Annotated in this window: 49 protein-coding genes; 23 read left to right on the top strand and 26 right to left on the bottom strand. The window is 46.8% G+C overall.

Annotated features, from left to right (window positions below; all coding sequences use genetic code 11):
* Positions 1-153: 153 nt before the first annotated feature.
* Both treZ and PMG71_RS09395 read right to left on the bottom strand, forming a co-directional pair.
* Positions 154-1,977, bottom strand: a complete 1,824-nt coding sequence (gene treZ / locus PMG71_RS09400; RefSeq protein ID WP_283753411.1) for a malto-oligosyltrehalose trehalohydrolase — start codon at positions 1,975-1,977, stop codon at positions 154-156.
* Between the two features lie 97 nt (positions 1,978-2,074).
* Positions 2,075-2,848, bottom strand: coding sequence for a TIGR01548 family HAD-type hydrolase (locus tag PMG71_RS09395; RefSeq protein ID WP_283753410.1), 774 nt, complete (start codon positions 2,846-2,848; stop codon positions 2,075-2,077).
* Between the two features lie 115 nt (positions 2,849-2,963).
* Between PMG71_RS09395 and PMG71_RS09390 the strand changes: the two genes are divergently transcribed.
* Positions 2,964-3,263 carry a 30S ribosomal protein PSRP-3 gene (locus tag PMG71_RS09390; RefSeq protein ID WP_283753409.1) on the top strand — a complete coding sequence of 100 codons (300 nt, stop codon included), beginning with the start codon at positions 2,964-2,966 and terminating at the stop codon, positions 3,261-3,263.
* A 150-nt stretch (positions 3,264-3,413) separates the two neighbouring features.
* On the opposite strand, the gene atpC is transcribed toward PMG71_RS09390, so the two are convergent.
* Together atpC and atpD are read right to left on the bottom strand one after the other, a co-directional pair.
* A complete protein-coding gene (gene atpC, locus PMG71_RS09385; protein ID WP_283753408.1) occupies positions 3,414-3,833 on the bottom strand; it encodes an ATP synthase F1 subunit epsilon in 420 nt (139 codons plus the stop codon).
* A 466-nt stretch (positions 3,834-4,299) separates the two neighbouring features.
* Positions 4,300-5,754 (bottom strand): F0F1 ATP synthase subunit beta, encoded by a 1,455-nt coding sequence (atpD, locus tag PMG71_RS09380; protein WP_283753407.1) that lies wholly within the window; start codon positions 5,752-5,754, stop codon positions 4,300-4,302.
* A 334-nt stretch (positions 5,755-6,088) separates the two neighbouring features.
* Between atpD and groES the strand changes: the two genes are divergently transcribed.
* The 9 genes from groES (at position 6,089) to PMG71_RS09335 (ending at position 14,141) form a co-directional block, all read left to right on the top strand.
* Complete coding sequence (groES, locus tag PMG71_RS09375) at positions 6,089-6,400, top strand: co-chaperone GroES (RefSeq protein ID WP_283753406.1); 312 nt, start codon at positions 6,089-6,091, stop codon at positions 6,398-6,400.
* 73 nt (positions 6,401-6,473) lie between these two features.
* Positions 6,474-8,105, top strand: a complete 1,632-nt coding sequence (groL, locus tag PMG71_RS09370; RefSeq protein ID WP_283753405.1) for a chaperonin GroEL — start codon at positions 6,474-6,476, stop codon at positions 8,103-8,105.
* A 253-nt stretch (positions 8,106-8,358) separates the two neighbouring features.
* On the top strand, positions 8,359-10,095 hold the full coding sequence (gene nadB, locus PMG71_RS09365) for an L-aspartate oxidase (RefSeq protein WP_430541003.1): 1,737 nt from the start codon (positions 8,359-8,361) through the stop codon (positions 10,093-10,095).
* 34 nt (positions 10,096-10,129) lie between these two features.
* The gene (locus tag PMG71_RS09360; protein WP_283753403.1) at positions 10,130-10,954 is read left to right on the top strand and encodes a Uma2 family endonuclease; all 825 of its coding nucleotides are present in this window, start codon (positions 10,130-10,132) and stop codon (positions 10,952-10,954) included.
* A gap of 75 nt (positions 10,955-11,029) precedes the next feature.
* Complete coding sequence (locus tag PMG71_RS09355) at positions 11,030-11,323, top strand: nucleotidyltransferase family protein (protein ID WP_283753402.1); 294 nt, start codon at positions 11,030-11,032, stop codon at positions 11,321-11,323.
* Positions 11,320-11,664, top strand: a complete 345-nt coding sequence (locus PMG71_RS09350; RefSeq protein WP_283753401.1) for a HepT-like ribonuclease domain-containing protein — start codon at positions 11,320-11,322, stop codon at positions 11,662-11,664. The genes PMG71_RS09355 and PMG71_RS09350 overlap by 4 nt, the downstream gene beginning before the upstream one ends.
* Before the next feature lie 32 nt (positions 11,665-11,696).
* The gene (locus tag PMG71_RS09345; RefSeq protein ID WP_283753400.1) at positions 11,697-13,322 is read left to right on the top strand and encodes an ABC transporter permease; all 1,626 of its coding nucleotides are present in this window, start codon (positions 11,697-11,699) and stop codon (positions 13,320-13,322) included.
* An 86-nt stretch (positions 13,323-13,408) separates the two neighbouring features.
* Positions 13,409-13,645, top strand: coding sequence for a type II toxin-antitoxin system Phd/YefM family antitoxin (locus PMG71_RS09340; protein WP_283753399.1), 237 nt, complete (start codon positions 13,409-13,411; stop codon positions 13,643-13,645).
* Positions 13,646-13,814: 169 nt separating this feature from the next.
* Entirely contained in the window at positions 13,815-14,141 is a 327-nt protein-coding gene (locus PMG71_RS09335; protein WP_283753412.1) for a type II toxin-antitoxin system VapC family toxin, read from the top strand.
* Positions 14,142-14,169: 28 nt separating this feature from the next.
* Here PMG71_RS09335 and cobA read toward each other — a convergent pair whose 3' ends face one another.
* Together cobA and PMG71_RS09325 are read right to left on the bottom strand one after the other, a co-directional pair.
* Entirely contained in the window at positions 14,170-14,925 is a 756-nt protein-coding gene (gene cobA / locus PMG71_RS09330) for a uroporphyrinogen-III C-methyltransferase (RefSeq protein ID WP_283753398.1), read from the bottom strand.
* Positions 14,926-14,951: 26 nt separating this feature from the next.
* Complete coding sequence (locus PMG71_RS09325; RefSeq protein WP_283753397.1) at positions 14,952-15,701, bottom strand: sirohydrochlorin chelatase; 750 nt, start codon at positions 15,699-15,701, stop codon at positions 14,952-14,954.
* 103 nt (positions 15,702-15,804) lie between these two features.
* Here PMG71_RS09325 and PMG71_RS09320 point away from each other — a divergent pair, with 103 nt between their 5' ends.
* Complete coding sequence (locus tag PMG71_RS09320; RefSeq protein ID WP_283753396.1) at positions 15,805-16,479, top strand: phosphoribosyltransferase; 675 nt, start codon at positions 15,805-15,807, stop codon at positions 16,477-16,479.
* Between the two features lie 34 nt (positions 16,480-16,513).
* Here PMG71_RS09320 and PMG71_RS09315 read toward each other — a convergent pair whose 3' ends face one another.
* The gene (locus tag PMG71_RS09315) at positions 16,514-18,691 is read right to left on the bottom strand and encodes a putative baseplate assembly protein (RefSeq protein WP_283753395.1); all 2,178 of its coding nucleotides are present in this window, start codon (positions 18,689-18,691) and stop codon (positions 16,514-16,516) included.
* Entirely contained in the window at positions 18,649-18,873 is a 225-nt protein-coding gene (locus PMG71_RS09310) for a hypothetical protein (RefSeq protein WP_283753394.1), read from the bottom strand. The genes PMG71_RS09315 and PMG71_RS09310 overlap by 43 nt, the downstream gene beginning before the upstream one ends.
* Before the next feature lie 11 nt (positions 18,874-18,884).
* On the opposite strand from PMG71_RS09310, the gene PMG71_RS09305 reads away from it, so the two are divergent.
* On the top strand, positions 18,885-19,823 hold the full coding sequence (locus tag PMG71_RS09305; RefSeq protein WP_283753393.1) for a hypothetical protein: 939 nt from the start codon (positions 18,885-18,887) through the stop codon (positions 19,821-19,823).
* A 94-nt stretch (positions 19,824-19,917) separates the two neighbouring features.
* Positions 19,918-20,175, top strand: a complete 258-nt coding sequence (locus tag PMG71_RS09300) for a hypothetical protein (RefSeq protein WP_283753392.1) — start codon at positions 19,918-19,920, stop codon at positions 20,173-20,175.
* Between the two features lie 101 nt (positions 20,176-20,276).
* On the opposite strand, the gene PMG71_RS09295 is transcribed toward PMG71_RS09300, so the two are convergent.
* Together PMG71_RS09295 and PMG71_RS09290 are read right to left on the bottom strand one after the other, a co-directional pair.
* Positions 20,277-20,840, bottom strand: coding sequence for a hypothetical protein (locus PMG71_RS09295; protein WP_283753391.1), 564 nt, complete (start codon positions 20,838-20,840; stop codon positions 20,277-20,279).
* A gap of 37 nt (positions 20,841-20,877) precedes the next feature.
* A complete protein-coding gene (locus tag PMG71_RS09290; RefSeq protein WP_283753390.1) occupies positions 20,878-25,911 on the bottom strand; it encodes a S8 family serine peptidase in 5,034 nt (1,677 codons plus the stop codon).
* Positions 25,912-26,250: 339 nt separating this feature from the next.
* On the opposite strand from PMG71_RS09290, the gene PMG71_RS09285 reads away from it, so the two are divergent.
* Positions 26,251-26,868, top strand: coding sequence for a GUN4 domain-containing protein (locus tag PMG71_RS09285; RefSeq protein WP_283753389.1), 618 nt, complete (start codon positions 26,251-26,253; stop codon positions 26,866-26,868).
* Between the two features lie 75 nt (positions 26,869-26,943).
* Here the strand turns inward: PMG71_RS09285 and PMG71_RS09280 are convergent, their stop codons facing one another.
* Both PMG71_RS09280 and PMG71_RS09275 read right to left on the bottom strand, forming a co-directional pair.
* Positions 26,944-27,762 carry a hypothetical protein gene (locus tag PMG71_RS09280; RefSeq protein WP_488199578.1) on the bottom strand — a complete coding sequence of 273 codons (819 nt, stop codon included), beginning with the start codon at positions 27,760-27,762 and terminating at the stop codon, positions 26,944-26,946.
* Positions 27,763-28,602 carry a DUF488 domain-containing protein gene (locus PMG71_RS09275; protein ID WP_283753387.1) on the bottom strand — a complete coding sequence of 280 codons (840 nt, stop codon included), beginning with the start codon at positions 28,600-28,602 and terminating at the stop codon, positions 27,763-27,765. It abuts the gene before it with no gap.
* Between the two features lie 217 nt (positions 28,603-28,819).
* Here PMG71_RS09275 and PMG71_RS09270 point away from each other — a divergent pair, with 217 nt between their 5' ends.
* Positions 28,820-30,445, top strand: a complete 1,626-nt coding sequence (locus tag PMG71_RS09270) for an ABC transporter ATP-binding protein (RefSeq protein WP_347179237.1) — start codon at positions 28,820-28,822, stop codon at positions 30,443-30,445.
* A gap of 1 nt (position 30,446) precedes the next feature.
* On the opposite strand, the gene PMG71_RS09265 is transcribed toward PMG71_RS09270, so the two are convergent.
* From PMG71_RS09265 to PMG71_RS09240, 6 genes are all read right to left on the bottom strand, one after another.
* Positions 30,447-33,314, bottom strand: coding sequence for a glycerol-3-phosphate acyltransferase (locus PMG71_RS09265; protein ID WP_283753385.1), 2,868 nt, complete (start codon positions 33,312-33,314; stop codon positions 30,447-30,449).
* A 476-nt stretch (positions 33,315-33,790) separates the two neighbouring features.
* Positions 33,791-34,960 carry a DNA polymerase III subunit beta gene (dnaN, locus tag PMG71_RS09260; RefSeq protein WP_283753384.1) on the bottom strand — a complete coding sequence of 390 codons (1,170 nt, stop codon included), beginning with the start codon at positions 34,958-34,960 and terminating at the stop codon, positions 33,791-33,793.
* Between the two features lie 110 nt (positions 34,961-35,070).
* Positions 35,071-35,364, bottom strand: a complete 294-nt coding sequence (locus tag PMG71_RS09255; protein WP_283753383.1) for a type II toxin-antitoxin system RelE/ParE family toxin — start codon at positions 35,362-35,364, stop codon at positions 35,071-35,073.
* Complete coding sequence (locus PMG71_RS09250; protein WP_283753382.1) at positions 35,361-35,606, bottom strand: addiction module protein; 246 nt, start codon at positions 35,604-35,606, stop codon at positions 35,361-35,363. Before PMG71_RS09250 ends, PMG71_RS09255 begins: the two co-directional genes overlap by 4 nt.
* 52 nt (positions 35,607-35,658) lie before the next feature.
* On the bottom strand, positions 35,659-36,771 hold the full coding sequence (locus PMG71_RS09245; protein ID WP_283753381.1) for a hybrid sensor histidine kinase/response regulator: 1,113 nt from the start codon (positions 36,769-36,771) through the stop codon (positions 35,659-35,661).
* Between the two features lie 2 nt (positions 36,772-36,773).
* Positions 36,774-39,284 carry a PAS domain S-box protein gene (locus PMG71_RS09240; RefSeq protein WP_283753380.1) on the bottom strand — a complete coding sequence of 837 codons (2,511 nt, stop codon included), beginning with the start codon at positions 39,282-39,284 and terminating at the stop codon, positions 36,774-36,776.
* Between the two features lie 194 nt (positions 39,285-39,478).
* Here PMG71_RS09240 and PMG71_RS09235 point away from each other — a divergent pair, with 194 nt between their 5' ends.
* Complete coding sequence (locus PMG71_RS09235) at positions 39,479-40,537, top strand: GGDEF domain-containing response regulator (RefSeq protein WP_283753379.1); 1,059 nt, start codon at positions 39,479-39,481, stop codon at positions 40,535-40,537.
* On the opposite strand, the gene PMG71_RS09230 is transcribed toward PMG71_RS09235, so the two are convergent.
* The gene (locus tag PMG71_RS09230) at positions 40,534-41,802 is read right to left on the bottom strand and encodes an FIST signal transduction protein (RefSeq protein WP_283753378.1); all 1,269 of its coding nucleotides are present in this window, start codon (positions 41,800-41,802) and stop codon (positions 40,534-40,536) included. The genes PMG71_RS09235 and PMG71_RS09230 overlap by 4 nt on opposite strands.
* Before the next feature lie 270 nt (positions 41,803-42,072).
* On the opposite strand from PMG71_RS09230, the gene PMG71_RS09225 reads away from it, so the two are divergent.
* From PMG71_RS09225 to PMG71_RS09215, 3 genes are all read left to right on the top strand, one after another.
* Complete coding sequence (locus tag PMG71_RS09225) at positions 42,073-42,297, top strand: Calvin cycle protein CP12 (RefSeq protein ID WP_283753377.1); 225 nt, start codon at positions 42,073-42,075, stop codon at positions 42,295-42,297.
* Between the two features lie 98 nt (positions 42,298-42,395).
* The gene (locus tag PMG71_RS09220) at positions 42,396-43,118 is read left to right on the top strand and encodes a hypothetical protein (RefSeq protein WP_283753376.1); all 723 of its coding nucleotides are present in this window, start codon (positions 42,396-42,398) and stop codon (positions 43,116-43,118) included.
* Between the two features lie 220 nt (positions 43,119-43,338).
* Positions 43,339-45,828 carry an HD family phosphohydrolase gene (locus tag PMG71_RS09215; RefSeq protein WP_283753375.1) on the top strand — a complete coding sequence of 830 codons (2,490 nt, stop codon included), beginning with the start codon at positions 43,339-43,341 and terminating at the stop codon, positions 45,826-45,828.
* Between the two features lie 68 nt (positions 45,829-45,896).
* Here PMG71_RS09215 and PMG71_RS09210 read toward each other — a convergent pair whose 3' ends face one another.
* From PMG71_RS09210 to PMG71_RS09190, 5 genes are all read right to left on the bottom strand, one after another.
* Positions 45,897-47,333, bottom strand: coding sequence for an alanine/glycine:cation symporter family protein (locus tag PMG71_RS09210; protein WP_283753374.1), 1,437 nt, complete (start codon positions 47,331-47,333; stop codon positions 45,897-45,899).
* 175 nt (positions 47,334-47,508) lie between these two features.
* Positions 47,509-48,543, bottom strand: coding sequence for a dihydroorotase (gene pyrC, locus PMG71_RS09205; RefSeq protein ID WP_283753373.1), 1,035 nt, complete (start codon positions 48,541-48,543; stop codon positions 47,509-47,511).
* 21 nt (positions 48,544-48,564) lie between these two features.
* Positions 48,565-49,188, bottom strand: coding sequence for a class I SAM-dependent methyltransferase (locus PMG71_RS09200; RefSeq protein ID WP_283753372.1), 624 nt, complete (start codon positions 49,186-49,188; stop codon positions 48,565-48,567).
* A gap of 163 nt (positions 49,189-49,351) precedes the next feature.
* Positions 49,352-49,984 (bottom strand): NAD(P)-dependent oxidoreductase, encoded by a 633-nt coding sequence (locus PMG71_RS09195; protein WP_283753371.1) that lies wholly within the window; start codon positions 49,982-49,984, stop codon positions 49,352-49,354.
* A gap of 132 nt (positions 49,985-50,116) precedes the next feature.
* Positions 50,117-51,442, bottom strand: a complete 1,326-nt coding sequence (locus PMG71_RS09190) for an MFS transporter (protein ID WP_283753370.1) — start codon at positions 51,440-51,442, stop codon at positions 50,117-50,119.
* A 138-nt stretch (positions 51,443-51,580) separates the two neighbouring features.
* Between PMG71_RS09190 and PMG71_RS09185 the strand changes: the two genes are divergently transcribed.
* On the top strand, positions 51,581-52,435 hold the full coding sequence (locus tag PMG71_RS09185; RefSeq protein ID WP_283753369.1) for an AraC family transcriptional regulator: 855 nt from the start codon (positions 51,581-51,583) through the stop codon (positions 52,433-52,435).
* Between the two features lie 321 nt (positions 52,436-52,756).
* On the opposite strand, the gene PMG71_RS09180 is transcribed toward PMG71_RS09185, so the two are convergent.
* Entirely contained in the window at positions 52,757-53,200 is a 444-nt protein-coding gene (locus PMG71_RS09180; protein ID WP_283753368.1) for a GNAT family N-acetyltransferase, read from the bottom strand.
* 9 nt (positions 53,201-53,209) lie between these two features.
* Positions 53,210-53,725 carry a hypothetical protein gene (locus tag PMG71_RS09175; protein ID WP_283753367.1) on the bottom strand — a complete coding sequence of 172 codons (516 nt, stop codon included), beginning with the start codon at positions 53,723-53,725 and terminating at the stop codon, positions 53,210-53,212.
* A gap of 139 nt (positions 53,726-53,864) precedes the next feature.
* Between PMG71_RS09175 and PMG71_RS09170 the strand changes: the two genes are divergently transcribed.
* From PMG71_RS09170 to PMG71_RS09160, 3 genes are all read left to right on the top strand, one after another.
* Positions 53,865-54,290 carry a XisH family protein gene (locus tag PMG71_RS09170; RefSeq protein ID WP_283753366.1) on the top strand — a complete coding sequence of 142 codons (426 nt, stop codon included), beginning with the start codon at positions 53,865-53,867 and terminating at the stop codon, positions 54,288-54,290.
* Positions 54,272-54,592, top strand: coding sequence for an element excision factor XisI family protein (locus PMG71_RS09165; protein ID WP_283753365.1), 321 nt, complete (start codon positions 54,272-54,274; stop codon positions 54,590-54,592). The genes PMG71_RS09170 and PMG71_RS09165 overlap by 19 nt, the downstream gene beginning before the upstream one ends.
* A gap of 63 nt (positions 54,593-54,655) precedes the next feature.
* Complete coding sequence (locus PMG71_RS09160; protein ID WP_283753364.1) at positions 54,656-55,891, top strand: LL-diaminopimelate aminotransferase; 1,236 nt, start codon at positions 54,656-54,658, stop codon at positions 55,889-55,891.
* The last annotated feature ends 2 nt before the right edge of the window (positions 55,892-55,893 follow it).

Raw genomic sequence — 55,893 nt, 5'->3', positions numbered from 1 at the left:
GAAGCGGAAATACCCTAATTAAAAATCCAGGGAGCAAGATGCTCCCACTCCAGTCATATCAAAGAATTCGAGGAGTGCGGGCATCTTGCCCGCTTCTTAACAAATTTTCATGTCCGCTTGCGGAAACCGGACTTGATATGATGCAGTTTAAGCCTAGGATTGACTATACAAGACGAATCCCCAACTAGAGAGGGTGATGGGTTTACCTGTGCTGAGTTGTTGGGGGTTGGTTTGTCCGGAACCGCTCCATTTTGGATCGGCAGAATCCAGGATGTTCGTCCAAATTCCAGGAGGAAGGGAGGGGGTAAAAGTAACGGGATCGCTGTTGAAGTTTAGACAAGCATAGAGAGAGGAAGCGTTGACCTGACGATGGAGAATAATGATGGGGGTATCGGTGGGATTAAGGACTTCGGTATGCTCTTTTTTTAGGGAAGCTAAAGCGGGGTGAGTTTTGCGAAGTTGAATGAGGGTTTTGTAGAGCGATCGCAGAATTTGATGATTTCCTTGCTTGCCTAATTCCCAGTTTAAGGTAGATTGCTCAAATACGGCCACACTTTGGGGATCGGGCACTTCTTTTTGCCAGCCAAAGGACTTAAATTCTTCAGCTCTCCCCTTCCGCACTCCTTCGACTAAGTTGGGGTCACCATGGCTGACAAAATACTGAAAAGGCGCGGTTTCTCCGTATTCTTCACCCATAAAGAGCATGGGAACAAAGGGAGAGAGCAAAACGGCCGCTGAGGCTAATTTTAGCTGGTCGAATCCGACTAAGGTAGAGAGGCGATCGCCCGCTAATCGATTTCCCACCTGGTCATGATTTTGGATACAGACCACAAAACACTCCCCAGAGAACCCTTTAGACGAATTCCCATGGGAGCGCTGACGATGAACCGAATACTCACCCGAATACACATAACCCTCCCGATAAGCCTTCGCCAAGTGGCTCACCTGACCAAAATCCTGATAATATCCCGAAGTTTCCCCCGTTAACAGGGTATGCAGAGCATGGTGAAAATCATCACACCATTGACTATGATGACCCCATCCTCCCGTCTCCCTAGACTGAAGAACTCGCACATCATTTAAATCACTTTCAGCAATCAAATAATGGGTATATCCCAACCGTCCATCCAGCTCTTCCACGGCTGCACCCAACTGTTGCAGAAAAGGTTGGGCACTAAAATCATAAATGGCATGAACCGCATCTAAACGCAGAGCATCAATATGATACTCCTCTAGCCAATAGAGCGTATTTTGAATAAAGAAATTGCGAACTTGGTCGCTGTGAGCATCATCATAATTGACCGCATCCCCCCAAGGCGTGCGATATTTACCCGTAAAATAGGGGCCATAATCCCAAAGATAGTTCCCCTCCGGGCCAAAATGGTTATACACCACATCAAGAATGACCGCAATTCCCGCTTGGTGACAAGCATTGACTAAAGCTTTCAGACCATCCGGCCCCCCATAGGAGGCTTGCACCCCATAGAGATAAACCCCATCATAGCCCCAGTTGCGAGTACCCGGAAATGCGGCAACGGGCATAATTTCAATGGCGTTAATGCCTAAATCGAGTAAATCGGGGAGTCGGTCAATAAGGGCAGTAAAAGTTCCTTCAGTTGTAAACGTGCCCACATGCAGCTCGTAAATCACATATTGCTCTAAGGGCAGGCCTTTCCAATCTCGATCTTGCCAGACAAAAGCTTGATGATCCACCACTTGCGACGCATCATGAACCCCGTTCGGTTGTAGGGAAGAAGCGGGGTCAGGACGGTCTAAGGTGGTGTCAAGTTGATAAAAGTAGAGGCTTCCGGGTTGTACATCACTGACAGTGGCTGACCAATATCCCTGTTGATCTCGTGAGAGGGGTATGAGTCGGTCTTGGGGAGAGACCAGGTGTAGAGCAACTTCTTGGCGTTGAGGGGCCCAAACTCCAAATGCACACTGGTTGTTTCCCAAGTATTGAGATCCGATTTTCATTGGTTTAAGACCCTTGACTGCATCATCTAATGATATTAATACAGGATTGGCCTTTAACCCCAGATGGGGGGAAGAGGGTACAACCGAATCCCTCTCCCTAAATCATCCCTCTGATCTCAGCCACCGTTAAATCTTCCACATGCCTAAATACCTTCTGCGCTCCTGCACCTTGCAACCGTTTGGCATAGCTCTGGCTCCCTTCTGGAGTCTCTTGCACATGGGGCGGTAAAATCCCAATCGCCACCCATAACCGCTCCGGTTGTATTGCTCTAGCTCGCTCCACCGTCTTCATATCTGCCACCGTATCCCCCACATAAAACACCGGTAGCGTCGGATTGGGATCTAACTGCTCAATCACCTGAAATAACCCCGTCGGATCGGGTTTCCCCGGCGCATCTTCCATTGCGACCAGCGCCAAATCAGCCAACCCCAACCGATACTCTAGAGCATACTTCGCTTCTGCTCGCGTTGCTCCACTAAAAAACCCCCATCCCATACCCTGTTCAGTCAACCCTTGCAAATACTCAACCGTCACCAACAGGGGTTCAGTCGTAATATAGCCATTAAAATGCTCTGGATCGGTTCCTTGATAGCGCGACTGGAAAAACGCCACCAGTTCTTCATAATCGAGTCCCACACTGTCGCGCTCTCGCCCTTGGCTCAACCAATAGCGATAGACTAGCTCTTGGGAAGCCTCCCAATCATTATTCCAAATCCCCTCACTCTTTAGCTCATCCATATCTGCTAAAGTGGGACGATATTGGTTATCTGTAAATTTCTCCACTGTATCGGCGATCGCCCGACGGTAGGACTGACCCACATCTCGCAACACCCCATCAATATCAAACACCACCAACGCTTGCCGATCCATCACTCCATCCTCCTAAAAATAAACCTTCTCTTCCCCTCACTTCAACAGAACGGCTCAAAGTGCGGTAAAATGAATGATCGCATCTGTTGAACGGATCTATATGTTGGAGGTTTGATTGTCGAAATTTCAATTAAAAGTCCTCTGGTTAGAGGATAACGTTGCCATTGCAGTCGATCAAGTAGTCGGTAAAGGGAATAGCCCTCTTACCCGCTACTTTTTCTGGCCCCGTAACGACGCTTGGGAAGAACTTAAAGCCGAACTCGAAGCCAAACACTGGATTGATGACCCAGACCGAGTTGGACTCCTTAACCAAGCCACTGAAGTGATTAACTACTGGCAAGAAGAAGGGAAAAAACGACCCATGTCAGAAGCCCAAGGCAAATTTCCTGAAGTGGTCTTCACCGGTAGCAGTTGAAATGCACTGATAATGAGGTAATCGGTAATAGCTAATAGACTATCTCCCTATCTCCGTGTGGCCCCAATTTTGCCACCCAACAAAGCCCTCCTCAGAACTAGAGGAGGGTTTAGCCTATCCGGGCCATCAGATATGGCGTGATGGCCGTTTTTAACGTTGAACCATACCACCAGCCGCTTGGAACTTTGCCCTAGCTCGCTTTAAAGCTTGAGTCGCCTTGAATTGTTCCTCACGGTCATCGGCACTGACTTTTCCTAAGCGATCTTCCGCTTGTTTATAAGCCTTTTCAGCCTCTTCTTTGTTAATATTTGTACCCACTTCTCCCCCATTCACGAGGATAGTGACTTCATCAGCATCCACCTCAGCAAAACCCCCCATCAAAGCAATGGGTAGCCAGTCTTTCTGGGATTGGGGACGCACTTGCATTACGCCAATATCGAGGGCAGATAACAGGGGAGCGTGACCACTGAGAATTCCCAGTTGTCCCGTTGTACTCGGTAAAATTACCTCATCCGCCACGCTATCCCAGACGGTTTTATTAGAAGCAATAACACGAACTTTTAAAGTCATGAGTTGATTGAAATTCTAGTATTGAGAACTTAATTTGTGAACATTTCCAGCCTTATAGCCGTTTTCTGTGCCCTGTGGTGCATTTTGATCCCCCTAAATCCCCCTTAGAAAGGGGGACTTTTTGGGTTCCCCCCCCTTAGAAAGAGGGGGACTTTTTGGGTTCCCCCCCCTTAGAAAGAGGGGGACTTTTTGGGTTCCCCCCCCTTAGAAAGGGGGACTTTTTGGGTTCCCCCCCCTTAGAAAGGGGGACTTTTTGGGTTCCCCCCCCTTAGAAAGGGGGACTTTCTGGGTTCCCCCCCCTTAGAAAGGGGGACTTTTTGGGTTCCCCCCTCTTAGAAAGGGGGACTTTCTGGGTTCCCCTCTCCTAACAAGGGGGACTTTCTTTAATTCCCCCCTTTTTAAGGGGGGCAAGGGGGGATCTTGGATGTACCTCATCAGAGCGCCAAAGGCTGTAATTTAGGTTGGATTAACCCTTAGCCGCTAATTTTTCACCTTTAGCAATCACCTGGCTAATATCGCCCACCATATAGAAGGCCTGCTCAGGCAGATGATCTAACTCTCCAGACAGAATCATCTTGAAGCCTTTGATGGTGTCATCAAGCTTCACATACTGACCCGGAGAACCCGTGAATACCTCAGCCACAAAGAAGGGTTGAGACAAGAACCGCTCAATCTTACGAGCGCGAGCCACCGTCAGACGGTCATCTTCAGACAACTCATCTAGACCCAGAATGGCAATAATATCTTGCAGCTCTTTATACCGTTGCAGCGTAGATTGCACTGCACGAGCCGTCTGATAGTGGTCTCCACCTACAACGCTCGGTTGCAACATCGTCGAAGTAGATCCCAGAGGATCGACCGCCGGATAAATGCCCTTAGAAGCCAAACCACGAGACAATACCGTAGTTGCGTCCAAGTGAGCAAACGTCGTCGCCGGAGCGGGGTCAGTCAAGTCATCCGCAGGCACATAAACCGCTTGAATCGAAGTAATCGAACCTTCACGGGTGGAAGTAATCCGCTCTTGCAGTTCACCCATTTCCGTACCCAAGGTGGGCTGATATCCTACCGCAGAAGGCATCCGACCCAGCAGCGCTGATACTTCAGAACCCGCTTGTACAAACCGGAAAATATTATCGATGAACAGCAGTACGTCTTGTTTACTCACATCCCGGAAATATTCCGCCATCGTTAGAGCAGACAGACCAACCCGCATTCTGGCTCCGGGGGGTTCATTCATCTGACCATAAACCAGAGCCACTTTAGACTCGCCCAGGTTTTCAGCATTAATTACCCCAGATTCAACCATTTCATTGTAGAGGTCATTTCCTTCACGGGTGCGCTCACCCACGCCACCGAATACGGATACACCCCCATGGGCTTTAGCAATATTGTTAATCAGCTCCATGATAATAACGGTTTTGCCTACACCGGCTCCACCAAACAGACCGATTTTACCGCCCCGACGATAGGGAGCGAGCAGGTCTACTACCTTAATACCCGTTTCAAAGATAGAAGGTTTGGTTTCCAGTTCAGTTAGTTTAGGCGCTTCCCGGTGAATGGGAGAGCTTTCTTCGCTGGCAACGGGGCCTTTTTCATCCACTGGCTCACCCAGGACATTGAAGATGCGTCCTAGAGTGACATTTCCTACGGGGACGCTAATGGGCGCACCCAAGTCAACAATATCCATGCCTCGTGTGAGTCCATCTGTAGCGCTCATGGCAACAGCGCGGACTTGGTTCCCACCGAGGAGTTGTTGCACTTCGCAGGTGACAGAATATTCTTGTCCATCTGCGTTTTTTTTGACTACTCGGATTGCATTATAGACCTGGGGCAGTTTACCACTAGGAAATTCTGCATCAATAACCGGGCCAATGATTTGAACAATTTTACCGACGTTGGTTTTCTCTGATGTGGCTACCATATCTTCGCCTAATTGTGATTGCTGCTTAAGAATATGACTGGGGACAGTCGCTGGTAATTCTTAAAGGTTCTAAGTTTAAGAATGTCATCTTTCAGATTATCACGGGATGTTCACCCCACAATAGACTTGTTGAGTAATGGGTAATGAGTTTCCCCCATCTCCCCATCCCCCCACCCCCCAGGGTACGGTAACCCGTACTGTTGTCCCTGTTGCAATGGTTGCTGGAGTCGGATTACATTAGCACTCAGGAGTTGAGAGTGCTAATGACTGACACAGCACATCAATTCCTTCAACCCTATTAACTTTTTACAGTCAAATCGGAGAAAATTTTCCTATGGCAGCAGTATCCCTGAGTGTTTCTACAGTTAAACCCCTTGGCGATCGCGTCTTTGTTAAAATCAGCGAAGCTGAAGAAAAAACTGCTGGTGGCATCATTCTGCCTGATAACGCCAAAGAGAAACCCCAAGTAGGAAAAATTGTCCAAGTTGGCCCAGGCAAACGCAACGAAGACGGTTCCCGTCAAGAGCCAGAAGTTAAAGTTGGCGATAAGGTTCTCTACTCCAAATATGCTGGAACCGACATCAAGCTCGGTAGTGAGGACTATGTTCTGTTGTCTGAAAAAGACATCCTTGCTGTAGTAAGCTAACCCACTTAGCTCTAATTACTCTCTACATAACCTATCCATCTCTGAAATACACGATACAAGGACTCAGAAGACTATGGCAAAACGCATCATTTATAACGAAAACGCTCGTCGCGCTCTGGAAAAAGGAATGGATACCCTGGCTGAAGCCGTTGCGGTTACCCTGGGGCCCAAAGGTCGGAATGTGGTTCTAGAGAAGAAGTTTGGCGCTCCCCAAATCGTGAATGATGGGGTGACGATTGCTAAAGAAATCGAACTCGAAGACCATGTGGAAAATACGGGAGTTTCCCTGATTCGTCAAGCGGCTTCTAAGACGAATGATGCTGCTGGTGATGGAACCACCACGGCGACTGTATTGGCCCATGCTATGGTCAAAGCGGGTCTGCGTAATGTGGCGGCTGGTGCTAACCCCATTGCTCTGAAGCGCGGTATTGATAAGGCTACCGGTTTCTTAGTCGATAAAATTGCGGGTCAGGCCCGTCAAATCGAAGACTCGAAGGCGATCGCCCAAGTTGGCTCGATCTCTGCCGGTAATGACGAAGAAGTGGGCAGCATGATTGCTGAAGCCATGGATAAGGTGGGTAAAGAAGGGGTCATTTCCTTGGAAGAAGGGAAATCTATGACCACCGAACTGGAAATCACCGAAGGGATGCGCTTCGATAAGGGCTATATTTCTCCCTACTTTGCTACCGATACGGAGCGCATGGAAGCCATTCTTGATGAGCCTTACATCCTGCTCACCGATAAGAAAATCACCCTAGTTCAAGACCTCGTACCGGTTCTAGAGCAAGTGGCTCGTGCGGGCAAACCCCTCTTAATTATTGCTGAAGATATCGAGAAAGAAGCCCTAGCAACTCTCGTGGTTAACCGTCTGCGCGGTGTGCTGAATGTGGCTGCGGTTAAAGCGCCTGGTTTTGGCGATCGCCGTAAAGCCATGCTCGAAGATATTGCTGTACTCACCGGCGGTCAAGTGATCACGGAAGATGCGGGTCTGAAAATCGACAGCGCCAAAATCGACCAACTCGGTAAAGCCCGTCGCATCACCCTCACCAAAGACAACACCACCATTGTCGCTGAAGGCAACGAAAAAGAAGTGAAAGCCCGTTGCGAACAAATCCGCCGTCAAATGGATGAGAGCGACTCTTCCTATGACAAGGAAAAACTGCAAGAGCGGCTGGCTAAACTGGCTGGTGGTGTAGCTGTCATCAAAGTAGGTGCGGCAACCGAAACCGAAATGAAAGACCGCAAACTGCGCCTCGAAGATGCCATCAACGCCACTAAAGCAGCCGTTGAAGAAGGCATCGTTCCCGGTGGTGGTACAACCCTGGCTCACCTCGCCCCTGGCTTAGAAGAATGGGCTAACGCTAACCTGAGCAATGAAGAACTCACGGGTGCGTTAATCGTCGGTAAAGCTCTGGTTGCTCCTCTGATGCGGATTGCTGAAAATGCCGGTCAAAATGGTGCAGTGATTGCTGAACGGGTGAAAGAGAAAGACTTCAACGTGGGCTACAATGCTTCCGATAACACCTTTGTGGATCTGTTTGAAGCTGGTATTGTTGACCCTGCTAAGGTGACTCGCTCGGCTCTGCAAAACGCCGCTTCAATCGCCGGTATGGTGTTAACCACCGAGTGTATTGTGGTTGATAAGCCTGAACCCAAGGATAATGCTCCTGCGGGCGCAGGTATGGGTGGTGATTTCGATTACTAAAGTTCCCTTGTCTCCTGTATTGAATAGCTTCTAGTTTCAATCCCGGTTGCTCTGGCAACCGGGTTTTTGATTTCAGGGTTGAGTTGTTCTCACTTCATATCAAGTCCGATTGTTCATGTCCGCGAAGCGGAAATACCATGATTAAAAAATTAGGGAGCGAGACGCTCCCACTCCAGTAATATCAAGGGATTAAAGGAGTGCGGGCATCTTGCCCGCTTCTTCACCCTTTATCCGGACTTGATATCACCGGGCAATGGGGTGGCAAGGGGATAGAATAGGAAACCAAACCTGTTTACTCTGGGAGAAACGATTGAACAGCCCCCATTCAAAACCGCCTATCCCCTCTAGAACCTTTGATGTGATTGTGGTGGGTTCCGGAGCTGCGGGACTCTATGCCACTCTCTGTTTACCCGCACACTATCGGATTTTGCTGGTGACGAAAGATAAACTTCGCACGGGTTCGAGTAAATGGGCCCAAGGGGGAATTGCGGCGGCAATCGCTGAGGATGATTCACCAGACTTGCATCGGGAAGATACTTTAAATGCAGGGGCGGGTTTGTGCGATCGCCAAGCGGTAGAATTTTTAGTGAACCATGCTCCCCAGGCGATTAACTCTTTACTGGAACTCGGTGTTGCTTTTGACCGCAAGAATAATAAACTGGCCACTACCCTAGAAGCGGCCCATTCTCGCTCCAGGGTTCTCCATTCCCAAGATACGACCGGCCGCGCTATTATTGATATTCTCACCGCTAGAGTCTCGGAACGACCGAATATTCAGGTTCTCTCCCAAGCCTTTGCCCTCAGTTTATGGCAAGATGCACCGGGCGCTACGATTCAAGGAATTAGTTTATTGTGGAACAATCAGATTATCTGGCTCAGAGCTAATGCGGTAATTTTAGCTACCGGAGGCGGCGGACAAATCTTTGCCCAAACTACGAACCCCCTAGTCAGTACGGGGGATGGAGTGGCTCTAGCATGGCGTGCAGGTGCAGCGATCAGGGATTTAGAGTTTGTGCAATTCCATCCTACAGCTCTGAGCAAACAAGGAGCGCCCCATTTTCTGATTAGTGAAGCGGTGCGGGGAGAAGGGGCTTATTTGGTGGATAAAGAGGGACGCAGGTTTGCTTTTGATTATGACCCCAGAGGGGAGTTAGCGCCCCGTGATGTGGTCAGTCGGGCGATTTTTAATCATTTGGAGAAAACAGCCCCCGATCCCGTCAGAGCGAATGTTTATCTGGATTTGCGGGCGATCGCCCCAGAAAAAGTACGCTATCGTTTTCCCAATATCATCCAGAAGTGTCAGCAATGGGGCATTGATGTCTTTCAAGAACCGATCCCAGTTGCCCCAGCCGCCCATTATTGGATGGGAGGGGTAGCGGTCGATTTGATGGCGAAAACTTCTATACCGGGATTATATGCGATCGGGGAAACGGCGAGTACCGGAGTCCATGGAGCCAATCGTTTAGCGAGTAACTCCCTATTAGAATGTATCGTATTTGCCGCCGAGTTAGAAAAATTAGCGCTCAAACCGCTTGCTGAGGCTCCCCTTCTTGCTGGGAGAAAAGAAACGGTAGATTGGGATGAGGATCAACTGTTTATTTCCTCCATTCGCCAACAATTACCCGCCCTCATGTGGCACAGTGCGGGCATTTCTCGCCAACAGTCCATACTAGAGGAAGGGATAGGGACAGTGAGTGCTTGGCGCTCTGAGGTGGCTGAAAGTGCGATCGGTCAATATTTGCAGAATTTATCCCCCAATGACAACCTAAAATTGACCTCTGAACAAGCAGCAACTCAATTAAAATTAGCAGCAGAAACCCTAAATTTACTCGATATCGGCTATTGGATTCTCAAAAGTGCCGCCTTTCGTACCGAAAGTCGAGGCGGTCATTATCGCAGTGATTACTCCCAACCTTCAACCGATTGGCAAGTCCATACTTTGATTCAAGGCGATCGACTTTATAATGAACAATTAACAATTAACAATTAACAATTATTGCAGTTCTTAATCAGGTGATACGAATATGGTTAACCTTTCTCAAAAGCAGCAAACTACCCTACCAACAATGTATGATTTACCCAGTGAAGAAGTAGGAGAGTCCGGTTTGCCCGATCTATTCCATCCCCTACAATCTGAATTTTTGCGCTTAACCTTTCAACCGGCCACGTATCCCTCTGAACAGGTACTTGCGGCAATGGATCTCAATATCTATTATGACCCGAATAATACGCGGCGATACAAGCGTCCCGACTGGTTTGGAGTCGTGGGAGTCCCCTACTTTGAGGAAGAACAGGGTTTGCGGCTTAGTTATGTGATCTGGCAAGAAGGCGTTAATCCTTTTATTGTCGTAGAACTACTCTCTGCAAGTACCCAAAAAGAGGACTTGGGAGAAACTGAGCCTGAACCAGATAAACCTCCAACCAAATGGCAAGTGTATGAAGAAATTCTGCAAGTGCCCTATTATGTGGTTTACGATCTCGATAATACTGCTTTCCGAGCCTTTCATCACCAAGGGGGGCGCTATCAAGAGTTACAAGTACCGGATAATCGCTTATGGTTACCACACCTGGGAATCGGTTTAGGATTATGGCAAGGCTCGTATCAAAAGATCGATCGCCTCTGGTTACGATTTTATGATGCTTCGGGCAACTGGATTCCTACGCCAGAAGAACGGGAACGACAACGGGCTGAACAGGAGCGACAACGGGCTGAACAGGAACGACAACGGGCTGAACAGGAGCGACAACGGGCTGAAGAGCAACAACAGCGAGCTGAAGAGCAACAACAACAGGCTGAACGTTTTCGACGTTTGCTTCTGGAAAATGGTATTAACCCCGATGAGGTTTGAATACGAACATGGTTAACCTTCCTGAAAATGGGCAGACCACTTGTGGTTAGAAGAGTGAAGTTATTATTTAAAATTATGAAAACTCTAGAGGAGATTAAATGTATTTTGCAGGAACATCAGGAATTAGTACGCCAACAGTTTCGAGTGACAGAAATGCGAGTTTTTGGTTCTTATGCACGTGGCGAGCAAACGGAGGACAGTGATGTTGATATTTTAATTGGCTATGAGAGAGCGCCCACTCTTTGGATGTTGGTAGAATTGCGATATTATTTGAGTGAGGTACTGGAGATGCCAGTTGATGTGGTAACCGATGGAGGGTTGAAACCGAGGATTCAGGAAAGGGTTTGGGCAGAGGCGATTGAGATATGACTCAACGGGATTTAACTGATTTTTTACAAGATATTTTAGAAGCCATTGATGAAATTGAAGGTTTTGTGCAGGGATTAAGTTTGGAGCAATTTGCTCAAAACCGCGAAAAAGTTTTGGCAGTGGTGAAGTTACTAGAAATCATTGGCGAAGCAACAAAAAAGATTCCGGAACCCTTGCGAGATCAATATGCAGAAATTCCTTGGCGTTCTGTATCTGGTATGCGCGATATTTTAGTACATGAGTATTGGAAGGTTGATGTTCAAGTGGTTTGGGAAACGATTTCTGATGCATTGCCTTTGCTCAAGTCGGTCATTACCCAAATGATTCGTGATAGAAGGTAATACAAATATGGTTAACCTTATTAACATTGATTATGATCTGGTTTTCTAAAGGATGGACGATCGCCGTCATACTGATTGCCCTGTTAATTGCAACTCCCATTCTCTGTGTGGTTGCCAGTAGTTTCACGAACACCAAAGAGATCTGGTTTCACCTGATGGAAACGGTGTTACCTCGCTATCTTTTGAACTCCTTGGCTTTAATGGTGGGTGTGGGCACAGGGGTATTATTGATCGGTGTGGGATGCGCTTGGTTGGTGACGATGTGCGAGTTTTGGGGAAAGCGCTGGTTTGAGTGGGCGTTGTTGCTCCCCTTAGCTGTGCCTGCCTATGTTTTAGCTTACACCTATACGGAGTTTCTGGAATATTATGGCCCGGTGCAAACGACGCTGCGGAGTCTGTTTGGCTGGGAAACGGTGCAAGATTATTGGTTTCCTCCCGTGCGATCGCTCCTTGGGGCTATCATTCTCCTGAGTTTGGTTCTCTATCCCTATGTTTATTTATTAACTAGGGTTGCCTTCCTAGAACAAGCCACCTGTACCCTAGAAGCCAGCCGCTCCCTGGGTTGCACTCCCTGGAAAAGTTTCGGCAAAGTGGAGCTCCCCCTGGCTCGACCGGCAATTATGGCGGGGTTGTCGTTGGCTCTGATGGAGACGTTGAGCGATTTTGGTACGGTGCAATATTTCGGTGTAGATACGTTTACCACGGGTATCTATCGCGTCTGGTTTGGCATGGGGGAACATGCAGCCGCCTCCCAGCTCTCCTCAGTCTTATTGCTGTTTGTTTTCGCGCTGATTGTCCTAGAGCGTTGGTCTCGTCAGCAAGCCAAATATTACCAAAGTGGCGATCGCTTCCGAGCCATTCAACCCTACCGGTTAACCGGAACACGGGGAAGTTTGGCGGCGATCGCCTGTATGGTTCCCATTGGCTGTGGTTTTTTACTCCCGGCTGGACTGCTGCTGCAAATGGCGATCGCTAACCCGGACACCCTGCAAGGTCGATTTTGGGAATATGCCCAGAATAGCCTGATTCTGGCTGGCATGACTGCGCTCTTGGGAGTCATTTTAGCAGTAGCGATCGCCTATGGAGTGCGCTTAAACCCCACCGTTGCCATGAACAGCGCCGCTCGACTCTCCTCCATGGGATACGCCATCCCCGGCTCCGTGATTGCCGTCGGTATTCTCATCCCCCTAGGAATCTTTGATAATACCGTCGATGCCTGGATGCAAGCCACCTTCGGCATCTCTACCGGTCTGCTCCTCAGTGGTACAGTTTTTGCCCTCATTTTCGCCTACTTGGTGCGCTTCTTAGCGGTCGCTTTTGGAACTGTAGAGTCCAGTCTGGGCAAAATTACCCCCAATTTAGACCATGCCTCCCGCAGCCTCGGCTACGGAGTCACTCAGACCCTCTGGCGCATCCACGTCCCCCTGATGCGCGGTAGCCTATTAACGGCGGCGCTCCTGGTATTTGTGGATGTGATGAAGGAATTACCCGCAACCTTAATTATCCGTCCCTTTAACTTCGACACCCTCGCCATCCGCACCTATCAACTCGCTTCCGATGAACGCCTCGCGGAAGCTGCCGGCCCCGCTTTGGCTCTGGTGCTGGTGGGGATTTTACCCGTGATTTTACTGAGTCTGAGAATTCGCCGGTTTAGCTGATGATATCAATGACGATGCAAACAGCGTTAACGCAACTCGACTTCTCATATAATTAAAGGAGATTAAAATCCTACAAGGCTAATCTGATGAAATATATCAATCTCCAAGAAAGCGATATAAAACTTGCTGCAATTATTGAAGAAATGAACATCACCCAATCGGAAGTTATCCTCACCAATCGCGGTTTACCCGTTGCTCGGATTGTTCCTTATCAATCATCAGCTACATCAGCGAAGAACTATCCCCTACGAGGAATGCCGATTACCATTTCGGATACATTTGATGAACCCATGTCTGAACTTTGGGATGCTTTAGGAGAATGATTGTACTCGATACCCATATTTGGTTATGGTTACTCCACGATCCGAGCCAATTACAGCAATTTTCGCTGCTATGCGGTACATTTCGATCCCCCCAACCCCCCTTAAAAAGGGGGGCAGTAAAAGTCCCCCTTTTTAAGGGGGATTTTCCGCAAGCGGACATGAAAGGGGGATCTTTTCCGATGATACCGAAGAACCCCAAAATGGCCTGCTAGTATCAGCAATTTCCGTTTGGGAAATAGCCGTTAAATCGAGTATGGGTAAATTAGTTTTACCCTTGCCTATCGATCAATGGTATACCTTAGCCTCTCGTCAGAGTGGCGTGGTGATTGAACCGCTCTCTCCTCTAGATGCGATCGCCAGTACCTCTTTACCCGACAACTTCCATAAAGATCCCGCAGACAGAATCTTAGTGGCGATCGCCCGCAGATATAATATCCCTTTGGTTACTTGCGATCGCAAAATTCTCAGCTATCCCCATGTACAAACCATTGGGTAGAAATCAGATACAGCGAGAAGAGCGATCGCTAACCCAATCTTCGATCGGCTAAATTAACCACATTGCCAATAACCGCGATCGCCGGTGCAGTAAATCCCGTTGCTTCCACTTGCTCGATCGCCGTTTCTAAAGTCGCCACTAGAGTTTCTTGTTGCGGACAAGTCCCCCAACGAATCAGGGAGATGGGGGTTTGGGGCGATAACTGGGCTTCCAGCAGTTGGGGAATAATCTGGGATAAATTGTGAATACCCATGTAAATGACGATCGTTTCTGAACCTGCGGCGATCGCCTGCCAATTCACTTGCGGTCGATATTTGCCCACGGACTCATGACCCGTCACAAAAGTCACTGAAGAACTATAACCCCGATGAGTTAAGGGAATATCTGCATAGGCTGGAGCAGCAATACCAGAAGTAATCCCCGGCACAACTTCTACCGGAATTCCCGCAGCCATCAGATCCCCCATTTCTTCCCCACCGCGCCCAAAGATAAAAGGATCGCCCCCCTTCAGACGCACCACAATCGCCTGAGTTTGAGCTTCCTCAATTAAAGTTTGGGTAATCTCATTCTGCTCCAGAGAATGTCTTCCCCGTCGTTTTCCCCCATGAATTTTTTTCGCCTTTGGGTTAATCATCTCCAAAATGGGAGGACTCACCAAGGCATCATAGACCACCACATCAGCCATCTGAAGCAGATCTTTCCCTTTGAGGGTCATTAAGCCAGGATCGCCAGGCCCAGCACCGACAAGATAGACTTTACCGATGGGAGAGGAGGAAAGGGTCATAGGGATTGAGAGCAGTGATGTAGACTTTAGATTAAAGTGGAAGCTTTTGAAAATACTGTTAAATCCAGTACCATTTGCGCTAAATGGGGATTGTGATTCAGGGTAGGGAGCAGGGTATAGTCCAATTGAGGATAAGCTGCTTGTTTGGCTGCTAGAGTTTTGGAGATCGCATCAGTAATATAGCCAGGAAACAGGAAATAGGGCAACACCCCAATCCGACGATATCCTAAATCCATTAATTGGTCGATTCTCCAATCCAAAGATGGCATCACTAACCAATAGGCATCGAGCATCCCCAGTTGATGGGCGAGGGTTTCTACCGGTTTATTGCCACCGGGCCGGCGACTCCCATGGGCTATGATAATCCAAACTTCTCGATCGCCGATCTCGATCTCCTCTATTAAGCCGTTTTGCAGTTGGGGATAGCTACCCAAATAGGGGCAGATTTCTATATGCAGCTCTTCACCGATGATGCTTTGTGCTTCCTGGACTTGAGCAGGAATATCTTCCATCACATGCATTCCCGGTAGTAGAAACAGGGGAATGATTTGCAGATGAGTGATATTTTGACGCAAGAGGCGATCGCCAAACTGTTGAATTTGTTCAGATAAAGTATATTCTCCCAATTCCAGAGTGGCTGTTTCTACTGAATTGCCATAGCTCTGTTGTAACCCTAAACCCATACGCACCTGTTGAGCTAAGTCTAGCAGTCCCTGATGGGTGCGAGGGTCTCGGCTACCATGAATGACTAATAATTTACCACTACAATGAATCAAGGTGAGAGAGTTTGTTTTGAGATTTATGGATAATAGAGTAATCGATCATTGAAGATTATGCCAATCGTCCATACTACCCAAACCAGTTGGGCAATTTGTGCAAATGAGCAACATCATCCTACCGTTTCGCGATCGCCAAGATGCAGGCGAACAATTGGCGATCGCCCTTAAACCCGAAATTGAACAGTGGCAAGCCAACCTCACTCACTCTGGGCGGGTAATTGTTTATGCTCTTCCTAGGGGAGGACTACCGGTAGCCCAACCGATTGCCGAGGCGCTTCGCTGTCCTTTAGATGTGATTGTCGCTAAAAAAATTACCAGCGCCCAAAACCAAGAATTAGCGGTAGGTGCAGTAACTGCCTGTGGCCAGGTGGTTTGGTCTGCCCTCTCCCAGGCAGAAGGTTCCGGGAAAACCTGGCAAAGCCGTCAAGCGGTTGCCCAGCAACGGGCCCAAGAACAGTTAGCCATCTTAGCTCCCTACTGTCCTAGAGTTGAGCCACAAGGGGCGATCGCACTTTTAGTCGATGATGGCATTGCTACTGGCATGACCATGGCAGTAGCTATTTTAGCGGCTCGTGCCCGTTGTCCTGCCCAAGTTTGGGTGGCCACCCCTGTTGCCCCCGTTGGCTTAGAGCAACAGTTAGGGACTTTGTGCGATCGCATGATTATTTTAGCCACCCCCGACCCCTTTTTAAGTGTGAGTCGGTTTTATACCCAATTTGAACAAGTAGAAATGTCCGAAGCAGTGGACTGTTTGAGCCATCAATCCCAAGGGTGATAGGTAAGGTATTACTGAATAGGACTAGACCCATTTAATTGATGATGTTAATCATGTGATTCGATCGCAGATTGGGATCGGCCCAGGAACAAATGAGACCCGTGGGGCCGGGGTCAACGAGGGGGACGGGTTGGCTTCTAATCCATTGGCCGGCAGTGGATAGACGCAGTTCAAACAGTTGCACGGCTCCTAAACGGCGAATACCAGGCACTTGTTGCAACAGGGCGATCGCATCGGAAATATAAGCCGGTTGACCCAGGGGCCAGCCGTTCCCCCCTGGGCCACCTGTGAGGGGGTTAAAGAAGCGATACAGGGTGACATTCAGGGCATGGAGTACCTCGGTTTGCGCTTCTGGGGTACGATAGGTGGGGTCTAGGGCGACTTCGGTTTGTACGGAGATTCCCACATAGTTGGGTTCTAAAAGTTCGACCTGTACACCGAGTAAGCGCCTCTCATCTAGGTAGGCCATCAGTTTGCGGTAGAGGGGAGGATGGAGGCGGAACTGTTCGGGAGCAATGCCGACCCCCTGTTCGATCGCCTGTCGGTTGCTGTCGGGAACCACCAAGAGCTGTACTGTTCCGGGTTTTGTGGGGTTGGTGGGTAAACAGGTGGCACGGGCGATCGCCCCATCTGAGCCTAAAATGGTCAAAGATTCAAAGTCTTCTGGAGTCACGGCGCGATCGCGAGTTCGCAACATTTGCGGCACGCGCATGGCTGCTTGTTCAATGGTTTCCGCTTCCGTTCCATGGCGAGCGGGGATCAGGTTGACCACATTCGCTACATAGGGAACCGCAGATTTCAGGGTATTCAGGCTGCGCGGTTCCACATTCCCCCGCAGACCTCCCCCCGTCCGATAGCGGCTCATTTCCACCGTTGCCCCCCTGGGGGGAATGGCTCCATATTGGTGTTCCATGCTCGGAGGTTGGATCGGGGGGCGATCCTGTCCCCGTTGCAGAATGGCGCGGATATCTTTGGCTTGTTTGAGTTGGGCGGGTTCCCGGATCAGGGGGCCAAACTGGAGCGTACCGGTGAGGGAGTCAATGAGATAATGGCGATCGCTAGGACTCGACTGAGAAAAATCGGTCACTTCTTGCCACCGTTGAGCTGTTTCCCCTGGAGGCGTAACGATTAGATATTCGTCTTCTTGGCGATCGAGAATGGGCGATCGCCGCAATTGGAAGATCTGTCCCGGTTCCCCATTGCTATTACCAAGCAGGTCATTTTCGATCGTTTCGCATTGGGTTGCTTCCGTGGTTCCACCGATCGCTTTGACTCCAATACCAATAACTTGCGGCGATCGCGTGTAAGCGGGTTGAGTCAGGCGCGGCGTTGCATAGACACAGCGCAACCATCGCCCTTGATAGGCGGTAAATTGGGCTACCGGGAATGTTAAGGGTAGATGTAGTGTAATATCCACACCCTGCAAGGGATTCCCCCCCCGTTGGGCAATATCGGCAAAGCTAAATCCTTGGGTTTCGTCGTCGGACTCTTCGAGCAGTACCGGCTGCCAGTATTGACCATTCCAGGCTTCCCAGCGTCGCGGGGGGTCGGTGGGGTCGATACCGGTGGGAGTGGCTTCCTGTCCCTTAAATGTGAGGATAATTACATTTCCGTCTAAGGGTTCTTGGGGATCGAAGACCAGATAGAAACAATTCCCCGGTTGCGGTTGGGCGTTAAAAACGGGCACTTCCGGGCCTGACCATTCCCCGGTGGGGGTGAGGTTCCAGAGGTTGGTGAAGCGATCGCGTAAAATTTGCGGCGTTTCCTCAATTTGCTCGGCTCCCAGAAAATGGTTAATTTGGGGATTACCGATGGTTAGGGGGCGATCGGTACTAAATACAATGGGTTCGAGTCGGGGGTTACGTTCCGTCGCCACTTCAATTCCTGCCGGTATCGTATAAGACTCTGGCAAATCCGACACCAAATAAAACGTTACTTCCGTGGTTGCCGGATTCGGCGGCTCTAAGCGAATACCGAGCAACTCTAAGAATAAAATATAATTGCGCCGAGGCAGTTGATTAAACCGCAGCAGCATTTGATGGGTTAACCAGGCAAACAGTTCAATCATCGTAATGCCTGGATCGCTAGGATTATGATTCGTCCACTCCGGACAATAGCGAGGAATTCTCAGCAAACACTCTTCGATCAAGTCTTGATATTCTCGGTCATCTAAATTCGCTTTCGGTAATTTCGGTAAGAAGTCAAAAACCATAATCGAGTCCTGTCCGCAACCATCGATCGCGCTTTTCCTTGGTAACGGGTAATCTCCCCATCGCTTCTACTTTGTCCTGAAATGGGCTTCAATCTCCCTTCTTTTAAGATTTCTTTACCTTCGTGTCCAGAGCGGTTGAGGGCGATCGCCCCAATTGTCGTAAAATAGAACATCATTGCCATCCAACTGTTCTGTGACGCGCCAACCCCACGATCAATTTGCCAAGCAATACCTGAAAGAACTACTCGAACCCCTAGGAACTGTGGAAATTAGCCGGGAAATTCCAGGGGAAACCTTGCAAATCGATCTCATTTTCGATCCCTCTCCAGAACCCCCAAGCAACGCGCCTACCTTGGGTTTGCTGGCTCAATTGGCAGCTACCCCTTGCTTGTTAGAACCTTATCGCAATTGTCCGAGTAACGCAGAGATTCGCAATTGTATTCTCAAGCTTTTCCATGTCCATGCAGAGCTGCAACGTCAAGCCAAACGGGAAGATCGCCTACTTGAGGAGCAGCCATTACCTCGATTATGGATTTTAACGCCAACAGCATCTAAGAGACTGTTAAAAGAATTGGGTGCTGAAGCCGATGGAGAGTACAACTATACAGGAGTGTATCGACTCGCACAGATTAACCAAACGGGAATCATTGCGATCAACCAATTGCCAGAAATCCCAGAAACCCTATGGTTAAGGATGTTGGGAAAAGGGGGAACTCAGAAAAGGGCAATTCAGGAAGTGCTGGAATTACCCAGAGAAGATCCTCAACGGCGAAATATTTTAGAGCTAGTGGGGATATGGCGAATTAATGTAGCCACTAAAATAGAACTAGACCAAGAAGATAGGGAGTTAATTATGGAGTTATCACCAGCGTATATAAAATGGCGAGAAGATACCATTCAAGAAGGGATTAGACAGGGACTTCAACAGGGGGTTCAACAGGGGGTTCAACAGGAACGACGGTTAATGATTGAAGCCTTGCTTAGGACTCGGTTTGGTGAGTTGGATGAGGCGCTTTTGGGTATTATTGACGCTTTGTTGGTGTTATCTCCCAATGAGTTTATGCCTTTGTGTTTGCAGTGTTCCCGTGAGGAGTTGTTGGAGCGATTTGACGATCGCCCCAACGATGTGTAGCCTTATCGCTAAGGCGATCGCCTGCTGACTTTGGGAGGCGATCGCCTGTCGCTTCTCATACAAGTATCTAACATAACATCATCACAGGGTAACTATGTCAACGGTTTATCGATTAAAAGCCAGTGAAATTAATCCTGAGTTCCTAGACAAGATTAAGACTGAGTTTGGGGAGAAAGAGATTGAGATTGTGGTCTCGGAAATACCGGCTGATGACACTGAGTATCTTTTGCAGTCGGAAGCCAACAAACAGAGGCTGTTGAGGGCGATCGCAAATATTAAAGCTAATCAAAACTTGATTACCGTCAGTTTAGAGGATATTGAGTCGCCAATGGTTGTCCTCTCATCTCCCTAACCCCTTCTCCCGTAGGCGCTGCCCTGCTTGCCCTGAGCGAAGCTGAAGAGAACGAAGCCGAAGAGAGAAGGGGGACATGAAAGGGAGAGGGCAAAATCTTCTCAATTCGGGAAAAATGTCCGTTTAATGGCTACACCCACCACCGTCAAGCCAATGGCTAAAACACCCATAACCGAGGACGCTTCGGGAACCGGTTGCGGGTAGCAGTTGGTCACATCGCAAACGTCTAACTGATTTTCCCATGAGAGGGTGGTTAGCTCGAAGTCTTGTGCGGGTTCCGTCAAGATAGACTTGAATACTTCCTCAATTTTATTGGGATAAAATGAATTTTCAGACGTGATTTCATCGCTGATATTCTCAAAAATGCCTGGCTCGGTTTCTGGCAAAACCAGATAATAGAAATTGCCATTAGAGTTAGTGGTTGGCTCAAATCGGAACAGTTGCAAGTCATCCAACCACAGCGATGAGTTTGGGTATTGATCCCAGAAATTAAACCAAGGATTGTAGTAAAATGACCAGCTAGAAAAATACCAGAGGAACGGTAGAGAAACCGATTCTTGAGTGCTGGGACTTTGGACTTCGACATAGCCACTAGAGAGAGTGAAAAAGTCAAAGCCGAGCGTTTCGTTGTAAGTGTTTTCTTGAATTGACCAAGTTGAAGGCATAGTAAATCTCCTTAAGGTTGATTGTGAAAAACTTTAATTAGCCGCTAGTGCGAAAACGTTGAGCATAAATTCTATGAGTATTATTATCTGGACTAGATGTAGACCAGCTCACAACAAAGTCTTTATCATTTAATGCTGCTCCTACCACATCACCTCTAACATCAAATTGGCTTGGATTGTAAGGAATATTTAATCTTTCGCCAACACTATTATTGTAACGATCCCAAAGTGCAACAATAATTTCATTTGAATTATTATAATTATTATAATCCAATGTAAAAATTTTTTTGTCATCCTTTAATCCCATTATAAATGGTACTGGGCCCTGTTGATTATAAACATCTGCTTGAAACTCTCGGTCAATAAATACGCCATTTCGGTCATACCGTTGGCTATAAATTCCATCACCATTTTCATCTTGGCTAAATCGGCTCAAGTGATTCCAATTGATAGCAAATTCACTATTGCTTAATGCTTCTACTGATAAATGTAAAACCCGGCTACTAGGAGGCGTATCGATTTCAAACCAAAACTCTTCTCCAATTCTGTAAATAGGGGGTTGACCGTAAAGATTTAACTTCCAACTGTCCCATTCATTCAGATCGGAATCATTTCCTGCATTTTTATCTCTAACCTTTAATCTCCATTCTCCTGTAGAAGGCTCACCCCAATGTCGAGCTGATGTAAATCGCCACTTATAAGAATTATCATCTCCTAGATATTGTCCATTAAAATGCTGTTCTGACAATACAGATTGGGTCACTTTTTGTTCTCCAAAATCATCAACATCAATATAAGTATGTTCAAGAATGATTTCTAAGTCTCCCTTGTACTCATGGTCAGCATCAAACTCAACTTCCACCCATTCTAAATTAATTGAATTACTCGCATCAAAGGTTAGAGTAGAAGTCAATTCAGAATTGGGATTATCTTCAATCCGTTTATCGACGGTTTTACCTTTGAAAATATGTACCTCATCAGCAACCGTTGTCCAATCTTTCGCCATTTCCACTGCGGCTAATGCATCCACCGCACCAAACCCATATTTATGATTCACCCAACGTCCCGCACCATTGAGCACCCAATCTTCATCATCGGGGTCATTTTTCTGCGCTGTTTCCACTAAAATATGCTGCACGTCTCGTGCCGTTAAATTTGGATTGGCTTCCAACATTAATGCCACGACACCGGAGACTAAAGGAGTAGCAGAAGAAGTTCCTCCAAACGTTCCTCGCAGATAATCATTCGTATCATCTCCATCATCTGCATAGGGGCCTGTGGTGGTAATTCCCACATAATTGTCTTTCGTCCCATTGTCCGAATAAGCAGACACCAATAATGCCGCACCTGATTCGCTATAAACCGATTGTTTTCCTTCATGGTCAATCGCTGCTACGGCAATGGTATGGCGAGAATTAGCAAAGGCATTATAATTAACGTTTCCTCCAGCTTTACTGGCATTACCACCGGCAAAAACATAAATATTTCCGAAACCATCCCGTCCGTCTTGAGCGCCGACTTCTAAAGCTACTGGTGCAAAAGCAAATGGATTATTGAAAAAGCCCAAGCCCCAGCTATTATTGTAGATATCAATCTGATTCCAATCAGAGGATAAAGCGCGAGTCATTTCAATATCGTGGGTTCCATTTCCACCGACTCGCAATCCTGCCCAACTCGAACTTCCAGCCACACCATTCACACCCAAATCATTATTGCCATCTGCACTAGAAACGCCAACGACTGCGGTTCCATGAGCATTTACCGTGTCTAAATCCAATGACCAATGGTTCAATGTTCCTGTTTTTCCTTGCACATAATTGGTGTCTTTAATCTCTAAGCGCCATCCCTTTGATGCCGGTTGACCTCGCAAATGAGAGGTTAAATCAACTGGAGTTACAGCTTCACCGGCATTTTTAACTTGTACTTTCTTCGTGACGGGGAATGGAGAAGTTTCACTCTCCTCATTCCAATAGAGATAAATCTCTAAATCTTCCACGGATTCATAATCAATATCTAGATTTAGGGTTGCATTTTGAATCAAGCCGCTATGGGGATTACGAAATATAAAATTACTATTCCCCCCGAAATAACCCAAGGTATGGTTTTGTCCTTGATAAACCGCTTCAGAGCTAACCACTCGCGAAGGAATATCATCTCCTTCATCAAAGTCATAACTCAAATCGGCGCGATAATTGGCTGCCAAATCAGAATGAGTGGCTAAATTACGTCCCTGGTCTGTATCGGCAACTTCAAAACCATTATCAATCACGCCAATCACCACGTCTCGACCTTGTAAATCATATTGCTCATAAACTTCGGTGATATTGGCATCTGCATCGGGATTTTCGCCACTGCGTAAGTGCCACTGATAACTGTTGAGTAACTGGATTTCTTCGTTATTGAAATTATCATCAGCATACTCTACAGGGTCAGACCCTTCTGGCCGTTCATAAAATGAGAAGAGTTCTAGAAAGGTTGAGGTGAGATTAACAGAAGGATTACTTCCTGGGCTATAAAACTCTAACGCGACTTGAGGTTGAGGAAAGACTTGCTCCAGTTGTTGCTGTAAGGCTTGCGCGGGTTGCTCTCCATACTCACCGGATAGGGTACGCACAAAGAATTTAGCAATGGATTCTTGTACAGCGTTTTCATTACGACTGAGTAATTGCCGGATATCATATACCGCCTCTCTCCAATGAATTTGCCTCTCACTGACTGGAGTTGGTTCCATTGTCTCGCGCAAACTTTGCCAAATTACCTCTTGATGGGAGGGATAAAACTCTAGGGGAACTTCCACCAGGGGATACGCATATTCGACTCCCTCCACTTCGGCTAACTGTGCAGCCACGTCTTGGGGACTGGTTCCCAGGGGAAATTCCCAAATATAACTGTTGGTGGTGCTTCCGGTTTCCCCTACATGGGTGACTCCCAACTGCTGCGCTAAGGCTTCACTATCGATGTCTGGGGGCAGACTGACGACCCATTGGCGGGTATTATTCAGGTATTCTGGGTCGTAATTGTCTAAGTTTACCGCTTCGGCGATCGCCCATCTCCCCCTATCCGTTAACTCGCTCTCTTCCGATAACACCGTAAACGACTGTATCTCCGTATTGCTCACTGCACCCTGATGGTCGAATGCTTCCACTTTGAGCTGATAACGACCAGGAGATAATCCGGCTAAATTATGATTAAAATGACCCGTATTCGGCGCGTCTGCATCCACATCAAACGCGCTGATTTCATCCCAAACTCGCCACTCTTCCTCCTCCTGTTTCACGGAAAACACGACTTTGGCTAAATCTGGCGCAGTATCCCCATCCGTGACTTGACCAAAAACATGGATACTTTCCTCCGCGTTATAAAACCTATCCCCAGCAATCACTAGATTTTCCGGTGCTTGATTTTCTGGCAGTCTCAAAAACGCAACGTTCTGGGGTACAGTAGACCGAGCTAAATGAATCGCTGCTTCAGGATTAATCAACTCTCCCGACTCTTGCAAATCCGTCGCCGTTACCTTCACCGTTTCAATCACTTGCTGATAGCTTAAACTGGGATTCGCTTGCCAAACTTCGGCAACCACTTGCGCTGCATTCTGATTGGCAACTGTCCCATTTTCTCCCACAACCACCACATCTAAATACTCGGCAAAGTTAGAATTAGCTCCCGAAACTACGCCTTTAGATAACGGGACATCTAAATTCTGTCGTTCTCCCTGTCCCACAACCAAAACATTATCAAAACTTTCTCTGATTTCGGTAATCACTGGTGTAACAGTATCGGTCTCGTCTCCTGTGGAAATAATGGTAATTGCTCCCTGGTCTTTGACTTGCGCTAAAACCTCTTTTTGCTTGTCCGTTAATCCCTCGCTTTCCGACTCCTGCAACTGAACCCGAATCACCGGATTATCGTCCTGCAAGTCTTCTAAAACCTGGTCTTCCCAAGGTTTATCCTCAATTGGCTTAGGCTCAAGAGTAATGGGTTCTAACTCAATCTCTCCCGACTCTTCCACCACCAAATAAGGCTTCGTATACTCAATTAATGTTTGCCCTAAATCTGAGTTGCGCCAATCTTGTTCACTATCAATTACCTCATCCAGAAGCCGCGCTTTTCCCGTGGCATTCCTGACTTGAAAAATCAGGTCATTATAATCCCCATCGGACTTGCCATCGACGCGCAAATCTTCAAAGACAAATGTATTGCCTTCTCCGGTGACATCTACAATTTGTCCCCAATGAAACCCATCTTCTGGATTAGCAGTAGCGAGGGAAAATAGAGGACGCGCAGCACCGCCAATTCCGGGATTATTCACCACTTGTTCTACTCTTCCCTTGGGAACCAGCATCATCCCGAACCTATCCCCAGAGTTCATATTGAAGGTTTTTACGCCTAGATATTCCCCAGAATTTTGGTTGGTTTCTCCCAGTTCTCCGCTAAACCGTGCCCCTTCGCTGCGATCGCTGATGATAATATGACCTAATTCTGAGTTAGAGTGCGATCGCCGCGCCGCCTCTGCGATAAACTCTTCTGTATCGGGGTCATACTCTTCCATTCCCCCTAAACTAAAAATGCCCAGTTCTCCCTTATACCCTCCCCCATCAAACAGATAATCAACCCCCACTTCTCCCGTTTCTCCTACCACGAAGTAACCGGAATCAAATTGGGGTGAAGAACTCAACGCTTCTGCTATCCCATCCATCTCTACATCGTCACTGCTCAAAGTCGCCTCTTCTTGAGTATGACTCTCCTGTAGATCAGCAACTTTTAAGACATCATCTACATTTTCTGCGTAAATAAACGGAATTTCCTCGAAATCTTCATCGGATATTTCCGGTAAATCACTGACTTCATCTAGTGCATGTTCAGATACGTCATCAATTAATGCTTCAGGTAGCTCGGATTCCATCGTATCTGCAACTGTACTATCCGCATCTAGATCTAGATCCGATGTATCTTCTAAACCATCAACAATACCAGAAGGGGTAAGAATGGGTTCCAAAATAAAGGTTTTATGTTGCTCTGAGGGAGAACACGCAGAAAACCAGGGATGAAATAAATTCTTCAACCAGCTCATAATACACTGAGAACGAGAGGAAAGTGAATACACTTAAACCTATCATTCTTTTTTATGTGCGAACATCAAGATTTGATGAAGTTATGCGTGATTTTAATGAAGTTTTTGTAAAGTAAATATCTTGAAAATTCCGACCTAGATCTCAGAAAAATCAGGTGATTTTTATGCAAAACCCCCAAAATTGTAATAAATCTTTATAAAGTGCTGGGAATAGACAATTGATAATTAGAAAGCTTCCCCATCTCCCCATCCCCCCATCCCCCCACTCCCCCATCTCCCCCATCTCCCCAGAATTTGTCACAATAAACAGAAGGAAAACCCGGTCTCGGTCTAAACCCCATGTCTAACGAACCCTCGAATCAACCCCAAACCCCTGAATTAGAAACCCGTGTGGCTCAATTAGAGGCTCAAATGACTCAGTTGAGCGCGTTAACCTCCCTCCCTGAGAAAGTAAGTCAATTAGAGGAACAAGTTGAAAATTTACTCAATGTTGTCACCGATGTAGAACGCTATGGTAAGTTGCGGGATTGTCTAAGCGCGGGTCAATGGAAGGATGCAGACCAAGAAACCACGGCCCTGATGCTAGAAGCGATGGGGCACACCCGTCATGATAAACTTACCCCCGATGATGTGCTGATGTGTCCCTGTAGCATCATTCGGGTGATCGATCGCCTCTGGCTCAAGTATAGTGACGGTAAATTCGGCTTTAGCCTGCAAAAAAAACTGTATGTCGAAGAGGGCGGTAATGATGATATTTCTAAGGTGGATATGAAGATTTTAGAGAAAACAGCAGCTAAGATCGGTTGGTTTAAGGAGGGTAATTTTTTACCGTTAGACCAACTCGATTTTAGTCTAGATGCACCTGCGGGGTCTCATCCTTCCGGATGGTGGCGATCGCCCTATGGTGGAAAAATGGCCACCTATTTCTTTGCTCGCATGATCCGATGCGGCATGTAATAGAGGATTTTTAAAATTAAAATTAAGTTATCAATGGCTGCTCTCTTCCCCATAGGGAGAGAGAACATCTTACTCCTAAAACAAACTCCCTTGAATAAATTCAGGTTGTTTCTTAATTGCTTTGGGAGGCCAAAAGACACCCAAGACAATCCAAGTATTATAAGGAAACACTGTTCCCATAAAAAACAGTGTATCTTTCTGGTAGCTACAAATTTCATTCAAAAACTTCTTCCGCACACTTAAAGCAGCTTGTTCCTCATCCCCTAATCGCTCCACTTCCTTGAGCCAAAGAACACCTAACTCCCAATCGGTAATACTTGCCTTATGGGGTTTATCGCTATCTTCACATTTAAATACATAGCTAAATTTATAGGGTATTTTACGCAAAGGCTTTTGAGCTGGGCCAAATAGTTTCAGTTGATTAAATAGTTGTTGCCATTCAGGTTTCCATTCAGATTCATCCGGTTCAATCTTTAAATCAAGAACTTGGCTTGGACGGACAATTCCTAAAGAAGTCCGATCGGATTCATGTAATTCTTTCAGTTGTTTTATGGTGTAGATTGGCATTTGATCGATTATGTCCCGTCGCTCTTGCCAACCCTTCTGGGTTGACAGAGGCTCTCCCAGTATCCGTAGAGTCTCTAAAATAGGCTTTCGGCTTTCTTTACGGCGATCGTTTCTATCACCATGAGCTAAAAGATCGACTTCTATCCACTGGTATTTGCGAAATTGTTGATTTCTACCTCTATACCGATAATCAATAGGATAGAGCCTCACCCATTCATAATTCTCTGTAATGCCAGCAGTACAAATTAATTCTTGATAGCTGCGTGATGGATGAGGATAGGTCATGACTGTAATCAAAACTTTGGTTTTTATGGGGCGATCGCTCATTTAGGAATACCGAAGATGCTCAATGGGTAAGTTAATTATACCTGCTAGATACTGAGCTAGAACGTTGCGATGGCAACATTCTGGATTGGCTTCCATACAAACTAAAACACTAGGTTCAGAGGTTAAGAGAGATATGACTGTCTCAATGTCATCTGTACAATTACATAGACTGGCATGATAGTCTTGAAAGAGGGATTGATAATGATTTGTTGAACTTAAGTTTTTGCGAGCCGCTCCAGGAATTCCTAATCCGGGAAGATGTTGATAGTCAATATCAACAGAATGGCACAACTTTTTCAATGTACTTTTATGAAAACCATAACGGCGTGCAATCGGATTATAGCGAACATCAATCAGCCTCCGAATTCCCGATTGCATCAGGAGATTGAGAAAATCATCAACGGTTTTCTTTTCATATCCTGCCGTATAAATTGCCAGGGGTGCAATCGGTCGTTTGGGTTTGGACTCGATCTCTAGAGAACTGTTGACTGTAAACCAAGGATAACGATTGTAAACTGTATCTATTAGCTCAGATATGGATAACTTTTCATATTCCTTGATGACGGTAGAAATATCTTCATGAATTTGCTTAGGCAAGTGGACTTTTTGCTGTTTTCCTACGGAGGTCAGTTGCCAGCGATCGGAATCTTGTTGATTTAAAAAACCATTGCGGACTAAGACATCAACTTCACGATTGAGGGTAAATGAATAAGGGCCGTATCGATAAGGGATAAAGCCATAAAATGTTGAACCACCACCAGATGGAGTTTCTTGATGCAGCAAAAATGACCATTTCATCAGTTGTAATGAAGAAATATTGCCCCCTGTTTTTTGTATCATGGTTAGGAGGATTCTTTGACGATAAAGCATAAAATTTATGTCATATCTTTTCTTTGTAATTATAACATTTAATTCTGGTATTACAGGGATTGTTGCTGCAATTTCTGCCAACCGCGCAAGGGCTAGAAACGACGAGATCGATCTTTGGGTCGCCCTGCTGTAAAATCACAAATGGTATAAAGTCAAGGATATTCAATTTCCCTATATGTCCTTTCCCATGACTCCACCTCTGTTGCAGCTTGACCAGTTATCGATCGCCTACACTCCCAATTCAGAATGGGCCGCTAGAGAGGTCTCCTTGACCCTCAGAGCAGGCGATCGCCTCGGTTTAGTAGGGGAGTCTGGCTGTGGGAAATCGACCCTGGGACGGGCCATTATGCGTCTGTTGCCCTCCCAGTCCCAGATACAGGGAGATATTCGGGTACAGGGAAAATCCGTCCTAGAGTTAACCCCAGAAGAACTACAACGGTTTCGGGGTGAAGAAGTAGCCCTCATTTTCCAAGATCCGATGACTCGTCTCGATCCTCTGATGACGATTGGCGATCATTGTGTGGAAACCCTACAGTCTCACCAGTCCATATCCTATCGCGAAGCAAAAGAGCAGGCGATCGCCGTTTTAGAGTCCGTCAGCATTCCCCCCTCCCGATGGTCTCAGTATCCCCACGAGTTTAGCGGAGGAATGCGTCAACGGGTAGCGATCGCCCTAGCGCTATTATTAAATCCAAAGCTCATTATCGCCGATGAACCCACCACCAGCTTAGATGTCACCGTCTCCGCCCAAATTTTACAGGAATTAACCCGCTTATGTGCCGAGCGGGAAATGGGCTTATTGCTCATCTCCCATGACTTAGCCTTAGTGGGTGAATATTGCTCAGAAATTGCCGTCATGTATCAAGGGCAACTCATCGAGCGCAATCAAAGCCAGCAAGTTCTCTTCCATCCCCAACAGGAATATACCCAATCCTTGCTCGAAGCAGCTCTACATATTCACGCGATCGAAACCAAAGCAACACCTACACTCCCCGAAAAACAGCCCTTACTTCAAGTCACCGATCTCAACAAACATTACAGCCTAGAAAGTAATTTAATCCAACAACTCTTTAGCCGAACCTCAACCGCAATTAAAGCCGTGGATGGGGTAACCTTTGAACTCTATCCCGGAGAAATTTTAGGACTCGTCGGAGAATCCGGCTGTGGCAAAAGTACCCTATCGCGCACCATTTTACAACTCATTCAACCCACTTCTGGCAAAGTCGAATTCCTCGGTAATGGCATTACCTCCATCAACCGTAGAGCATTGCGCCAACTGCGCCAACAAATGCAGATGGTCTTCCAAGACCCCCATGCCTGCCTAAATCCCCTCATGACCGTCGGGGAGAGCATCGCCGATCCCCTCCTCATTCATGGTCTAGAAACCCCCAAGACAGCCAAATTAAGGGTCTTAGAGATGCTAGAACGAGTAGGCTTAACCCCTACGGAAACCTACTATTCTCGATATCCGGGGGAACTCTCTGGGGGACAACAGCAACGGGTGGCGATCGCCCGCGCTCTCATTACCCATCCCAAACTCATCATTTGCGATGAACCCGTCAGTATGCTTGATGCCAGCGTACAAGCCCAAGTATTACAACTGATGCTAGACCTAAAACAGGAGTTTGAGTTAACCTATCTCTTCATCACCCATGACCTCTGGGTAGCGCGATTTTTATGCGATCGCATCGCCGTCATGAATCAAGGCAAAATCGTCGAACTCAACACCACCCACCAAATCTTTACCCATCCCCAACATCCCTACACCCAAACCCTCCTCGCTGCTGCTCCCCTATTAGCCCAATCCTCATAAATCAATCATCCATCACTTCCACCATTCCCGTTGCCCCATCAATCCGCACCCATTGCCCATCATGCAAGCGTTCCATAATATTCGGAATATCCATCACTGCTGGAATTCCGTACTCTCGCGCCACAATCGCCCCATGGGATAGCTTTCCCCCCACCTCCGAAATCAATCCCCCAGCCTTCGATAACACCAAAGACCAACCCGAATCTGTATAAGGAACCACTAAAATAGTATCCGCATTTACATCCATTCCATTTTGCAACTGACGCATAATTTTTACCCGACCTTCCGTTTGTCCCGGACTTGCGCCGATCCCCGATAACTTTTGCCCTTGTTGCAGTCTAGACCCCTGATTAGAAAGTCTTTTCGGGGGTTGATTGCCATAGACCACATAGGGAATAGACTTCACCTCTTTATCTTCCGCAAACTCCACTTTACGAGCGGTCAGAATATCTCCGATACTCTGGGCAGATATAGAGTCTGATAACAGCCCTTCCACCTCTGAAAAAGTAAGAAAAAAGATATCCCCTCGATTCTGTAAAACCCCCGATTCGAGCCAAAACTTTTCTAGGGCTAAGAAACTCCAACGCAACTGGGCCAACAATTGGCTATAGACTTGAGTCACCCGACCTTTGAGATTTAAACGCACTTGCACAATTTGAACTTTTAGGCGTTTCGGTAGCGTTTTGGGGCGATCGCCCTCAACCTGATGCAACTGCTGTAAAAACATATCCCTCACCATCCTCGGATTATCTCGCCATCGAGGAACCGAAATATCCGTCGCCACCTGACTCAGATAACCATAATCCTCCATAAATTGGTAGAGTTGGTCAATAATCATCTGACCATCCGGAAATTCAGACAACCGACCAAACAAAGTTTCCGGGGTTTCTGTATCCAAATGGGGCAGTAAATGGTGGGCACAAGTAGCCAACTCTTGCAGTGCTTGCAGAGCAGCAACTTCCGGCATTTGCTGATAATCTAAATCCTCTTCTGAAACCCGAAACACCGCTTGCCTCAACGCAAAACTCAACGGAGCCAAAATACTGTAATAAGTCGCTCGATTCAGAGTTTCTAAAATTAAATTTACCCGGTCTAAACACTCCAGAGGCGTTTGCGGACTTTGGCTTTTTAACTGCTCTAAAGTAGGACTAAACCACTGACGATAATCGCGCTCAAAATCCTCTTCTAAACCCCATTCCCGTTGGAGCAGTCGCCATAATCCAGGAATCTGCTTGAACGTCGAGGATAAAGGCGGTCGAGTAAACTTAGCCCCCCTAGTCAGAAACTCCAAACTTTCTGGAGGCAGTCCCATTTTCCGAAAAATTTCCCCCAACAAAGAAGCATTAAAATAGGCGACAGAATGATGAAGCGTAGCCAATTGATTCAAGTCTAAATTAGCAATTTTCGTGCCTAAAACAATGGCAAAAATATCCCGCCATACCCCACAAGTAAGGGGTTGATTAATCGACCAAGTAAGGGGATGAATAAATCCCGGAATCACTTCCGCCGCAATTTTTCGAGTCCAAATGGGAATTAGGGTAGTAATTGGGCGAGTTTGTAAAATCCACAAGTGTTGCCCGTCATAAGTCCATTCAATATCTTGAGGAATCCCATGATAGTCGGTTTCAATTTGACGAGCAATTTGCGCCACATGATGAATTAAGGAGGGGGGAAGATCGCCTTCACCGCTTAAGATTTGGGTAGTGGGTTCTCCCTCCGTTTCTACCACTAAGACCTGATAGGATTCTGGAGTCACTTGGCCCGATACAACGCGGGTGGCATCTCCAGGAAGGGCTTCAATAATCGCATTATCCCCACTGCGGGCAATAGGATCGCGGCTAAAGGCGACACCCGAAAAAACTCCAGCAATTTGTTTTTGAATTAAAACGGCGACTTGGGTATCGGCAAGTTGTCTTTTGGCCCGATAGGCGATCGCCTGGGGATTATCAGCCGATCGCATACAACTGAGAATCGCTTGCTGTAGGCTTTGGGCAGTAGTGACATGGAGAATACTGGTATATTGACCCGCACCAGAGGACTGTAGGGTATCTTCTCCAAAGGCGGAGGAGCGCACAATCAGGGGATTTTCAGCCGAAGGGTTCAAGAGACTAATCAGGGCTTGGGGGTCATCTCCAGGGAGTAAAATCCAACCGGGAGGCACAGCATAACCCAATTTTTTCAGGTAGGCCAGATTAGCCGCTTTTGCCCCAACCTCTTGAGATTTGAGGGGTTGATCTAGGGAGAGAATGCCAGGATTTTTGGAAAACAATGGGGGCATATTGGGGTCTGGGGTCGAGGGTTCCGACAGTTCAAGGTCGTCAGGGATCTGTTGGTAGATGAGGGCGAGGGTGGCATTCAGGCAAAATGTGGCGATCGCCAATCCTTTGGCACTAGGGTACATGAGTATCTGAAGCAAAGGAAACAGGATTAAGATGCCATATTGACGGGATTTCCGCTCCCGGACAACGGTGAGACCCACCAGGGCGATTAGACCCACCAGGGCGGAAATTTGCCAATTATGCACCACTAATCCCCAGGTAGCATTGGTGGTTCCTGCGCCTTGACTGATAAAGTAGCGTCCCAAAACCAGGGCAATCAAGGCAATAATTTCCCAAACCGGAGTCTGGGGAAAGAGCGATCGCGCCAAGAGAACTGCACCCATTCCTTTTCCCGCTTCCGATACTACGGCACTGATACCGGCCACTTTACCCCCATGATAGAAGGCCGCGGAAACGGAAATATTACCCGTTCCCAATTGGGCTAAGTTTTTGCCCGTTAAGGCCAGGGTAAACCATTGAATCAGGGGCGTGCCACCAAGCAATGGACAGAGAGTTAAAATCGCCAAACCTTTGAGCAGTTCGATAGACATTACGATCTTTTTCAATCATTTAACTTTAGATTGTAATGATAAGAATTGCTGCTATCAAGGTTAGAAAGACACAACCTGTACCGAGTTTTCCGAGCATTCTGTGGATGGTGTCACCCCCGGTAGGGTGTGTTGCGGCATCGATAAATCATCGGTTTTCACGAAAAATATTGACTTCGCCGCAACGCACCACCCCCACCAAAAAAAACCATCAATAAATATGTGAATTTAATCAATAATTCAGACGGTGCGTTATGCGGAAATATAATTGATTTGTAACCAGTCGCATTTTCTGGCCGCATAACACACCCTACCTATGATGGTATCGCCCTCGGTAGGGTGTGTTGCGGCATCGATAAATCATCGGTTTTCACGACAAATATTAACCTAGCCGCAACGCACCGTCCCCACAAACAAACCCCATCAATAAATAAGTGCGATCGCAGCAGGAGGGTGTGCTAATCACGCACCCTAACCTCCTAACTCCGAATTTGAACCGGCATCAATAAACAAGTCATTTGCACGCCACCAAGAGGCGATAAAATCACCGGTTTATCCGCACTATTAACCTGAATTTTCAGCTCTTGAGACGGAATAGCCTTGAGCGCATCGACCAAATACTTCACATTAAAAGCAATTCGCAGATCTTCCCCAGAAATAGTCGCAGGAATAGACTCCGTTGCCGAACCCACATCCGTTGCTTCCACAGAAAGAATCACCTCTTGAGTCTCACCACTCAGGCTAAACATCACCACATTATTCTTCTGATCGGCCAGAATCGCAATTCGTTCAACTGAGCTTAACAGTTGACGGCGATCGAGATCAATTTGCCGTTCAAAAACCTGGGGAATCAGTTGTTCATAGGCAGGATATTGGCCCTCTAGAGTGCGACAGTTGAGGCGACAGGAGGGCAGTTGAAAGACCACTTGGCCCTCGTCTACCGTCAAATCTATGCTGATACCTTCTTTGTGTGAACCAATCATTCGTTCAATTTCCCGCAAAGCGCGGCCGGGAACCGTCACTTCAAAGGGATAATCGGCTTGCATGGAGGGAGTAGAGTCTTCTTCCTCTTTTTCCGTGCTGGTGGTGACAACGGCTAAACGATGGCCATCGGTAGCTGCAAATTCTACGCTATCTTCTTTAACCGTTAAGTGAACTCCCGTTAAGACTTGTTTTGTTTCATCTAAGCTAGTGGCGAATAAACAGCCGCGCAATCCTTCTAGAATGGCTGCGGAGGGAAGGGTGAGGCTTTCACCCGTATCGATGATGGGTAAGGCTGGGTAGTCGTCTGGGTCAAGTCCCCGGATTTGATAGCGTCCACAGGAGCTGGTAATGGTTACATTGGGGTCAAGGGTTTCTCCATCCTCGGAGTCCGCTTCTAGGGTGAGGTCTCCTGGAGGGAGTCGAGCAATCATGTCATTGAGCAGTTTGGCAGGAAGAGCGAGGTCTCCGTCTTCTTCGACAGTGGCGGCAAAACGCGCTTGAATACCCAGACTCAGGTCAAAGGCAATGAGGCTCACTTCTTGATTTTGGCGATCGGCAATAAACCGGACATTACTGAGAATCGGTTGGGAGGGACGGGACGGAATGGCCCGACTCACAAGAGAGAGATTGGTGTTAAGGTCACTTTGGGTACAGACCAGTTTCATGGCAGCAGATCAATAATCAGATAGCTCGATCTAGTGTACAGGGACTGGGGGAAGACAGGGGAGAGTTTAGCGATCGCCTTTCGAGTAAAGCGTTTTGGAGCGATCGCGATTTATTCCATACGTTTTTGCCAATATCCTGGTTCTCGATGACCATGCACAACCGCTACAATCCAAATATAATCTTCCTCGATCGCGTACAAAATTGCGTAGGGAAATTTTCGAGTTCGGTACCGACGAATATCTCCCTCAATTACAGGCCAGCGTGTGGGAAATTCAATCACTTGAAAAATTGCACTCTCAACAGAATTAATAAATTCCTGTGCGAGTTCTCTGTTGCGTTCAGCATAAAACTCAACAGCTTGTGCATATTCAGTTAGGGCCTCTGGATGAAAAACGTATTTCATCGCTCTAAAAGTTGCCGGACTTGAGCCAGTGCTTCCTCTCCTGGAATCGGTTTGACTGAACTGCTTCGGATTTCATCCCTGCGTTTTTTGGCTTCCTCAATCCAGAGGTCTTGAATGGTTTCATCAATGTTCATGTTATCTTCATCACCCTCTAGACTTTCCCGCAACTTCTTGAGCAACAGCGAGCGATCGGCATTCGATAAAGTCAGCGCTTCATTAAAAATTTCATCTACAGTCCGCATAGTTTGATCCCTACAAACTTTGTCTAAAATTATCTTAACAGTTGGCGGCTATCTAGTGTACAGGGACTGGGGGAAGACAGGGGAGAGTTACGATCGCCTTTGTCCCTATTCCTTCTTCCGATGACAGACTAATGGTTCCCCCATGGCACTCTACAGCATATTTCACAATCGAAAGTCCTAACCCTGTACCTTTAATTGAGCCAACATTACCAGCTCGTTCAAATTGGGTAAAGAGTTTCGGTTGATACTCTGCTGGAAATCCAATCCCTTCATCTTCAATCACCAAAATCACATCCGTAGCGCTAAGGGAGATACTGAGGGTAATTGCTCCTCCATCTGGTGAGTATTTAATCGCATTAGAGAGCAAATTTCCCAGGATATGATAGAGCAATTTAACATCGCAGTCCACTATGATTTCTGGTTCAGAAGTTTGCAAAATTATCTGATGTTTTTCTGTGGCAATTAACTCAAAATCATGAACAATTGATCCACTCAACTCCACTAAATTCACTGATTGTGGTTCAAAGTTCAATTTTCCTGCATCAGCTTGATTTAAAGTCAGAATATCTTCCAACAAAGTATTGATATTTTTCACAGAAGATTTAATCCAATCTAAATGCTTTTGTTTCTTTTCTTCTGAGAGTTTATCCCCATAATCCTTGAGCATCTCTGCTGAAACCTGAATCGTGGTCAAGGGATTTCTCAAGTCATGAGATGTCAGGGATAAATAGCGAGATTTTTCTTCATTTTTAGCATTGGCAATGGCTAAAGATTGACGGAGAATTTGATCGTCTTCCCATTTCTTTAATGCCATTTTCATAGTGGCATACAATTCTCGCTCTTTATAGGGTTTGAGCAAATAACCATAATAATTACTATCTTCTGCTCTCACTAGGGTAGCATCGTCGGCATAGGCAGTTAAATAGATAATCGGAATCGACTGAGATTGATTGATTTTTTGAGCCGCTTCTATGCCATCTATCTCTCCTTCTAGAACAATATCCATTAAAATCAGATCGGGCTTATGAGTTTTGCTATATTGGATTGCCTCTTCGCCAGAAGCAACAATATCCATCACCTGATAACCCAATTTTTTTAACTTCCTTGCTAGTCCTTTAGCAATCAGTAATTCATCTTCTACAATTAAAATCCGAATCTCACCCATAGTTACCACCTCCGAGGATATTTAAGTTCTGAAAATTTCAATCGAATATGAGTCCCTATTCCAGGAATAATTTCTGGCTTAGTTTTCAATTGCTCTGCTAAAGTACAGACGAGTTCTAATCCCATGGTATCTACTTGGTAAATATCAAAATTAGAGGGCAATCCAATACCGTTATCTTGAACTTCAATCGTGATGACTCGATCCGGATCTTTATCTAGCCGTAAACAAATCAATCCTCGATAATTTTCTGGTTTATTAGGAAAGGCATGTTTTAAGGCATTAGAGACTAATTCATTAACAATTAATCCACAAGGATTAGCTGTTTCGATATTAAGATCGATCGATTTCAAGTCTAAAACCACATCAATCTGTTGATCTCTTCCTTGATAAGAATCGAGCAAGCCTTCTACTAAAGATTCCAGGTATTCATCAAATTTAATTCGATCGAGGTTAGTATTTTTATACAGCTTTTCGTGGAGCAATAGCATTGAATAAATGCGATTCTGGCTATCTGATAAAATTTTAATCAGGCTAGGATTTTCTAGATATTCAGATTGCAATTCCAATAAATTAGAGACCACCATTAAGTTATTTTTGACCCGATGATGAATTTCCTTGAGTAAGACTTCTTTCTCTTTCAGAGAAGCTTTGAGTTTTTCTTCGGCTTTTTTGCGATCGCTAATTTCTTCAAATACCCAAATATAATAATGATTTTCGCCAGAAGTTTTGCGGACTAAAGAGATGGTTACGTGACCCCAAACCATGGTATTATCTTTGCAAATATATTGGCTTTCTAAGGTTTCACTTGCATGACCCTGAGTCAAAATATTATCGATGGCTTCCATTAATTTAGGTGAATCTTCTGGTGCAGTAATCGTTTCAAAGGTTCTCGATAGCATTTCCGGGCGATTATATCCAAGAATATCACAAAACTTCTGATTAACTCGGAAAAAATGTCCATTTAAGGTTACGATCGCCATTCCTACCGCCACTTGCTCAAAAATTGCTCTAAATCGCTCTTCACTTTCTCGCAGTGCTTCCTCTGCTTTTTTTCGTTCAGAAATATCGCGAAAAATACCACAATTATATTCTTTACCATTAAATTCCAAATAATTCATCCGCACTTCTACTGGAATAGCTGTACCATCCTTTTTCCAAAGAACGGATTCAAAGGTGAGAGATTTTAGCTGACGCAATTCATGCCAGTGGGCGCTCCAAGTCTGGTCGCAATAGAAGGTATCAATCTGATAAAAGTTCAGATTTAATAACTCCGATCGCTCATATCCCAAAGTGCGACAGGCAGCCTCATTAACATAAAATAACTGTGCTTCAGCCGAAATGAGCAAGACAATATCGCCTAAACGATTGAGAGTAAACTGAGTTAACCGTAATTGCTCTTCAATCTGCTTGCGTTCGGTGACATTTTCATAGGTTCTTAAAATCCCCACGACTTGATCTTGGGCATCATGAAGGGGAATGGTATTGGTATCAATCCATAAACGGCTGCCATCGGGTTGAAACTTGGTCTCCACTCGATGATATTCGGGTTTATTGCGACTCATGACGCGGCGATCGCCCTGTCGATACCAATGGGCTTCTTGAGTCGTCCAAAATAAATCATAATCGGTTTTACCGACAATCTCTTTGGGAGTCGATAGCCCCGCTAACTGGGCAAAATTGCGATTACAACCCAAATAAACAGAATTTAAGTCTTTCCAGACAATAAACTGGGGAATATTATCCATCACCAATTGCAATAACTGCTTAGAGCGTCTCAATTCCTCCTGGGTTTGATGGCGATCGCCAATTTCCTGACGCAACTGCTCATTAGCCTCCTGCAACTGGGCGGTTCGCTCCTCCACCCTCTGCTCTAATTCCCCATTCAACCGTTGCAGGGCTGCGGTGCGCTGCTCCACAATCATCTCCAACTGTTCCCGAATATTCTGAAGCCGCAGTTCTGCCTCCTTGCGATCGGTAATTTCCCGTGCGACCCAAACCACTGAAGTCTTGGAAATGGGGGAAATATGACTGGTAAACCATAAGTCCCGATTGCCTTGCCGCAAACTATACTCAAAGGTGACGGGATGTTGTCGATCCAGCGATCTCCCAATCTCAGTGCGAAAAATCTCCGCCTGCTCCCCATCCCAAAACAACTCCAAAGTCTGACTGACAACATCCCATTGAGGATGGGCAAAAATCATTGGATGGGTGGGAATAACTTCAATCTCCTGAAGATTGCTATCTAAAACTAAAACGATATCCTGCATCGCCTGAAAAATTGAGCGCATCTGCGTCTCAGCTTGGCCTAACTGCTCCTCAAGCAAACGGCGCTCGCGAATTTGTTCCTCTAACTGCGCCGTGCGTTCCCGAACCCGATACTCCACCTCCTCTTCTAACCCAGAGTTCTCCCCAACTCCTCCATAGCGTTTGCGTAAAGCTTCATTTTCTGCCTCTAATTGGCAGATCTGCTGCTTCAAACGCTCCACCTCTTCAACTAGCAGCACCTCATTCACCCCTGGCTCCTCCCTAACATAAACTCTCCCTCCTTCTATCTTGGCATTCTTGGCAAGTGATCCAACTCACTCGCTAGGGTTTGCTTCAGTCACTCAAAAGACTGAGGAACTATCACCCCCTTGCCACAGCTCTATCACTGAGAAATTTCTCCCCATCTCCGATAGTAGAACTATAGAGTTCCAACAATTCTCAAATGCTATTTTCTATCTATCCCCATCCTTCATCTGCGATCAAATTCCCTGCACCCGGTGGCCCCTTTGAATTAATTTCTGGGGGACGGGGAAACCCCCATTCCCCCAGTCCTCCTAGGGTATTGACGATCGCCAGCAATCCGGAATTGGGCGATCGCATGAGTACCCTGATGAGCGATCAAGGCTATGTTGTCACTCAAGCGGATGGCGCAACAACCGGGTTAAGCCAGGCAGAAGAAACGGAGCCAGATATCATTTTGTTAGAGGGTTCTCTCGCCGATGGTGATAGCCTCACCTGTTGTCAACAGTTGCAGAGTCTGTGGTATGCCCAAAGGGAACCGGGGACTGTGGGAATTTTTATGATCCATTCCTTAGAGGATTATGATTGGGTCAACCAGGCTTTTAACCTGGGTATTGTTGATATTATTCCCACACCCATTCATGGAACCCTTTTGGTTCAACGGGTAAAACGTTGGTGGGAACAAACCCAAAAATTTCAACAACTCACGGATGCTAATCAACAATTGCAACGGTTAGCCGGGATCGATCGCCTCACCCAGTTAGCCAACCGCCACTACTTTGATGAGGTGTTAGAGAGGGAAGTCCGACAAATGAAACGGGCCGAAACTCCCTTATCCTTGATTCTGGCAGATGTGGATTATTTTAAGTTCTATAACGATCGCTACGGTCATCTTCAGGGCGATCGCTGTTTACAAGAGATTGCCCAAGGCATTCAAAGGGCTGTCCGTCGTCCTCAAGATTTAGTCGCTCGCTATGGGGGAGAAGAATTTGCTGTGGTTCTACCGCAAACGGATGCGGCAGGGGCAATCGCCGTTGCCCGCAATATTCGCACCCAAATCCAGCAACTGAACATTCCCCATGACCAATCCCAAGTCAGCGATCGGATTACCCTCAGTTTAGGCATTGCTTGCGCTTTTCCAGAGGATAAGTGTTCGGCGACCCAACTGATTCAAGCCGCCGATCGAGGACTATACCGAGCCAAAGAGCAGGGTCGCGATCGCCTCGAACAACCCGATGAATCTAGCGAATACACCTTCTAAACCTCCGGTTGATAGAAAATTGCAAACACTGAAGTATATCCATGTAAAAACGTATTTCCTCCTACCGGGCCAATTTCACCTTGACAGAAAAAACCACTCAGGGGAATCGACTGGAAGTATCTCTGAAATAAACCCGAATCCACATTCGGCCGATCGTAGAGTTGTTCTCCCCTACCCAAACAAGTAAACATCAAAGCCCCCGCTCTAGAAGGACGAGTTGATGGAGAAAACCGCTTGTCCCCAGTTTGTCGATCCCATTGTTGTCGGTATCGAACCAGTAAATTTCGTAACTCTTCTTCCGAAGCCAAAGCATCTCGCAAATGAAATTGAATCCGTTGACCAATTCTCACCCGTTCGGCGATCGCCAAAGCCCCGATTCTGGGATCGATCCCCAACAAATTGCGAATTAAAAAATCTTCCGCCTCCAACTCACACTTAAAACTATCACTTGCCACTCCCACAAACAGAGAATCTTGCGCCAACTCCCGGTCTTCTTCACTTAACCGACCCACTGTTTCCCGCAAAATTTCCAAGGGAACGCCCGTTTTACCGCCCCCAAATCCACTCGCCTCTTGTTCTTGTAGCTCTAAAACAATATTGCGTTCAGCCTTAGTAATTTGATAGATCGAACCAATGGGACGGCAACCTTGAGCCACAATCGTTTCTACGGCAATATTGCCACTTAGGGCCAACCCCACGACCCCCTCGCTATAGAGTTCGTAATTATAAAATAAACTACTGCCATGATTGACTGGACTCGAACTGGCTAATCCACCCACCTTCAGACTATGGGGATAGGCAAAATCTAAACCCTGAAGCAAATCATTCAAACCCGGAGACATGGGATCGCCCAAGAGAATCAAATGAGGATGGTTTTCTGGAGAGACTCCCACCAACTCCACCCACTGATCCGGAGGGCCATCTAGGTCGGGTAATTCTTCTGTATCAATATAAAAAGCGGTCACCTCCACCCCCGGTAATCGGGCTAGAGTTAAACTTAAGGCCGCTTGATCTTCAAATTCTTCGGGACTCTCTCCAGAGACCATCCCAATGATGCCTCCTCCCCCACAGCCGATCAACACCGGAGTGTTGAGCTTTTCTTGCAGCAAGGGCATTAAGCGGGAAAATTCGCTGGTAAAGGCAGACGAGATAAAAACTAGCCCAATAGAGGCGGGTTCGGGTATTTGTCGATGGACGGTTTCGACAACTTCAGCGATCGCAGCCTCCAGAGATGGACGGGTAGATAAGGCATTTGCCCACTGCATCTGCTCCAATCTTTCGACTCCCCTATTGTGTAAACCTGTTTTAATATTAAATTAATACGGTAACCTTAAGCCACTTGCGACCCGGACTCAGGATTTCTCAAGCTGTCACTGGACGGCTACTGAATACTCAGGAAATCTTAAAAAATTGCAATCAACCCCTGGATCGCCCGTCAGATTCCGTTATGACTAAGTTAGGATAATGCAGAAACGGGCAGAGTGGTTTAACTTATCCTTTGAAGAACAATTACTGAACATCTAAAACCCTATCTTATGACCAACGACATCAAATCGAAAATTGACCAAGAGTTAACTGAAGCTCGTGCTGTTTGTGATGCACAAGGGGCTGACTCGGCTCAATGTGCTGCGGCTTGGGATGCAGTCGAAGAACTGCAAGCTGAAGCTTCTCACCAAGAACAAATCAAGCCTAAAAGTGGGTTTGAACAATATTGCGATAGTAATCCAGATGCGGCTGAATGCCGTATTTATGAGGACTAAACCCCTAGCCCTAAGTCTGGGTTAAGTATCTCTATGGGGCTGAGTGACGGGTTTCACTCGGCCCTTTTCAATCAAAAGGGTTTACGTCTTGGATGGATATGACCTCTACCTTATCTAGTCGGTTTCAGGGGGCACTTTGGGGAGCGGCGATCGCCGATTTTTCCTCCCCCCTTTCAGATTCAGTTTGGTCAAAATTGGTCGTTTGCGGATGCCAACAGTTGATTCAACAGGGCACTTTAAGACCCCAGAATCTACCGGTGGCTCAACCTTGGGAGGTTACTGGGCTGATTTTGCCCATCTCCCTCTATTTCCATGAGGATCTCGACTCCTTGGTGGATGGTTGGAGGGCGATCGCCAATCATTATCAGCTATCTTCAGAATGGCATACCCCAGGATTACTCCTTGCCATCAGCCTCAGTGCCCTCGTTGAAGGCTATGTGAGTCCAAGGGATTTAATCGCTTATGGGCGATCGCACTTAGCCCACTTCAGCCACTATGCCTTAGATGACTTTCCCCTTGACTCGCCCTTGATCGAGGGTTTACAGACCTTTGTCAAGAGTTCCTACTCCTTTCCAGGGGCGATCGCCCTAGCCCAGAAAACCTGCTCACACCCCTCCCTGAGTTCCCGCATTGCTGCCACCCTCTGCGGAACCCACCAAACCCGTTTAGGGATTCCCCTACCTTGGCAAGTCTTCCTAGATCATAAAATTAAAGACCCCCACACTCCTTGGCCCCACGGGATCGGACAATTAAATACCCTGAGCGCCCATCTGCTCGCCAGTTGGTCAGGAGCAGATTGGGTCATCCGTAACCCGGAATAAAGCTGTCATATCCCCCAAAAACCCAACAGCGATCCACAAGCGATCGGGTCACGCTAAGATAGTCTAGATGAGGAAGCATCATCCCTGTGCTAAATTCTCCTAATTCCTAAGAGGGAGTGGAAAAACGACAGCTTAAACCAAACCCGCCCTGAGTATTATCCGGGTTCTTGAATCAGACCCGATCAAAAACCCTGTAGCCTTCTTTGAGTTGGGTGCCACAATGAAATCTTTGCAAGCACTAAGTAAACGGGTAGACCAATGGTGGCGCATGTACATCACCAATTCTCCCGAACAACGCCAACCTGGATACAAAACCGTTTCCCCTTCCCCGAAATCATCAGGGAATCATGTTGCCAATACCACCCAAAGCCGCTCTAGCCAAAACTCAGTGAAGAAAATTCCACCAACGGCTTTCTTTGTGGTTGCAGTGGCCTCAGTCACCAGCTCTTTCGGTTACCGCTTTTATAGCACTCCCCAACTCAGACCGGGAACCTTCGCCCCAACAACTATTACGGCCCCTCGTGCAGAAACAGTAGTTGATGCAAAGGAGACGGAAAACCGGAGAAAACAACTCCGTAATGGTTCCTATACTGTCCTGAAAATTAATTTAGAGTTAAACCAAGAACTCAAAACAACCCTCGACAGTGCATTGAGTCAAGGAGAGTCTTTGCGATCGCAAACGGGAGCATTTCCTTATGTGGATGAGTCGCTTTTGCCCCTGGAAACCCAGCGCTATTTACGCCAACTCTCTGATAGTGAATGGCAACAGATTACAGAAATCCTGAAAACCTTTCCAGACCAGGAAAATACAGACCCAGAAGAAACCCCTAACTCGAACCGTGCTGGGGTAGATGTGCAATATCCTCTGGTGCTTAATCCCCAACTTCAGGGGGCGATCGCTCAATTGCAAAGCCTGAAACAACAGAGTTCTGAGAGCGAGTGGGCAAATGTGCTGCTTATCATTTCAGAATCGCGCAACAACTATGAATTTGCTTTACAGAAGCTGAGAAGCCAACAAACCAGTAGTAACACCTCTTTGTATACTCCAGCTTTATTTGATTGGAGTGAGACCACTTGGGAGGAAACTCAAACCGGTATTAAGCAAAGTCTAGAGCGGATATTAACCCAAGGTCTGGCCGAAGGATTACCAGAGCGACAACTGCAACAGGCGATCGCCCTGCAAGTTCAAGATTGGGTTCCCCCAGAAACCCAAAAGTTTGCCTCAGATACTTTACACATGATTCTGAAAGGACAACATAATCTGATTCATGATAAAGAAGAGGCCAACCGCCTAGCAGAAAAAGCGGCTGAGGCTTTCCCCCCCATTGAATATCAGGTCAATGAGGATGACGTAATTGTTCATAAAGGGGAAAAAATTTCAGATAAGCAATTTGTTCTCATCGACCATTTTGAATTAAGTCAACGTCAGATTAATTGGCAGGGCTTAACTGCTTATGCTCTACTTATTAGCGGCTCAGTAACCATTTTTTGGTTAATCGAAAAGCGTGTCCATTCGGGAATGCGTCAACGAGACCGGATTCTGATCCTCTTGCTGACCTTAACTTCTCCCTTGCTCGTCAGCCTGAATTTCCCTTCGATCGCCTTATCGGGAATCGGCCTATTGTTGGGTGGCTTCTATGGATCTACCTTAGCCACCACGGTTGTGAGCCTAATTGCGGCCGTACTGCCCGTGGGTATGGATGTGATTTGGAATCAGTGGTTGGCTAGTGCTGCGGGAGGAATCTTAGCCGCCATCATGGCCGGCCGGATGCGATCGCGGGAAGAAGCCGCTCTTCTGGGAATGGGAGTGGGGATGACCCAAAGCGTCACCTATTTGGTAGTCACCCTGATTCAAACCGCAATTCCGGGAATTACTTGGCAACCTCTGTTAACTCGTTCGGCTTTGCAAGGGTTGGGGGGACTCGCTTCGAGTATTGCCGCTTTGGGATTAAGTCCCTATCTTGAACATTTGTTTGATTTGGTCACTCCGGTGCGCTTGGCGGAAATTTCTAACCCCAATCGTCCCCTGCTGCAACGGTTAGCGGCTGAAGCTCCGGGAACGTTTCAACATACCCTCTTTGTGTCTACCCTGGCAGAAGCAGCGACCCGCACCCTGGGCGGCAATTGTGAGTTAGTCCGCGCTGGAACCCTTTACCATGATATTGGTAAGATGCATGACCCCCTAGGCTTTATTGAAAATCAAATGGGTGGCCCCAATAAGCATGATGAAATTCAAGACCCCTGGAAAAGTGCCGAAATTATTAAGAAGCATGTGAGTGAAGGTTTGGTGTTGGCCAAACAGTATCGCCTACCCAAGGCCGTGCGGGCGTTTATTCCCGAACATCAAGGCTCGATGCTGATTGCCTTTTTCTATTACCAGGCTAAACAAATGGCGGAGAGTGACCCGGATTTAAGGGTGCATGAGGAGGATTTCCGCTATCCGGGGCCGATTCCCCAGTCACGGGAGACCGGAATTGTGATGTTGGCCGACTCTTGTGAGGCAGCGTTGCGATCGCTCAAAGAAGCCACCTACGAAGAAGCCTTAGCCATGGTCAATAAAATCCTCAGAGCCAGATGGCAAGATAATCAGTTGGTGGATTCGGGCTTGAAACGCGAGGAAATGGGCGTGATTGCCGATACCTTTGTCCGGGTTTGGCAACAGTTTAATCATAAGCGGATTGCTTATCCGAAAGGGGCATTACCCAAGTAAGGAAATGGGTAATGGGTAAAAAGCATGTTTTTTGAGTAATGAGTCATGACTCATGACTCATTACTCAGTTATAAAAGCTCTGGATCGGCGGCTTCTAGACCCCCAGAATTCATGGCTTCAGAAACCCAGGCTTGAGGATCGATCGCCAGACTAGCAAAACGACTGCCGACAAAAACCGGCGTTTCTCCATTCTCGATTTGCTGATCATAATCATCGAGGACAGCAAACCCTACATTAGAGAGCATTAACAAGGCGGCTAAATTCACCAGGGCTAAGAGTCCCATGGTGACATCAGCAAAGCCAAAGACGGTTCCCAGATCTTGGACTGCACCCCAGATCACTAGGGCGAGGGTGAGAATTCTAAACCCATTGAAGAGAACTTTATTTTCGTTGCTGAAGAAGTTGAGACTATTTTCGCCTAAGTAGTAGTTATAAATAATCGAGGTAAAGGCAAACAGGAAGAGGGCAATGGTGATAAAGGCTTGACCCCACCAACCCATATGTTCAGCCATGGCTTGTTGGGTAAGGGTGACACCGCCTAATGCGTCGTTACCGGGTTCATAGACAGAAGAGAGTAAGATCACTGAGGCTGTGCAGGAACAGAGGATAAGGGTATCGATGAAGACACTGAGAGCTTGGATAATGCCCTGTTCTACGGGATGTTTGACATAGGCGATCGCCGCTACATTGGGAGCGCTCCCTAAACCGGCTTCATTGGAGAATAAGCCGCGTTTGATACCATACATAATGGTACTTCCCACTCCTCCGGCGATCGCCGTTTTCACCCCAAAGGCACTTTGGATAATGCTGGCAAATACCGCCGGAATTTCACCCAAGTTGGTGACGATCACAAAAAAGGCGAGAAGAAAATACCCCATAGCCATAAATGGAACAACGTATTCTGCAACTTCTGCAATGCGCTTGACTCCCCCAAAAATAATTACTCCGAGAACCACCATCAGGGCAAAACCGGTAATATTGGGACTTAACCCAAAGGTCTCTTGAAAAGAGGTGGCTACGGTATAGGACTGAACCGCATTGAAGCCAAAGCCAAATGTGGCGAGTAAGAGGATCGAAAATAGGCTTGCCATCCAACGTTGTTTTAAGCCTCGCTCCATATAATAGGCTGGCCCACCCCGATAGGAACCGTCAGGTTCAGAAGTTTTGAAGACTTGGGCAATCATGCATTCAAAAAAACTGGTAGCCATGCCGACTATGCCAATGATCCACATCCAAAAAATAGCCCCAGGGCCCCCTAGGGTAATGGCCACGGCTACCCCGGCAATATTGCCCCCTCCAACCCGTCCAGCTACACTCAAGGCCAGGGCTTGAAAGGAACTGAGATGGCCTTCTTCTTTGGCAAATGTATCTTGAAGATTGCCCAACATTTGCCCAAAATAGCGAAATTGGACAAAGCGCGATCGGATGGAGAAATACAGACCTACGGGAACGAGGACAAAGACTAAAATTTTGCCCCAAATTAAGTCATTTAAAAAACTCAACATGGTTTAATATCCTCATATTAAACAAAACTAACAAGATGCAATTCTGAAATTTTCGGTAAGATTAGCTTCCGTAGACCTTAACTTGGTCTAGAGAAGATAACTGTATCTAGGTCTACAAATGGCGATCGCGCTTCTATCATTTCTGGTATTTCTACTCAAAGCCCGATCTAGATCTTTAACTTTGCTGCATTTTCCAGGTCATCTTTTGCCCTGCCCTTAAGGGAACTAATCCTGATTCGGTAAAGGGGACTTCATCGGGAATTGTCCAGGTAGTTTGAGTTAAGGTAATTTGTTCGGTATTGCGGGGGAGTTGATAAAAATCTGGCCCGTAGAAACTGGCAAAGGCTTCGAGTTTATCCAGGGCATTCACACTTTCAAAAGCTTCTGCGTATAATTCCATAGCATGTAGAGCAGAAAAGCAGCCGGCACAACCACAAGAACTTTCTTTACTGGTGCGGGTATGGGGGGCGCTATCTGTGCCGAGGAAAAATTTGGGATTGCCGGAGGTGGCGGCTTTGAGGAGAGCCTGACGATGAATTTCTCGTTTTAAGATGGGCAAGCAATAAAAGTGGGGATTAATACCGCCTTTGAAGATACGATTGCGGTTAAAGAGGAGATGTTGGGGCGTAAGAGTTGCGCCGATGTTGTCAGTGTTGAGGACATATTCAACGGCATCAGAGGTGGTGATGTGTTCGAGGACGACGGGCAGTTGGGGAAAGCGCTGTCTGAGGGGCATTAAATGTTTTTCGATGAAGACTTTTTCGCGATCGAATATGTCTACGTCTGGATCGGTGACTTCTCCGTGGAGTAGTAGGGGGAGGTTGACTTGTTCCATGGTTTCAAAGACGCGATCGCACTTAGCAATATCTGTAACCCCTAATTCTGAATGGGTTGTTGCACCGGAGGGGTAGTATTTGACGGCTTTTACAAACCCCGAATCCTTTGCTTTCAGGATCTCTTCTGGCCGAGTATTATCGGTGAGATAAAGGGTCATGAGTGGCTCAAACTGTTTGCCCTCTGGAATGGCTGCTAGAATGCGATCGCGATAAGCCGCAGCATCGGCGAGCGATCGCACCGGGGGCTTCAAATTGGGCATAATAATCCCACGGGCAAACTGTCGCACCGTATGAGGTAAAACGGCTTTGAGCGCATCACCATCGCGCAGATGGAGATGCCAATCATCAGGTCGAGTGAGGGTAAGGTGTTGCATCAGGTTGTCTAGAAATGAATCCTAATTGGGTTTTTTAGCGACTATAAAAACCGCTTTATTTTTGCTGGGTTGCCATTGGTAATCGATAGTTAATCCAGCATTCGTTAAGCTTTCTGTTAACTCTTTAATTGTAAAAATTTTAACTAAAGGCAAAAAGCCCAACATTCTGCATAGGGGAACAATGAGCTTAAACCAGAACATGGAATCTCCGAGGCAACTTGTGCTGGTGACAAACAGTCCGCCAGGTTTAAGCATCTGATAAACTTGGGCAATAGTAGCTTCTTTATCTTCTAGGAGATGTAAAATACTTAAACCCAAGACCATATCCAAGGTTTGGGGGGGAATATTTAAGTCCTCAATGCTGGCTTGTTCAAAGGTGACATTGGTAATGTTTTGATTGGCGGCTTTTTCTTGGGCGATCGCAATCATCTGAGCAGAAAAGTCAATAGCGCGAATCTGTTTGACATAGGGAGCATGGATGAGAGCGGTTGAACCCGTACCGCAGCCAATTTCCAGCACTTCCATATCGGGGCGAAAATAGCCACGAGTAACTTCTAGTTTCTTCTGGTAGGATGCTTCATCGGCGATCGGTTGTTGGGCATAACCTTCGGCGATCTTGTCCCAAAATTGGGTTGATTGTGCCATAGTAAATCTCTTTGGTGTGTAATAATTATACACTACTACAAAACCAAACAGGAGTGCGAGCATCTTGCTCGCTGTTGTCCAAACAGGAGTGCGAGCATCTTGCTCGCTGTTGTGTACCCTAGCGAGCGAGACGCTCGCACTCCCGAAAACCTAATGCACTATTTTAGTAAGATAAGCTGGGGGTTTGATGGAGATAGAGGTTAGAATCATTGACTTGCTTGAGGATAAAATCGGCTACATCTGCCCGTGAAATTTGCAATTTTGAACTCCGATCTGTACCAGGGAACCCATGACGATAATCACCCGTGCGATCGCCCTCGACAAAAGCACCGGGACGCACAATCGTCCAATCTAAATCACTTTGTAGCACATCCTCCTCTTGCCGTTCATGATCGGCAAATACATTCCGCAAGATCAATCCAAACATGATGTACTTCCAGTAAAAATCAAGACTTCCCCAGCTATCTCCTACTCCTAGAGTCGTCTGACAGATCAACCGTCGTACTCCCGTTTTTTTCATGGCTTGCAAAATGTGCCGAGTTCCCTGCGATCGCACGGTTCCCGTGAGTTTTTGCCCGGAACCTAGGGTGCAGATGACGGCATCTTGTCCTTGCACAGCTTGTTCGACGGCTCCCCGATCCATCACATCTCCGGGAAATAATCTAAGATTAGGGTGCTTAATATTCAGTTTATTAGGATTGCGAGCAAAGGCGGTAACGCTGTATCCTGCTTCTAGAGATTGTTTTACCACGTGCTGACCGACACTACCCGTTGCTCCAAAAATAACCAGTTTCATGATTGTTTGCTCTGAATACCAACATCTCTAGCTTAGGAAAGCAATGGAGTTTCTACTCTGCTATTCTTGCGATACTTGTACAATCTTGCGGTTAATTGAATGGTTGCTGGAAATTGGACGTTATGAGGTTTATTAGAGTAAGGGTTCGCGGCTGCGATCGCTCATAAATGCCAAGGCGATCGCAGCGATCGCAGCACTGATCATTAAATAAAGGGCAGGGGCATAAATATTCCCACTGATATTAATCAGCCAGGTACACACCAATAGAGAAGTTCCCCCCATAATACTTGCGCCTAGATTATACGAAATAGAATAGGCACTCAGGCGAGTCTCTGTGGGAAAGAGTTCTACCATCATCGCTGGAGAGGTAGCCAATAAGGGGGAAATGGCGATCGCCAATAACATCTGAGCCAACCCTACTTCATAATGATTGGGTTGCAACAACAGCCAAAATCCAGGAACACTCAATAATCCCATACCCAGGATTGCCAACAATAATAAGGATTTACGCCGTAGGGCACTATCGGATACCCAACCCAAGAGCGGAATCAGGGCGATCATGATACTCAGGGCAACTACATTGACGGCTAAAACACTACTACGGGGCATATCCGTAAACCGATCCAAGTAGGTCGGAAGATAGATGATGATAATGTAATAAACCGAATTATAGCCTCCGGCATAACACATGGCTTGCAACATGGGTAATAGGGATTTTCTCAGGGCATTGAGTAGGGGAACTTGCCTTTCTTCCTGGTGTTCCTCGAAGATTTGTGAATCAGGGAGATTGGTCCGAATGTAGAGTCCCATTAATCCTAAGATACCGCCAAATAAGAAGGGTAAGCGCCACCCCCAGGTATATAGGGTGGTGTCAGAGAGGAGATGGGTGAGGAGCGTCACTATCCCTAAGCCTAACAAGAAACCGGTGGTAGCCCCAACACTGACAAAGCTGGTGGTGAACCCGCGCCGAGTTTGGGGTGCAGTTTCAGCTAAATAGGTGATCGATCCAGTGAATTCTCCGCCGACGGATAATCCTTGTACTAATCTGAGTAAAATTAAAATGATTGGGGCGGCAATGCCGATCTGGTTATAGGTGGGTAAGAGACCTAAGCAGAATGTGGGAATTGCCATTAAGATGACGGAAATAAAGAGTTCAGTACGGCGACTGACGCGATCGCCGATATAACCGAAAACTCCTGCCCCAATAGGTCGCATAATAAACCCGGCTGCAAATACACCATAGGTTTCTAGCAGAGAGACCAGTTCATTACTATGGGGGAAAAAGAGTAGGGAAATAATGGGGGCTAAATAGCCATAAAGGGCAAAGTCATACCATTCAATTGCATTACCTACCACACCGGCCAGAATCACGGTTTTGGTATTATTTACGCTAGAAATTGTTGGATGAGCTTGCCGATCTTGGGCGGCTTCAATGGGGGATAGGGGGGTCACTCGCATAGGGGGTTAACGACTTGATCCCTATTTTAACTCAAAGCTAAAGGGTAAAGTCGGTACAGGGAAGCAGGGGATTAACCGGGAAGCCAATTCAGTCGAGTAGACTATAATATCGACACAACGCTTACTGGGTTCGTCAAGATGCAAAATCATGCTCTATCACCTGTTGAAAATCATGACTGGTCTGAGCATCAGGAGAGGGTTCAAGTTACCCGACTCCAGAACCCTACTGGGGAAGGGAGTTGTCATTTCCGGGATGAGCATAGCTTATTTATCTCTCTTTCGCCCCGTCCCATTGAGTATATGCAGTCCCAAGATGGCAAGACTTACCGGGGGCTGTATCGTGCCGGAGATCTGTTAATTACGCCTGCGAATACCCCTTTGTTTGTGCGATGGGAAGGGGAGGAAGATTGCTTGTGCCTTCAGGTGAGCGATCGCTTTTTGCGCGATGTGGCGAGGGAAACTCTGAGTCAAGATAGCGATCGCCTGCAAATTATACCGCAGTTTCAGGTACGCCATTCTCCCCTAGAGGCGATCGCCAAAATGCTGCTTGCTGAATCCCAACAACCCGAATTAACCAGCCCCCTGTATCTAGATTCCCTGACCCATGTTTTAGCCATCAATTTTCTTCGCCATCATGCCACTATTCAACCCCAATTACCCGTTTATGAGGGAGGGTTACCCCCTCGCCAACTGCAACGAATTTTAGATTACATTGATGCCCATCTCGATCAACCCATTCAACTGAAAAATCTAGCTCAATTACTCAACATGAGTCCATTCCATTTTAGCCGTTTATTCAAGCAATCCATCGGCCTATCCCCCCATCAATATGTAATTCAGCAACGGATTGAACGAGCCAAACAGATCCTCAAATCCGGCGATCGATCCATTATCGAAATTGCCTTAGATTGTGGCTTCAGCAGCCATAGTCATCTCAGCAAACAGTTCCGACAAGTCACCGGGATGACTCCCAAAGCCTATCGGAATAGTTAGGATTTATAATGAATTATGCAATGGCTGCCCCTCATCCCCCAGCCCCTTCTCCCGCAGGAGAAGGGGAGCAGAAGTCCCTCTCGGAGTGCTAATCTTGTAGGGGTTTCATTGAACTACGATCGGGTATTTAACGGCTGTAAGGAGTGCGAGCGTCTCGCTCGCTACAGAAAGGCAGCGAGCAAGATGTTTGTCCTGCGAACACGCTGCGCTACGCACTCCTTCAACTCTAAATTCATCTGCGTCTTAAAACCCCTACAGAATATAACTCTAGATGCAATCATCTCAATGTACAGAAATCAATTGGAATGACTATCATTTAGACTAGCGATATATTCTTTTAACCATATACACACTGTAAGGATCTGGGCCATAATCTCCAAAAGGAAGACAATTCACATAACCCAATTTACGATATAGGGCAATCGCTTCAGTTTGATAAATACCCGTTTCTAACTTTGCCTCACCCATTCCCAAGTTAATCAGATGCTTTTCCAACTCACCCATGAGCATCCGAGCTAACCCTTGACCTCTAAACTCCGGCTTAACATACAAGCGCTTCATCTCGCCATAATCATCTAATACTTTAACTGCACCAATTCCCGCTAATTCACCCTCCACAAAAGCTCCAATCATGTGGACATTCTCTTGAGAGAGAACATCCACAGAATCTAAATGATTACTTTCATCAGGATAAAACCCCTGGAGATAGATATCCAGTTCTGCGATTAGCTCTTGTGCTTCATGGGCTGCAATAACTTTCAGCATTCTCATATTTTAGGAAGGATTAGGCGCAGTATAGCCTTGTAAACTTTCTGGTTCAAAGGGACGAATAATAATCGTCGCTTGTTCAATCAGACTACTAGAACCTTGTACCACAATTAAATACTTGCCTTCTTGTAAGCGGTTGCGATAGGGCAGTGCATCGCCACTACCACTAATTAAACCTACACCACCGCCCACAAATAAGGCTCCTAAGCCACCGGAAGCAGCACCTAAAAGTCCGCCCACAATATGATTGCCGATTTCGCCAGCCCAGGCAAAAGTATTGAGGCCAGAAATAACACTAAAGGTAACGCCACCAAAAAAACCAAAGGGGACTAACCAAGTCGCCATCAGTTGGGCTTGTTTTTGAGCAGCTTGGTTAGGGTTGATTAGGCCAAACTCATCGGCACTTTTGTAACCTTTGCCTAAGATGTTCACTTGGTTTGTGGGTAAGCCTCCTTTTTCTAAGGCACAGTAGACTCCTTCGGCTTGAATGCGATCGCGCAATACGGCAACTAGATAATTCATCGGCTCTGGTAATTTAACCCAACACTCTGATTACAGCACTTCCTATGATACCGGTTTACGCCTAAGCTGATAGAAAGAGTCTCAAGAAAAGCCGCAATGGTCACGATTAACGAAAATTATCTCAAAGTTATTTCAGGTAATGCCCTCTAGAGATGCCATTCACGCTCAGGTTAAAGCTGCTCTACAAAAAGAGGGGTGGATAATTACCGATGATCCCTATGTGATCTCCTATGGGGAGCGATTTTTGTTTGTAGACTTAGGAATAACCGGACAGTTTATCGGAGCCGAGCGTGATAAGTACCGCATTGCCATCGAGATTAAGGAACTACGAGGCAAATCCCCCATTGCTGAACTTGAACAAGCTATGGGCCAATATACGCTGTATCGACTACTTTTAGCACAGGTTGATCCAGAGAGACAGCTCTATCTAGCGGTGAGTACCCAGGTGTACAATGAGCTATTCCAAGAGCCGATTGGCCAATTGGTTATCCGAGACCTGCCGCTCAATCTATTGGTTGTGGATGTAGAAACTGTAGAGGTGAAACAATGGATACCGCGACTCTGAGAGATAAAGTCAAGCAGGTAATTAGTCAGTATGGGCGCTTAACCCCTTCTCACGGGCAAATTCGCCTAGATACAGTGTTTGATGAAACTCAAGACCGCTATGCCCTGATGCAAACGGGCTGGAGTCAGGGCTGTAGAGTGCGGGGTAACTTGATCTACATTACCCTGGAAAATGAGCGTATTTATGTCGAATATGATGGGCTAGAACAGGGTATTACCCAAGATTTGCTCGATCTAGGTGTGCCTTCTGAGCAAATTGTCCTGGCTTTCTTGCCAGAACAACCCCTGGTTCTGGCTGGATAAATGGTCTTCCTATGATACCGGTTTACGCCTAAGCTGATAGAAAGAGTCTTAAGAAGAGCCGCAATGGTCACGATTAACGAAAATTATCTCAAATTGAAAGCGGGCTATTTGTTCCCGGAGATTGCCCGACGGGTGAAGGTGTTTGCCGAGTCTAATCCGGATGCTCCCATTATTAAGCTCGGAATTGGGGATGTGACGGAACCTCTACCGGAAGCTTGCCGCACGGCGATGATTAAGGCGGTGGAAGAAATGGGCGATCGCGCTACATTTAAGGGATATGGCCCAGAACAGGGGTATGGTTGGTTACGGGAAAAGATTGCCAGCCAAGATTTCCAAGCACGGGGATGCGACATTGATGCCTCGGAAATTTTTGTTTCTGATGGCGGGAAATGCGACACCGGCAATATTCTCGATATTTTTGGTAAGGATAACACCATTGCCGTCACCGATCCCGTTTATCCCGTGTATGTCGATACTAATGTCATGGCCGGCCATACGGGGCCAGTGAATGATAAAGGCGAATATGGAGGCTTATTCTATCTGCCGATTACAGCCGAGAATAACTTTACCGCTAAAATACCGGATCAACCCGTAGATCTCATTTATCTCTGTTTCCCCAATAATCCCACAGGGGCAACTGCATCGAAGGCTGACCTCAAAGCTTGGGTAGACTACGCTAAAGCCAATGGTTCCGTCATTCTCTTTGATGCAGCCTATGAAGCTTTTATTACCGACCCGGAACTGCCCCATTCTATCTATGAAATTGAAGGCGCAAGGGAATGTGCGATCGAGTTTCGTTCCTTCTCCAAAAATGCAGGATTTACCGGCACTCGATGTGCCTATACCGTCGTTCCCAAGAGCCTCAAATCCAAAACTGCCGATGGAGCAGAAGTCACCCTCCATCAACTCTGGAATCGTCGCCAATCTACCAAATTTAACGGCGTTTCCTACATTGTCCAGCGTGGCGCAGAAGCGGTTTATTCCCCAGAAGGACAAAGCCAAATTAAAGACTTAATCCAGTTTTACCTGGAAAATGCCCAAATTATCCGTCAAAAGCTCTCCGAGGCTGGATTAACCGTTTATGGTGGGGTTCATGCCCCCTATATTTGGGTGAAAACGCCCCAAGGATTGTCCAGTTGGGATTTCTTTGACAAATTACTCAACTTATGCTACGTCGTTGGCACTCCCGGATCGGGATTCGGCGCTGCGGGAGAAGGCTACTTCCGCATCTCCGCCTTCAACAGTCGGGAAAATGTCGAAGAAGCCATGAGTCGGATTATCGCCAATTTCAAGGTTTAAGC

Source organism: Roseofilum acuticapitatum BLCC-M154 (assembly GCF_030068475.1).
GTDB classification, from domain to species: Bacteria; Cyanobacteriota; Cyanobacteriia; order Cyanobacteriales; family Desertifilaceae; genus Roseofilum; species Roseofilum acuticapitatum.
The sequence above is the reverse complement of the archived record's forward strand: the minus strand, read 5'-3'. Positions and strand labels throughout refer to the sequence as shown.

What these genes read in the sequence shown, in the direction of transcription:
- groES (WP_283753406.1), top strand. Translation starts at nt 6,089, where the DNA reads ATGGCAGCAGTATCCCTGAGTGTTTCTACAGTTAAACCCCTTGGCGAT.
- PMG71_RS09175 (WP_283753367.1), bottom strand. Translation starts at nt 53,725, where the DNA reads ATGAATTATCTAGTTGCCGTATTGCGCGATCGCATTCAAGCCGAAGGA.
- PMG71_RS09275 (WP_283753387.1), bottom strand. Translation starts at nt 28,602, where the DNA reads ATGATACAAAAAACAGGGGGCAATATTTCTTCATTACAACTGATGAAA.
- PMG71_RS09295 (WP_283753391.1), bottom strand. Translation starts at nt 20,840, where the DNA reads ATGCCTTCAACTTGGTCAATTCAAGAAAACACTTACAACGAAACGCTC.
- PMG71_RS09285 (WP_283753389.1), top strand. Translation starts at nt 26,251, where the DNA reads ATGTCTAACGAACCCTCGAATCAACCCCAAACCCCTGAATTAGAAACC.
- PMG71_RS09190 (WP_283753370.1), bottom strand. Translation starts at nt 51,442, where the DNA reads ATGCGAGTGACCCCCCTATCCCCCATTGAAGCCGCCCAAGATCGGCAA.
- PMG71_RS09270 (WP_347179237.1), top strand. Translation starts at nt 28,820, where the DNA reads ATGACTCCACCTCTGTTGCAGCTTGACCAGTTATCGATCGCCTACACT.
- PMG71_RS09300 (WP_283753392.1), top strand. Translation starts at nt 19,918, where the DNA reads ATGTCAACGGTTTATCGATTAAAAGCCAGTGAAATTAATCCTGAGTTC.
- PMG71_RS09395 (WP_283753410.1), bottom strand. Translation starts at nt 2,848, where the DNA reads ATGGATCGGCAAGCGTTGGTGGTGTTTGATATTGATGGGGTGTTGCGA.
- PMG71_RS09230 (WP_283753378.1), bottom strand. Translation starts at nt 41,802, where the DNA reads ATGCAGTGGGCAAATGCCTTATCTACCCGTCCATCTCTGGAGGCTGCG.
- PMG71_RS09180 (WP_283753368.1), bottom strand. Translation starts at nt 53,200, where the DNA reads ATGCTGAAAGTTATTGCAGCCCATGAAGCACAAGAGCTAATCGCAGAA.
- PMG71_RS09250 (WP_283753382.1), bottom strand. Translation starts at nt 35,606, where the DNA reads ATGCGGACTGTAGATGAAATTTTTAATGAAGCGCTGACTTTATCGAAT.
- PMG71_RS09245 (WP_283753381.1), bottom strand. Translation starts at nt 36,771, where the DNA reads ATGGGTGAGATTCGGATTTTAATTGTAGAAGATGAATTACTGATTGCT.
- groL (WP_283753405.1), top strand. Translation starts at nt 6,474, where the DNA reads ATGGCAAAACGCATCATTTATAACGAAAACGCTCGTCGCGCTCTGGAA.
- PMG71_RS09360 (WP_283753403.1), top strand. Translation starts at nt 10,130, where the DNA reads ATGGTTAACCTTTCTCAAAAGCAGCAAACTACCCTACCAACAATGTAT.
- treZ (WP_283753411.1), bottom strand. Translation starts at nt 1,977, where the DNA reads ATGAAAATCGGATCTCAATACTTGGGAAACAACCAGTGTGCATTTGGA.
- PMG71_RS09280 (WP_488199578.1), bottom strand. Translation starts at nt 27,762, where the DNA reads ATGAGCGATCGCCCCATAAAAACCAAAGTTTTGATTACAGTCATGACC.
- PMG71_RS09210 (WP_283753374.1), bottom strand. Translation starts at nt 47,333, where the DNA reads ATGTTGAGTTTTTTAAATGACTTAATTTGGGGCAAAATTTTAGTCTTT.
- dnaN (WP_283753384.1), bottom strand. Translation starts at nt 34,960, where the DNA reads ATGAAACTGGTCTGTACCCAAAGTGACCTTAACACCAATCTCTCTCTT.
- PMG71_RS09170 (WP_283753366.1), top strand. Translation starts at nt 53,865, where the DNA reads ATGCCCTCTAGAGATGCCATTCACGCTCAGGTTAAAGCTGCTCTACAA.
- PMG71_RS09290 (WP_283753390.1), bottom strand. Translation starts at nt 25,911, where the DNA reads ATGAGCTGGTTGAAGAATTTATTTCATCCCTGGTTTTCTGCGTGTTCT.
- pyrC (WP_283753373.1), bottom strand. Translation starts at nt 48,543, where the DNA reads ATGCAACACCTTACCCTCACTCGACCTGATGATTGGCATCTCCATCTG.
- PMG71_RS09225 (WP_283753377.1), top strand. Translation starts at nt 42,073, where the DNA reads ATGACCAACGACATCAAATCGAAAATTGACCAAGAGTTAACTGAAGCT.
- PMG71_RS09195 (WP_283753371.1), bottom strand. Translation starts at nt 49,984, where the DNA reads ATGAAACTGGTTATTTTTGGAGCAACGGGTAGTGTCGGTCAGCACGTG.
- nadB (WP_430541003.1), top strand. Translation starts at nt 8,359, where the DNA reads ATGGGGTGGCAAGGGGATAGAATAGGAAACCAAACCTGTTTACTCTGG.
- PMG71_RS09165 (WP_283753365.1), top strand. Translation starts at nt 54,272, where the DNA reads ATGGATACCGCGACTCTGAGAGATAAAGTCAAGCAGGTAATTAGTCAG.
- PMG71_RS09220 (WP_283753376.1), top strand. Translation starts at nt 42,396, where the DNA reads ATGACCTCTACCTTATCTAGTCGGTTTCAGGGGGCACTTTGGGGAGCG.
- atpD (WP_283753407.1), bottom strand. Translation starts at nt 5,754, where the DNA reads ATGGTAGCCACATCAGAGAAAACCAACGTCGGTAAAATTGTTCAAATC.
- PMG71_RS09345 (WP_283753400.1), top strand. Translation starts at nt 11,697, where the DNA reads ATGATCTGGTTTTCTAAAGGATGGACGATCGCCGTCATACTGATTGCC.
- PMG71_RS09200 (WP_283753372.1), bottom strand. Translation starts at nt 49,188, where the DNA reads ATGGCACAATCAACCCAATTTTGGGACAAGATCGCCGAAGGTTATGCC.
- PMG71_RS09215 (WP_283753375.1), top strand. Translation starts at nt 43,339, where the DNA reads ATGAAATCTTTGCAAGCACTAAGTAAACGGGTAGACCAATGGTGGCGC.
- PMG71_RS09340 (WP_283753399.1), top strand. Translation starts at nt 13,409, where the DNA reads ATGAAATATATCAATCTCCAAGAAAGCGATATAAAACTTGCTGCAATT.
- PMG71_RS09310 (WP_283753394.1), bottom strand. Translation starts at nt 18,873, where the DNA reads ATGGCAATGATGTTCTATTTTACGACAATTGGGGCGATCGCCCTCAAC.
- PMG71_RS09265 (WP_283753385.1), bottom strand. Translation starts at nt 33,314, where the DNA reads ATGTCTATCGAACTGCTCAAAGGTTTGGCGATTTTAACTCTCTGTCCA.
- PMG71_RS09315 (WP_283753395.1), bottom strand. Translation starts at nt 18,691, where the DNA reads ATGGTTTTTGACTTCTTACCGAAATTACCGAAAGCGAATTTAGATGAC.
- cobA (WP_283753398.1), bottom strand. Translation starts at nt 14,925, where the DNA reads ATGACCCTTTCCTCCTCTCCCATCGGTAAAGTCTATCTTGTCGGTGCT.
- PMG71_RS09185 (WP_283753369.1), top strand. Translation starts at nt 51,581, where the DNA reads ATGCAAAATCATGCTCTATCACCTGTTGAAAATCATGACTGGTCTGAG.
- PMG71_RS09350 (WP_283753401.1), top strand. Translation starts at nt 11,320, where the DNA reads ATGACTCAACGGGATTTAACTGATTTTTTACAAGATATTTTAGAAGCC.
- PMG71_RS09255 (WP_283753383.1), bottom strand. Translation starts at nt 35,364, where the DNA reads ATGAAATACGTTTTTCATCCAGAGGCCCTAACTGAATATGCACAAGCT.
- PMG71_RS09355 (WP_283753402.1), top strand. Translation starts at nt 11,030, where the DNA reads ATGAAAACTCTAGAGGAGATTAAATGTATTTTGCAGGAACATCAGGAA.
- PMG71_RS09160 (WP_283753364.1), top strand. Translation starts at nt 54,656, where the DNA reads ATGGTCACGATTAACGAAAATTATCTCAAATTGAAAGCGGGCTATTTG.
- PMG71_RS09235 (WP_283753379.1), top strand. Translation starts at nt 39,479, where the DNA reads ATGCTATTTTCTATCTATCCCCATCCTTCATCTGCGATCAAATTCCCT.
- PMG71_RS09320 (WP_283753396.1), top strand. Translation starts at nt 15,805, where the DNA reads ATGAGCAACATCATCCTACCGTTTCGCGATCGCCAAGATGCAGGCGAA.
- atpC (WP_283753408.1), bottom strand. Translation starts at nt 3,833, where the DNA reads ATGACTTTAAAAGTTCGTGTTATTGCTTCTAATAAAACCGTCTGGGAT.